Consider the following 41,422-nt stretch of genomic DNA (forward strand, 5'->3'; position numbering starts at 1 on the left):
TCTAGAATCAATGACCGAGATATGGAACGTCTAGAACGCGAAGAGCGCTCAGCCAATTACCAAGCCACTCGTGATATTGGCAAACTGGGGATTGAACGCTTTTATGAGGATGTGCTGCACGGCACGGCTGGCTACCAAGAAGTTGAGGTCAATAGCCGAGGACGCATCATTCGCACCTTAAAATACGTCCCTCCCGTGGCAGGGAAAGACATTGTATTAAGCTTGGACATTGATCTGCAGCTTTATGTGCACAAGTTGTTGGATGGCCGCCGAGGTTCAATTGTAGTGCTCGATCCAAAAGATAACGGTGTCCTTACCATGGCATCAAGTCCAAGCTACGATCCAAACCCATTCGTACATGGTATTTCTAGCGCCGCCTACAACGAACTTCTCAATGACCCAGACCGCCCGTTAGTCAATCGAGCGACACTTGGTATTTACCCTCCCGGCTCAACGATTAAACCTTTTATTGCCGTCGCTGCACTTCAAGAAGGGGTTATAACCCCAACAACAACACGTAATGATCCTGGTTATTGGGTGATACCAAACTCCAAAACGCGGCCCTTCCGAGACTGGTTGCGCTGGGGGCATGGTCGAGTGGACATTAATAAGGCGCTCGAAGAGTCTGTCGATACCTTCTTTTACCAAATCGCCTACGACTTGGGTATTGATCGTCTCTCTAGTTGGATGATGAAATTTGGCTTTGGTGACTATACAGGTTTAGACATTTATGAAGAAGGCAAAGCGAACATGCCAACGCGTGAGTGGAAAATGGCACGTCACCGAACTCCTTGGTATCAAGGTGATACGATTCCGGTCGGCATTGGCCAAGGGTATTGGACATCAACACCGATGCAAATTGCCAAAGCGACTTCCGTGCTGGTTAATCACGGCAAAGTGATTGCGCCGCATTTATTGCGTTCGACGCTCAAAAATGGTGAAGAGTTTAGCAGGCAAGAGCTTTCAGAATTAGAAACTTCGCCACCGATCGAAGGGGTGCCGAAACGCTATTGGGACATCGCAATCAATGGCATGCGTCTTGTAAACCACGGCAAAAAAGGAACCGCACGGCGCTCATTTACCAATATGAAATATGTCAGCGCTGGAAAATCTGGAACTGCGCAAGTGTTTGGCTTGGCAGAAAACCAAGTGTATAAGGCCGATGAATTAGCCGAACACCTTCGTGACCATGCCCTATTCACAGGCTTTGCGCCTGTAGATGACCCGCAGCTTATTGTCACTCTGGTACTCGAAAACGCAGGGGGAGGTTCTGGCAATGGTGGACCCGTTGTTAGGAAAATATTTGATCGCGCCATTCTAGGTAAAGAGGCTGAAAAATAATGGAACTGGATCCTTCAACAGGACAAAATCGAGCGCTTTTTGAGCGTTTGCACATCGACTTGCCATTACTGCTGGGTATTTTGTTATTGATGGGGTTTGGGCTGGTCGTGATGTACAGCGCCAGCGGTCAGAGCTTAACTATGATGGATCGCCAAGCCATGCGCATGGTACTGGCTCTCGGTGTGATGATCTTTCTTGCTCAAATTTCCCCAAGAACTTATGAGTCTCTTGCACCCTTTATGTTTTTCTGCGGCGTACTGCTGTTGCTCGGCGTGCTGTTTTTTGGCGAATCGTCCAAGGGAGCTCAGCGCTGGTTAAATTTAGGCTTTGTTCGTTTTCAGCCCTCAGAATTGCTTAAACTCGCAGTGCCTCTCATGGTCGCTCGCTACATAGGGAAACGTTCTCTTCCACCCACCTTTAAAACCCTAGTCGTTTCGCTGTTAATGGTGTTTATCCCTACCGTGCTAATCGCGAAGCAGCCCGATCTTGGCACTTCAATATTGATTGCAGCCTCCGGCATTTTTGTCATTTTCTTATCTGGAATAAGCTGGCGAATCATTTTTTCTGCCGCCGTGGCTTTGGGTGGCTTCATACCTGTGCTTTGGTTCTTTCTGATGCGTGAATATCAAAAAACCCGAGTCAGAACACTTTTCAATCCGGAATCCGATCCACTCGGTGCAGGTTATCATATCATTCAGAGTAAAATAGCCATTGGGTCTGGAGGGGTGTCAGGAAAAGGATGGCTACACGGCACACAGTCGCAACTTGAATTCTTACCTGAGCGGCACACCGACTTCATTTTTGCCGTCATTGCTGAAGAGTGGGGCATGATTGGCATCTTGTGTTTACTCGCTATTTATCTTTTTATCATCGGACGTGGTCTATACCTCGCGAGCAACGCACAAACGGCTTTCGGCCGAATGATGGCTGGAAGTATTGTACTCAGCTTCTTTGTTTACGTTTTTGTAAATATAGGTATGGTCAGTGGTATTTTACCCGTGGTTGGTGTTCCCTTGGCTCTCATCAGCTATGGTGGCACATCCATGGTCACTCTCATGGCTGGCTTTGGCATACTGATGTCTATCCACACTCACCGAAAAGCATTTTCTAAGGCAACCTAAGCATGAGAAACTCCCTATTTATCTTTATATTAACGAGTCTATTTCTCATCGGTTGTAGCTCTTCAAGCCGCTATTCAATAACAGACGACGTGGCCCCTAACACGCCACTCTCGGTTGAGCATATTGAAGATGCACATCCGCAATACGAACCCTATAGTTTGGGCGGCAACAAGAATTACACTTTGAGAGGCATAAACTACACCATTGTCAAAGAGGCCAAAGGATTTACAGAGAAAGGCCAAGCCTCGTGGTATGGAAAAAAGTTTCATGGACATCTGACATCCAACGGTGAAATCTACGACATGTATTCGATGACGGCCGCCCATAAAACGTTGCCGTTACCCAGCTACGTTAAAGTAACGAATTTAGATAACAAAAAAACCGCGATCGTTCGGGTAAACGATCGCGGTCCCTTTCATGAGGGACGAATTATTGATTTAAGTTACGCTGCCGCTTACAAATTAGGTGTAGTTCAAACCGGGACTGCGAATGTGGCTATCGAAGTCATCACCATCGATAAACCCATCACGACGTCACCACAGAAAAAGAAGGTTCAATATCTCATCCAAGTTGCCTCTGCAAAATCAGAGCAAAGAATACGAACTTTATCCGAACAATTGAGTCAAACATTGACGGTTGAAAGCTTTGTAGACAGTGTGAATGGCAGTCATCGCGTATTTTTAGGGCCATTTAATGACGATGCCCTGACTCAACAAACGCTAGAAAAAGTTAAATTACTCGGTTACGAGACCGCCTTCATCAAAGCGCAACCCGTCACTCAGTGACTTATCAAATCCAGTGATCTTGATTCAAGCTCTGGTTTGATAGGTCGTTTCTGTTAAGATATGGACAGTTAATAAGATAATTTGCATTCCTCATGAAAAAACACACATTCTTAAAACCGATTCTAGCGTCTTCTATTGCGCTTTCTGCAACCTTTACTAGCTCAGTATTTTCTGCGCCTATCGTGATACCTGATGCTCCTCAAATTGCCGCTAAAGGCTATGTGTTGATGGACTACCATTCAGGTAAAGTGCTGGCAGAAAAAGAGATGAACACCAAACTTTCACCTGCAAGTTTGACGAAAATGATGACCAGCTACGTGATTGGCCAAGAACTTAAACGTGGCAATATCTCTCCACAAGATAAAGTGGTGGTCAGTAAAAATGCGTGGGCTAAAAACTTCCCTGACTCGTCTAAAATGTTTATTGAAGTCGGCACTACAGTTACCGTAGAAGAACTGAACAAAGGTATCATCATTCAGTCTGGTAATGACGCTTGCGTGGCGATGGCTGAACACATTGCTGGCTCAGAAGACGCTTTTGTTGACCTAATGAATGCGTGGGCAAGTTCACTAAAAATGAGCAATACGCACTTTGCTAACGTACACGGTCTAGATAACCCAAATCTCTATTCAACTCCATATGACATGGCGCTACTAGGTCAAGCGTTGATTCGTGATGTACCAAACGAGTACCGTATTTATTCAGAGCAGAAATATACCTATAACGGGATTACCCAGTACAACCGAAATGGTTTGCTGTGGGATAAAAGTATGAACGTAGATGGTATTAAAACCGGTCATACGAGTAATGCTGGGTACAGTTTAGTTAGCTCTGCAACGGAAGGGAAAATGCGCCTCGTTGCTGTGGTTATGGGGACCAAAGATGAAAATGCTCGTAAATCAGAAAGCAAAAAACTTCTGAGCTATGGCTTTAGATTCTTCGAAACCGTTGCGCCACACAAAGCAGGTGAAACATTCGTCGAAGAAAAAATCTGGATGGGTGACAAGGATAAAGTGGCGCTTGGTGTCAATGAAGATACTTACGTTACACTCCCTCGCGGTCAAGCGAAGGATCTCAGCGCAAGCTTTGTTCTTGAAAAAGAGCTCAGAGCGCCAATAAGCCAAGGCGATGTGGTCGGTAAGCTTTACTACCAGCTTGATGGCAAAGATGTGGCTGAATACCCTCTTTTGGCATTAGAAAATGTTGATGAAGGCAGCATATTTAGCCGTCTTTGGGACTACATTATATTGCTTTTCAAAGGGTTATTCTGATATCCCTTGTAGAAGATAAAACAAAGCCGCCTTACCGCGGCTTTGTGATTATTGAGTTCCATCAACATTCGCTGTAGTATTCGCCACCGCTAATCGAATTATCAACGGGAGTTTCCATTATGCTGACTATCAACTCTGATGCAAAACTCAAAGACTTACTCGAGTTTCCTTGTTCATTTACCTACAAGGTGATGGGCCACGCAAAGCCCGAACTTCCAGAGAAGGTTCTTGAAGTTATCCAACGTCACGCTCCAGGTGATTACAGCCCACGAGTTAAACCCAGTGCAAAAGGGACTTACCACTCCTTATCGATTAACATTACCGCCACCTCTATCGAACAAGTTGAAATACTGTACAAAGAGCTAGGCGAGATCGATATCGTACGTATGGTTCTGTAGTCCAAAAACCGTGATTGAGATACCTAGCCTCTCATTTTTTGATTTATTCAATTTTTTTTGAAAGCAGCTTAGGCTGCTTTTTTAATATAAATCATATAGCTAGCATATACCCCATCACACTAAGGACAAATTTATCGTCCTCATTAGTAGTCCATTCGCTGGAAGAAGTTTATAATCCAAAAACTTTATTTATACGGTAGATAAGTCACGCTGATGTTAAATTCGCTTGTTGTAAAACGTCTGGGGCGCCAAGAATACCTTCCTGTATGGGAAGCTATGCATGAATTTACCGATACAAGAACCGAAAGCACACCGGATCAGATTTGGCTTGTCGAACATCAACCAGTTTTTACCCAAGGCCAAGCAGGTAAAGCTGAGCATCTTCTCAATACTGGCGATATTCCAGTGGTACAAAGTGACCGAGGCGGCCAAGTTACCTACCATGGTCCAGGCCAACTGGTGGCTTATTTCTTGATCGATTTGCGCCGCAAAAAATTAGGTGTAAGAGAGTTAGTGACCAAAATTGAACAGATCGTGATCAATACCTTGCAAGCATACCGTATTGACTCAGCCGCAAGACCGGATGCCCCTGGTGTCTATGTTAAAGGGAAAAAAATCTGCTCTCTTGGGTTACGGATCCGTAAAGGTTGTTCGTTTCATGGTTTAGCGCTAAACGTCAACATGGATCTCTCCCCTTTCCTACGCATTAACCCTTGTGGTTATCAGGGTTTAGAAATGGCCCAAGTCAGTGAACTGGGCGGCCCGACAGAACTACAAACCGTAGAAAAACAACTTATAATAGAACTCGTTAACATATTGGCTTACGAGCAAGTAGAATTCAGCACAGAAGCACCTCTTCAAAGGTAAAAAGCATGAGCAAACCGATCCAAATGGAAAAAGGCGTTAAATACCGCGACGCTGATAAAATGGCATTAATTCCTGTAAAAAATATGCCAGCCGCCGAACAAAAAGAAGTTTTGCGTAAGCCCGAGTGGATGAAAATTAAGCTGCCGAGTGATAGCCAACGCATCCAAGAGATCAAATCGGCAATGCGTAAAAATAATCTCCATTCGGTGTGTGAAGAAGCGTCTTGCCCTAACCTAGCAGAATGCTTTAACCACGGAACCGCCACCTTTATGATTTTAGGCGCCATCTGCACAAGACGGTGCCCATTTTGTGACGTTGCTCATGGACGGCCAAATGCCCCAGAGACAAACGAACCACAAAAACTGGCGCAAACCATTAAGGATATGAAGTTGAAATACGTGGTTATCACCTCAGTTGACCGTGATGACCTACGTGATGGTGGTGCCCAACATTTTGCCGACTGTAACCGTGAAATTCGAGCATTAAACCCAGAGATCCGTATCGAAACGTTAGTACCGGATTTTCGTGGCCGAATGGATATCGCCCTTGAACTACTCAAAGATAACCCACCGGATGTGTTTAACCACAACTTAGAAACCGCACCACGTCTATATCGTAAGGCGCGTCCTGGGGCAAACTATAAATGGTCACTGGAACTGTTGAAGAAATTCAAGCAACAACATCCAAGTATCCCTACCAAATCAGGCATCATGATGGGGCTTGGTGAAACAAAAGAAGAGATAGTGGAAGTATTGAAAGATCTTCGAGCTCACGACGTCACAATGCTTACTCTTGGTCAATATTTAGCACCGAGTCGCCATCACCTGCCAGTTGAACGCTACGTTCCACCGTCTGAATTTGACGAACTTAAAGAGATCGCACTAGAGCTTGGATTTACTCACGCCGCCTGTGGCCCGTTCGTACGTTCCTCCTATCATGCGGATATGCAAGCCAAAGGGCTAGAAGTGAAATAACCACACAGCACAAGTTCAATCAAGCCGATGTTCACTCATCGGTTTTTGGGACTCTGCTCAGTTAATGATTGAAGCTTGAATATTGATTCTATGTTCTATAGGCTAACGGCATAGAAAATAGATAACAAAGCTAGGGATTTATTAATATGAAAACGATCAGTACATTAGCACTTGTTACAGCCACTTTAATGGCCGGTTGTGCGTCTAATACTCAGCAAGATAACTATCGTGAAGCCTCCTTTGAGCTTTGTAATACTGAAGTCAACATTTACTCTGTGAGTGATGATGGCCGCGTTCGTATTGTCTGCGCTGACGGCTCTAAGTTTGCCTTAAATAGCGAAAAGACACTTGATACTATGCGCAATATTAATATTGAGTATTGTGATGGTGAAGGTTTAGGCAAATTTAACGAGAGCACTAAATATTACTCTTTTCAATGTAAGTCAGGCACATTGCTCAGCATTGCAAAATAATTCTGCAGAGCACATTCAACAGCAAGAGACCACTCTTCTTATTGGTGCTCAATAAAATAAATAATGATCAAATAAAAAAGCTCCTGAATATTAGGAGCTTTATTTTATTGTGCGTAAAACTACGCGTATACAGGCAAACGCTTACAAATTTCTAACACTTTTGCCTTCGTTGCTTGAATAACAGATTCATCACCCATGTTGTCCAAAATATCACACATCCATCCAGCTAGTGCTTTCGCATCAGCTTCAGTAAAACCACGGCGAGTAATTGATGGAGAACCCACGCGGATGCCAGAGGTGACAAATGGGCTACGCGGATCGTTCGGTACAGAGTTTTTGTTCACTGTAATGTTAGCCGCACCCAATGCCGCATCAGCATCTTTACCTGTAATATTTTTATCGATCAAATCGACAAGGAACAGATGATTTTCTGTGGAACCTGAAACAATGTTGTAACCACGAGCCAAAAACTCGGCCACCATCGCTTTCGCATTGGCGACTACGCGTTTTTGATACTCTTTGAACCCTGGTTCTAGAGCTTCTTTAAACGCGACCGCTTTACCTGCGATAACGTGCATTAAAGGACCACCTTGACCACCAGGGAATACGGCTGAGTTAAGCTTCTTATATAAGTCTTCACCTGCATTCGAAAGAATAAGGCCACCACGAGGACCTGCCAATGTTTTGTGGGTAGTGGTCGTCACTACGTGGGCATGAGGAACAGGGTTAGGGTAAACACCCGCCGCAATCAAACCAGCTACATGCGCCATATCAACGAACAAGTAAGCGCCCACTTTATCAGCAATTTCACGCATTCTTTTCCAGTCGCAAACTTGTGAATAAGCAGAGAAGCCACCGATGATCATTTTTGGCTGATGCTCAACCGCTAATGCTTCCATCTCTTCGTAGTTAATTTGACCTTTTGCATCAATGCCATAAGGAATGATGTTGTACAGCTTACCGGAAAAGTTGACAGGAGAACCGTGAGTCAAATGACCACCGTGTGCCAAGCTCATTCCTAATACGGTATCACCTGCGTTAAGCAACGCCATATAAACCGCGTTGTTTGCTTGTGAGCCAGAATGCGGCTGCACGTTCGCATAGTCTGCGCCAAACAGTTCACGCGCACGTTCAATCGCCAGTGTTTCTACTTTATCGACAAACTCACAACCACCGTAATAGCGTTTACCTGGGTAACCTTCAGCGTATTTATTGGTGAGCTGTGAACCTTGCGCTTCCATTACACGTGGGCTTGTGTAGTTTTCCGAAGCGATAAGTTCAATGTGTTCTTCCTGACGAAGAGTCTCTTCTTGAATAGCTGCGAACAGGTCCGCATCGTAATCTGCGATGTTCATATCACGCTTAAGCATCTGTATCTCCTGACTCAGATTTTACTGAAAGTTTCAAAAAAACCACACAACGACTAAAAGCAAACGTTTTCGTCACCGTAATATGGCGCACATTCTACATAATTTGATCTGGGTCATAAAGAACAAATTACAGAAATCATCATGCAGTTTTTTCATAATGGATAGTGAGGTAACTCATGCTAAACAGTAAGTTGGATAATGATGAGTTAGTATGTCAACCATTCTGCTTTACACCTTGTAAAGCTGCAATTACATAGGTTTACCTCAATTTTCACTCTCTATCTACCGAAAATATTACTTTTTCTTTACTATGCTCGCCATTCTTAGCTATTAAAATTATTTATCGATGCGAACACACACACGTAAAGAAGATTGGGTTGCCATTTTAACGGGAACCTTTTTGGTCGCACAAGGCGTCTTCTTTCTCCAGTCCGCTCATTTACTAACAGGTGGAACCGCTGGTTTAGCACTGCTGATCAGCCAGTTAGTCCCAGCCTCATTTGGTAGCATTTATTTTTTGGCTAACACCCCTTTTTACATTTTGGCTTGGAAACGATTCGGTCATCGCTTTGCCATCAACAGCGCGCTATCCGGCGCATTAGTCTCTATTTTTGCAGACCATCTTTATTTGGTAATTTCTTTGGAAATGGTCAATGAAATTTACTGCGCCATTGCCGGGGGATTATTAATGGGTCTTGGCATGTTAATTCTCTTTCGTCACCGTTCCAGTTTGGGTGGCTTTAATGTCTTGTGTTTGTTTATTCAAGATAAATTTGGGATCCCTGTTGGCAAAAGTCAGTTGATTATAGATTGCTCAATTTTAGCTGCTTCTGCCTTTTTTGTTTCGTTTTCCATTGCCACACTGTCTGTGCTCGGGGCTGTCTCACTTAACCTTGTATTAGCAATGAATCATAAACCCACACGATATAGCGTGACTTACCCTTAAGCTGTCGCAATACCCATAAGATTAAGAAGAGATAAAAACACAACCAAATTTAGCCTTAATTCTTACACCGTAAATGCCCCCCATTATTTTTATTTAAACATTAGCTGGCTCTTATATAGAGGTCCTCTAACAAGGTGACCACATTAAGCTAATGCAGTAATAGCAAGTGATTACATCATCTTATCCGACTCTCCGTACTCTATCTCAAATTGAAAAACCCAAAATACAGTCACCCATTCCATATATCACACATCACGTCTTATTTTTGATGCACCTGATCAGTTGAAGTCGTCGGAGCTTAATATGAGAATGCACTGCTAAAAAATAATTATTATTCGTTACCTTAATAATTGAGCGGTTAGGAGCTTCTACAATGGGTGAAAGAGGAAGGATCCGTATTTCTAACTATCAAGGTAAATTTTTCTACCGCCTGATAGATTGCTTAGTAATACTGATCACAATGTATATTACACTAAAGTTTCACTCACATATCGTTACTATGTCTTATATATCTGTGGGACTTTTAGGGGTTATTTTTTATTCATTTATTGCTGAAAGCCTTGATATATACAGCGGTTGGCGAACCACAAAACTTAGAGTTTTAACTCTACACACTGCTTTTTGTTGGGCTTCAACTGTTGGCTGCTTAACTTTAGTTGGTTATTTCACAAAAACTGGAAGCGATTTCTCACGTTTAATTTTAGGTTTTTGGTTTGTCGGATCATTTATTTTATTACTGCTTTGGCGCTTCGTCGCATTTACAGTCATTTACTATCTACACAAAAAAGGTTATCACACCACTAAAGCGGTCATTATCGGCATGACACCGCAGGGTCTGGAACTATCGAAAAATCTCATCAATAACCCTGAGTTAGGTATTAAACTGACGGGCTTTTACGATGATAGGGGTGATGAACGTATCGCAAGCGATATTCCAGTGCTCGGTAAAGTTAATGATGCATTAACACTTGCCAAAAACGGTGAAGTAAAAAGTGTGTACATAGCACTACCAATGCAAGCCCAGCATCGAATCAGCAAGATTCTAGAGGCCTTTTCGGATAGCACAGTGAATACCTATATTGTGCCGGATTTTTTCACCTTCAATTTACTGCATTCGCGTTGGTATACCATCGGCGATGTTAATGCTTTTAGTATTTTTGATACACCGTTCAATGGGTTAGGTACGTGGCTAAAACGTTTTGAAGATTTAGTCTTAAGTAGTCTTATCTTGATTTTAATCAGTCCTGTCCTTATTGCGGTTGCAGTAGGCGTAAAACTCAGCTCGCCCGGCCCTATTATTTTCAAACAGATGCGTTATGGGCTGGATGGAAAGTCTATCAAAGTATGGAAATTCAGAAGCATGCGTGCCATGGACAATGGGAACAAAGTGACACAAGCAACAAAAAATGATCCCCGAGTGACTCCTTTTGGTGCGTTTATTCGGAAGACGTCATTAGATGAACTACCACAGTTTATTAATGTGCTACAAGGTCGAATGTCTATTGTCGGCCCTCGCCCTCATGCCGTAGCGCACAACGAAGAGTATCGAACGATCGTTAACCGCTACATGCTGAGACATAAAGTAAAACCAGGAATTACTGGCTGGGCACAAATTAATGGCTGGCGTGGTGAAACCGATACGCTAGATAAAATGGAAAAACGTGTCCAATTTGATTTGGACTATATACACAGATGGTCGTTGTGGTTCGACATCAAAATCGTATTTCTTACCGTATTTAAAGGATTTGTAGGCAAGAATGCTTACTAGAATGGATAAAGCATACTCATATGAAAACAACTAATTTAAATAGAATCGCGTCCTTTGGTTTGGCTTTTTTTGCGTTATCAGCCGTACAAGCAAAACCGCAACCCAACCCAATTATGACTGAGTCAGGGATTGCTATTGTACCATTTTTAAACTTATCAACGGGTTATAACGACAACTTAGCAAAAGCGTCACAAGATCTCGAACATTCCCAATACTCAGTGTTCGAACCAGGTATCGGTTTAGCAATAGAGCCGACGAGTGGCCAGAAACATCGCGTAGGTTATCGACTACAAAGAGGTGATTTTTTCAGCTCTAGCAAAGATAACTACACTGACCATTTCTTTGATTTAGCCAGTGACTGGGAGCTCAATTCCAAGCATCGAGTTGACTTCAGCTATGCTCTTGCATTAACTCATGAACAGCGTGGCGATAACGATACGACACTCAATTTGTCGTACAACGAATACAACACCAATAACTTCAACCTCGGTTACGGTTTTGGTGGTGAAGACGCCAAAGGTCGAATAGAAACCAACCTTGGTTGGGGCAATTTGGACTATAAAAACAACCAAAATATTACTCAATACCAAAATTGGGATGAATTACGATTCAACAGCTCTCTATACTATAAAGCGCTGCCAAAAACATCGTTGGTTTTCCAAATTATCGTTAATGATAGGCATTATAGTGATATAGCCCCAGGCTCAACTCTCAAAGACAGCACCCATTATATGGGATATGTTGGTACCTCGTGGGACGCAACAGGGAAACTGCAGGGAAATGCCAAGGTCGGTATGCAACATAAAGATTTTGAATCCTCTTCTAGGGAAGATTTCGACTCTTTTTCATGGGATATTGATGTCACTTATCTCATCCGCACATACTCTGCAGTGCAGTTGAAAACAAATCGTAAATCAACCGATACTGACGGTACAGGTGATTCAATCGATACCAAAGTGTATAACGCAAATTGGACACACAATTGGAGTGACATCATCTCTTCTAACGTCGATTATTCTCTATTAAGCGAGAATTACACCAGCACTGCTCGCGACGATGACACCAGTAAGGTAACACTTTCATTAAGCTACGATTTTCGTCGTTGGCTAACATTCAAAGTCGGCTACCAACTTGAATCGAGAGATTCCAGCATCAGTTCGTTAAGCTACGATCAAAATGTTTATTACTTTGCTATTGAAGGTGTGATGTAACTTACGATGAAGTACTTCTTAGTCATTCTATTGAGTTGTCTTTCCTGGTCAACATTGGCCAATGAGAGTTTTTATAAGTTAGGCGTTGGGGATCAAATTCGGATTCAAGTTTATGATGAACCAGAGTTATCTATTGAAACGCGTGTGGGTGACAGTGGTAACATTGATTACCCTTTTTTGGGACGAATTAAACTGAAAGGAAAAACGATTGAGGAAGTAAAAACTGTTATCCACAATGGTTTAATCGATGGGTATCTGGTTAATCCCAATGTTTTTGTCAGCATAGTCGAATATCGTCCCTATTTTATCAACGGACAAGTGAAAATATCCGGGAGTTACCCGTATCATCCGGGGTTAACCGTAAACAAAGCCATTACGATTGCGGGTGGATTCACTGAGCGAGCGTCTAAAACTAAGATCTATATATCATCAAGTGATGCTCCTGAGGCCAAGCCAGTAAAAGTAACATTGCTTCATAAAATTCAGCCTGGTGACATTCTCACCGTAGAAGAAAGCTTTTTTTAGGTAACTTAGTTGTATGGAAAACTCTTTAATTAAAAATCACTTGAACTCAGATGAAGTTATTGATATTCGTCAGTATTTTCATGTTCTTCTCAACTATAAATGGCGTATTCTACTTTTTTCTACAATGGTTACCGCCATCGCCGTATTGATTGCATTATCAATTCCTTCGCAATATACCGCTCGCGCCTCATTGATCATCGAATCAAAGCAAGCAAAAGCTGTTTCGATTGAAGACATCTATGGTTTAGATACCAAAAGCCAAGAATACTATTTGACTCAAATAGAGATCTTGAAATCAGACCGAGTCGCAGAGGAAGTCATTAAACGCCTTAACCTTGCCAGCCACCCAGAATTTGACCCTACTGTAGAAAATAATCAAAAAACTGGGTTTAAATTCGATGTATTGGAATGGTTTCCTGTTCTAAAATCGTTCAAGAAAGAGCCAGCGGAAATATCACAGGAAGACCAAAACTATCGGACTAGCCGATTGGTTCTGGCTAAGTTTAAGCGTGGGCTAGAAGTTAGCCCAATAAGAAAAACTCAACTAGTGAATATTTTCTACACCAGTAAAGACCCTAAATTATCGGCTCAAATTACCAATGAGATTGGTAACGTCTTTATGGATAGTCATATCGAAGACAAACTTCAAGTTGAACTGAAGGCGAATAGCTGGCTCAACAACCGCATGGGTGATTTGCGCGAACAACTAAAAAAGTCAGAAGCTCAACTACAAACATTTTTAAAATCTGAAGGACTAGTTGATATCCAAGGCGTTGAAAGCCTAGCATCTCAAGAACTTGAAGAACTGACCTCTCAATTGAATAAAACGAGAGACAGACGCGTTGCAGCTGAGACTCTTTATTTGGTCGCTCAAACGTACAGCCGTCAAGATGGTGACCTCTCTGCCCTTGCATCTATCCCAGAGATCTCTAACCACCCGACGATACGAGATGTCAAATTGGCTGAAGTGCAAGCTGAAAAGAAAGTCTCCGAACTATCAAAACGTTATGGTGACAAACACCCAAAGCTAAAATCAGCTCAAGCCGAACTAGCCTCTGTTAAACGCAATTTAAATTCCGAACTAAAACAGCTACTAAACGGGATCAACAATGAGTTACAGGCTGCTAAGCAAGCAGAGAGTTCTTTACACCGGGAACTTGAGAAACGCAAATCAGAGTTTCAAAGCCTCTCCGTAAAAAATGCACGATATTCAGAGCTAAAGCGCGAAGTCCAAACAAACCGAGAGCTGTTTGATCTCTTTTTAAGTCGTCAAAAAGAGACCAGTGCATCGAGCGACTTTAATGCTACGATTGCTCGTTTTACCGATTTTGCCAATCCGCCCCTCGCACCAAGCAAACCGAATCGTAAACTGATTGTATTGCTAGCGTTTATCGCTTCGTTTGGTTTGGCGTGTGTTGTTGCTTTCATTGCTGATGCAATAAACGATACATTCCTTGATGTAAAACAGGTCGAAAAACAGTTATCACTAAGCTTGCTCGGTATTGTACCGGCAATAAAAACTCGAGGTCCTCTGACGCTAAAAACCTATTTTGATTCGAAACACCGAGAGCTAACAGAAGCGATTAGAACCGTTCGGACTAGCTATTTACTTGCCAACACCAACAAAGATCATCATGTAGTAATGGTTACGTCTTCACTGCCAGAGGAAGGAAAAACAACCTCGAGTATCAATTTGGCTTTTTCACTGGCACAAATGGAAAAAACAGTGCTGATAGACTGCGATTTGAGAAAACCATCGGTTGCACACCGTTTTGGCATCTCTGGTTCACAGCCAGGAATGAGCAACTTGCTCATAGGTACGCATACCATAGAAGAGTGTCTCTATACCGATGAAGAATCAGGGCTTGATGTTTTGACTGCTGGAGTCGTGACAGACAATCCTCTTGAACTTATCTCCTCGCCTAAGTTTGCCTCACTACTCGAAGAGCTAAAGACACGCTATAGCAGAATTGTGATTGATACACCTCCGTGTTTAGCCGTTAGTGATGCATTTATGCTGTCACAGTACGTGGACTCGACCATACTGGTGATCAATGCTCCACACACACGCACTAAAGTAGCTAGAGATGTGGTTGGACGCTTAACGCAGCAAGGAGCGAGAATTGATGGTGTCATATTGAACAAACTGAACACCAAAAAAGCCTCTAATTATAGCGGTTATCATCAATATCAATCCTATTACGGCCCAGAAAAATAACCATGAAGGTCGTGAATCACCCTTTTTTAGCCCATGCTTTGCGTTTGAGCATTGGGCTAACTGCACTCGTTACTCTCTATTTTGCATTTCATTTTTTGACGGCGTCCATTTACGCGCTAGCAACAGAAAGAAATATCGACTACTGGACAAAGCACAGTGATGGTGTAACTTTAGAGCAAGTGAATGAGACAAAACTCATGATACTAAAGGCCCTACAACACCACAGAGACCATCCTCATTACCACAATTTACTGGGTAAGGTCTATGAGTGGGAAGCCTATTTGGGCGATGATGTAGATAAAGAGAGCCGCTTGCTCAATGCAAAAAAGGCCTACTTGGAAAGTGCATTATTGAGACCCACTTGGTCAGACACATGGGCTGATTTATTGGTGATTGAAACTCAGTTGAAAGGGGAAAATATTGATCTCTATTTTGCACAAGCCGACAGATATGGGCCTTTTACACCCAAAGTGAACAACACACTTTTCCAGATTGGCCTTAACCATTGGTCTATTTTTTCAGTGCCGCAGCGAACTATCATTATTGATCACGCCGCAAGAGCATTAGCTCATCCTCAAAGCCGAGGAGAAGCCTACCAATATCTAAAATCAAACGGTCTCTTAAAATTTACCTGTGCAGCTATTATTTATAACCCTCAACGTTATACTGAGAAAAATAGTCTCTGCAAGAGAGCGCTAGAGTGATCTCGATGATAAAACATTATTCAATAAACCGGCCTATCGCCTTGTTCATGTTAGCCTTGCTTTCTCTTGGTACGGCTTCGCTATCACTGGCAAAAACACTGAATATTCATGCTGAGATACCGATATTTTTGGAAAAGTCACTCGGCGGTGATATTTATCTCCACTTTACACTTGCGCTATTCATTACCTTGGTTTTTATCCGAGTAATTTCCGCCACTCTTTCCCCTATACAGAGCATCTTTCTCGCCATAGTTATCGTCTCGACCTGTTGCGTAATTGATGAAAGTTTACAAATGTTATCGAGTTCACGATCATTCTCTTTGCTCGATTTAGGGGCAAGCTTACTTGGTATAACAATGGCCTCAATAATCTATTACGTTACTAGCAGACTTCAATCTTCAAACTTATGCTCCAAACTAAGACAACCTCGCGCATAAAAACGCCTTAAGAATGAGAATCGAACCCTTATTAACAGAAGTACGATATCACTGGATGTACTACTTCACTTATAATCATCGCAACAGTAAATCGTAGGCTTTTAGGACTTACCAATGAAAAAATCACTATGGATATTTTGGATTGCTATTTCAGCTTTGCTGGCTAGTTCAAGGTTATATGCCGAAACAGAAATTACTTGTTCACTTTATAAAAACCATAAAGTGGCCACAGACACAATAAGAGCCAGCCTAGAACAAGCAGACGACGCCATTATTTCTCTGCAAGCTTTAATGAAACTATGCCCAAGCATGGCACTAGAAATGGCGGACCTAGCGTCTACTCTACACCCACAACTAGCACTCGATATCTTCAATACGGTATTTGACCATATATCGAGTGACCAAGTCGCAGCTTTGACTGCGATACTCGTTAAAAATGCACCTCAAGAGATGCGTTCTGAAGTCATTCAGCTTGCTGTCACTAAATCACCAGAGTCAGCTCAAGCTATCGTTGATACTGTTATTGCAATGGATTTAATGGACTCAACCGATGTGATTGTTGCTGCAATCTCCGGTGGCGCTGACCCAGCGACCATTACTGAACCGACAGCGGCAGGTACTCCATCGGCTTTACCTGGTGGCTTACCTCCAGTCGCAACGGTGCCAGGTAACACCACAACACTTGGAACCGGCAATGGCAGTGGTGGTGGTACCGCTTCACCAAACTGATCGTTTAATTCGATGCTTTCATCCAGTTTAGGGCAGGTATATTCCTGCCCTTCTTAATTGATATTAATAGTATGCGTCTAATAGAAAAATCCATTTTCCCAATATTTCTCATTTTTATATTTTGGCTGCCCATACCTTTAGGTAGTAATCGCCCATTAGCATGGTCATTCAATGAAATCTGGATTGCATTGCTGCTTATTGCCTGTTTATTCAACTACTCTTTTGAGCACTGGAAAAACTGTCTGATAAAGGGAAAATTAGTCATCATTCCCATCGCACTTATCACTTGCTGGTCATTCATCCAAAGTATTCCACAACTTGGTATAACTCAGGATCCTAGTTTAGTCTTTGTCTCTGCAATCAAATCGCTCCACTATTTCCAGTTTTGTCTTATTGCTCTTGTCCTTATCGACACACCTAAAAAATTAAAACTTCTCGCAGTAGTCATGGTTAGCAGTGGAATTTGCCAAGGCTTTTACGCTGGCGTGATTTTGCTACTCAACCTAGATCATTCGATAATTTTCAAGCTGCCACTAGGAAATAGAGCCTCCGGAAGCTTTGTCTATCATAATCATCTGGCAAACTTCTTGATGCTGAATCTCTGCATTGGATTTGGCTTATTAATTGCAAAACTCGATAGCTCACATAAAACCGGATTTAGAAATATCACTAAACAGTTTTTAGCCGTGTTGCTGTCTGATAAAGCCTTTGTACGTTTAGGGCTCGTGATCATGGTGATTGCATTAGTCTTAACACGCTCAAGAATGGGAAATATGGCTTTCTTTATCGCCCTAACCGTAGGTTGTGTGCTGTTGCTATTGTTTTACAAGCCGAAACCCAAAAGTGTTTATGTGCTTATAATCAGTTTATTCATCATTGATACGTTCATCGTGAGCCAATGGTTTGGATTGGAGAAAGTCAAACAACGTCTTATTGAAACTAGCTTGGAAAGTGAATCAAGAGATGATGTTGTCAGATATTCCCTAGTTGCAATACAAGAAAGGCCTCTGACTGGCTTTGGGGCTGGTACTTTCTACTCCACTTTTCCTTCCTACAATCAAGGAAAAGTAAAACTGTTTTACGATCATGCTCATAATGACTACATCCAATTCACATTAGAATCAGGCCTTGTCATGGTTTCGATATTAGGTGTAATGATCTTAGTCGCCGCCCAACGCGCATTTTATGCGTTTAAAAACCGCAGAAATAGATTGATGAAAGGAATCGGATTATCATCCATGATGGCTATTATTGGTATGTTGATACACATGAGTGTTGATTTCCCACTTCAAGCTCCCGCAACAACACTTTATTTCTTGCTGTGTTTATTGATGGGACACTGGTCAAATTCAATGCCGAGTCTAGTCACTCGTTCAAAATATTCCTGATATATAAGTTGCAGGTAAACGAATGTATCCAAGACCGCGCAGCTTCAAGTAGGAATGCTATACGTCCAGAACAATTCCCACTCCATTCTTATTAATAAAAAAATCCCTCGATTATCTCGAGGGATTTTCAATTATTAAATTAAAACGATATCAATTAATCGAATACAAACTGCAAGCCTTCAACTAACCAACCACCAGTCCAAACATTAATCTGCTTGATGCGTTTACCTTGCGGCACAGTGTACGTTTCAACTTTTTTGTTGCTCGCATAGTGGGTTGAACCCAATAACACGCTAGAGCCATCCTTCATCGTGAACTTAATCGCCACTATGTGGTAACCACCCCAGTTATAAAGACCAGAGGTAACTTCCACGGATTGCAATTGATCAAGAGCAATCGGTGCTCTTAGCACACCACCGTTAGTACCTTGTACTGGGCCGCCCACCAAGTTATTGGCCGTCGTGCCGATCGCATCGATCGCAAAACCAGAACGCAGATACATCTGGTTATCCGCCGTCACGACACGTTGCGATTGCTGAGTATTTGAGTAACCAAAAATTGGAGACTCACCACCCACCGTTGCACGTAATGTACTCGAACGGTATGTATTATGGCTCAACCAACTTGGCTCAACAAAAGTAGGTAAAGTGCCATCTTGATTGATGTTGGTCAGGTGGAAAGCGTGCTGGTTCCAAATACGAGTCGCATTCTTCCAAGGTTTTGCACTGTCCGCCGATTCATAAACAAACACACCATGGTTAACGACATAGTTTTTATCAAAATCATTAGCAACAACAATCAGCTCTGCATTATTGTCACCTTCCAGATCGACCACGATAGGATATTCCCAAAGTGTCGCCGTTGAGTGCGCTAACGAAGCACGTTCTTTACCCGTTTTGCCATCTAACACACGTACACGAGCATGGTCTTGCACGAGTACTTCATCGATACCATCATTATCAAAGTCATAGGCAGACACACCAATTTTGCCGCTGCCAGTATCATCGTTCGCAACAGACCAAACGCGCTCACCTTTGCTGTTATACATATCGACAGCGGCATAACCCGCGTAAACAATCCCTTTTACATCCAGATCATTGGTACCATTTAGCGTAGCTAACTCAAACTGAACACCGTCCAACAGCCAACCAGCGCTCCAAGCTTTAATGCCTTTAATACGACTACCTACTGGTACAGTAAAGCGCTCGGTCTGCTTGGAATAAGCATAGTTTTTAGAGCCCATAGAAATCACGCTACCGTTGCTCATTCTAAAATCGAGCGCCAATAAATGATAACCACCCCAATAGTATTTACCCCAAGTCAGATCAATCGCTTTAATATCTTTGACGTTAACTGCGGCATTAAGATTGCCTCCCGTACCACCGACTAAAGTCGAAGCAGAAGCACCAATCGCATCAATCGCGAATCCTGAACGAACAGAGATTTTACCATCGACCGCCAAAACAATAGAAGCAGGATTGCTATTAGGTTGATAACCGTAGATTTTTGAGAACTCAGTCGTTTCAACTGCTTGAGCTTTGCCTAAAAAGTTAGATACCGCCTGCACGCCACCGCCTGGATTGGCAGTATTGTTGATTTCCCACTTAATGGTGCCATCGTGTTCTAGCACAGCAAAACGTGCGTTATGCCCAGTTGATGCAGAAGCAGGAACTGAAGCGATAATCTCTGGCTCAGCATCATTATCTAGGTTAACCAGCGAAGAGAACCAAACTGCATCATTGGCATGATATTGCCAATTGATCGCGCCGTTATTTTGAAATAGAGTACCACCTGAAAAGACTTCTTGTTGCTGATCGCCATCGACATCAACGTTGATCGATGACGGTGCCCAAGGGTGGTTAAAAATCAGCCCTGTGTGGTAGTTATACACACCATCTGCAGCCAGAATTTCGACGCTGCCATCATGGTCTAAATCAGCCAACGTGATATCACCAACAATACGCCAGCCACTTTCTGTGGTTGGGATCTGTTTTTTGATGTTGCCTTGGTTATCCAAAATCGTGATGAATTGATCGCGATTGTTGGTTGTAACAATTTCAACGATTCCGTCACCATCCAGATCGCCTACGGCAGGAGAATAACGCGCATCCGCGATCACACCACCATTCGCATAACTCCACAACTCAGAACCATCCACACCACTTAAAGCACGCACTAAACCGCCATTGGCATATTTGTTTCCTTCAAATGTCACTACGATCAAATCTGCGACATCTTTTTCATCAATCTTGCCATCGCCATTGTCATCATTCAGTTGCGCGGCAACCGGCGTAACCATCACTTGGTTAGAATTAGGTTGGAAAGCACTGCCTTGCCAAGACCACTTAAGCTTCATATTGAGTGCAGAGCTGTCACCTTCATAAGGAACAACACGCATTGAACGAGGCTTTGAGAAATCAAGAGTTTCGCCATTGTAGGCTGTGACTGCTCGCATCTGCTCATTTTGAGTATGACCACCAAATACCGCTAAACGGTTATAAGAGAGGTTATCCCAATCACTCAGCATGACACCTAAACCTTGTGGCGCTTCCACATCCACTTCATGAGCATAGATATAAGCAGGCAATGAGTAGCCTGAGCGCTCACCCTCTTTCAAACAGAAACGCTCACCCGTTTGGCGGCTAACGATACAAGCCTCAGGATAAGTTTCAGAAGCCAGCACTCGCATTGAGCGTGGTTTAGAAAAATCTAAATAAGCGCCGTTGTAGGCCTTAACATTCTTAAGATCTTCGTTGCCAGTATAACGATTGAACACAGCCAAACGGTTATAAGACAGGTTGTCCCAATCACTCAGCATGACAGAGACACCACTCGGAGCCTGTACATCGACTGGATGAGCATAAATCCAGCTAGGTAGGGAGTATCCCGAGCGCTCTCCTACATTCAAACAATATTTTTCGCCATTCAGGCGGCTGATAATACACCCTTCGGCTTCATTCGTTGTGGCTTGAGCCACGGTGCTACTTAGCGACAAAAGACTGACAGCAAGTGCAATATATTGAGACGTCATCTGTAAGACTCCCTTTACTTGGGGTTAATTTTTTCAAAGCCAGAAACGATATGCATCTGGTTGATTTTTTTTTGTAATTATTATTTTTCAAACCTAGGAACTGGTGAACTGGTATCGTGAATTGCCAATAAAAATCCGACGGAATTATCAGTAAATGGAAGGGATATTTCAACACAACACGCCTATTTTTACGCCTCACTAATGAGACATCTCAAAATTGAGAAACGAACCGACTACAGTGAATATCTCTCTGTTTTTTCAAGAAGCGTTTTATAGGTGCTGTTATACTTAAAGCAATTAGATAAAGAGGGTGGCATCTTGCGTTACATATTTATTTCACTTATCTTACTCAGCCTAAGCCCAGCTATTATCGCTGAAGTCGTTTCTCATAATGTAATAGAATATGGTGCCATCGCAAATGATGGAGAGGATGATTCATCCGCATTTCAAAATGCACTGAATCAATTAAATGATAATAATGTACTGATTATTCCCTCTGGCGAATATCAGATTTGTAAAACCCTTTATTTAAAGGAAAAGAATAACATTGAAATTATTGGCTCCATACACAGTAAATTAAAGAAATGTAGTCCATTTAATGGTGAATATTTACTCCATATAACATATACACAAAACTTCAAGCTACAAGGTCTTAGTTTTGAGGGACTTTATAATGGCGATCTACAACCTATGTGGGGAGAACAGGGGGTTTACCTTGGTAGCACCAAAGGATCTTTAGTGGTTCAAAATCAGTTTATCAACTTTGGTGACGCAGCATTGCGTATGACCACAGCAAGCCAGGACTACTCTATACCACCCGGGTCGATGTCAATCAGAGTTAGCCACAATCGCTTTGAACATTGTGCTCAAGTAACCACAACGCAAGCGGCTGTGGGAACAGAAAGGCCAGGCACGCAAGATATTATTATTGACAATAATCAATTTAATGCGTGTAAATTAAAATTATCAGCACGGGCCGATACCAAAAGCGCCAAAGTCATTAATAACCAATTTGAAAATATTAATGGTACTTCAAATGAAGTCAGTTATTATTCTGATGTTTATTATTCAGGAAACACTTTTCATAACATAAATGGATTTGCCATAAATATTTACCCTAACTCTAGAACAGAGCAAAACATTCAATGGGGTAATATTTCAATTATTGGCAATTTTTTTGATACTGCTCAACAAGGAATACGCTTACAAAGCTTTAGTAAAAATAACCCGACCAATCAATCCATTAAAAACATTCAAATTAGCAATAATACATTTGAAAGGATTTACTTTGGTTCTGAAATAGAAAAAAAATATAAATCGATTATCCGAACTAACAGCCAAGATGATTTGGTTTCATTTGAAAATGTCAACATTACTGGAAATCAGTATCAATTAACACCATATAGTAAATTCATCTCAATTGACGATAAAAGCAAGCTTATTAACATTAAAAACAATGAACAACTTTATAATGAAAATTGTCATATACAGGATGTTATTAAAGATTGATAAGTGGCACCACCAGCAAGATGCAACTATTTAATCGAGTTCAAGAGTAAGCGACCACTATGCAATTCAACGTTAAGAATATATTGCTTATACCATTCAAATAATACAATAAAAACCGCCAAAGGCGGTTTTTATACACATAAGGTTAGGTCACTAGATAAAACTATTTTTTTACCACTACCATTGACTGCTCAACTCGCTCACCAGAGACAGTATCTACAACCTGAGCATTAATGGTATATTCACCTTCGGGATAGCTTTTATCGAAATTAATTCCACGCACTTTTGAATAAGTATCACCTGAAGCAATAACCCATTTCTCTCTCGCGTTGACAGGAATAATCAAACCATCAGGACCTACCGCTGTCATCCAGAACTCGACGTTAGCTTCTCCCTCACGGCCATTATTTAAATCAATGGTGAATGGAACAAAACCGCCGGTACTTTCCACACTATTAATACCAAATTGATTTTTGATATCAATAGTCAAACCATTGAGTTCAGGTAGGCTATTTAAATCGACCCCTTTCACAAATTCTTGGTTAGCTTTAAATACTTCTCCATTTTCTGCAACGACTTGAAGAGAAACAGTATATTTACCATCAGCCATATACTCTGGAACCCAGAAACCACGTGTAACATTCAACATGCGACCATCAGTAAGAGCATCAGACTCTTGCTGCGCTGTATCAACTCCAACTACCGCTTTGGCTGGGAAGTAGATACCTTCTGGACCTTTAATAGATAGCCAGTAATTGAACTTCACTGTTTCACAGCTTTCATTATGAATCCCTAGCTGGCTAGAAATGTATCCACCGCTACTTGCCAACTGGTTTTGATTTAATGAAAGGTTTGCTTCAATCACTGGCTGTAACTCACAATCCACTTCCGCATAAGAAGCAGTTGAAAATAACAATGCCAAGCATGAGGCCAGATAATAATGACGTTTGTTCATGATAGATCCTTTAAAGTTAGACAACCATTTGTTTTTACAACTGGCGCTAAGGCTAATTGATAACTATAGAAAATACATCCGCTTTTTATTAAAGGATCAGATTTTATCAAATCTAAGACAATTACATTGACTAAGTATTAATAATAATAAACAAAACTTATTTAACTAATAAGCTCCCTAAAAATAAACTAAGGTTTACTTTAATACAGTCAATTTAATTCTTTCGTTTTATTTTTTCATTAAGTAGTAGCCAAGCATAACGACTATTAGTCACTAAATAACGCTTCCACATTCTTCCAGGTTCTTGTAATACACGATATAACCATTCCAAGCCAGACTTTTGCATCCATAAGGGTGCACGAGAAACATGACCTGCGACAACATCAAATGTTCCCCCTACCCCCATCACAAATAACACGCCCAACTGCTCTTGCCAGCGGTTGATAAAATTTTCCTTTTTCGGCGACGTGATCGCCACAAACAGTAGTTTCGCCCCTGATTGACGGATCTTTTCAACTATCGCGTGCTCATCATCCCAAAAATAGCCATGGTGATAACCCGCAATCACTAATTGTGGATGCTTTGCCTGCATGGCCGCAGCCGTTTTTTCAACAATCTCCGACTTTGCGCCTAGGTAGAACACTGGCATTTGTTCTTGTGCAGCCATCGCATTGAGCTCTAGAAACAAGTCAACACCCGCCACTCGTTCGGGAACTTGGTGACCTAAAAAGCGCGCGCCCCAAACCACACCCATACCATCGATATTGATAATGTCACACTCGGTCACGGACTGAGCCAATTCAGAATCCTTACGCATATTGACTAACTTAGCAACATTGACGACCACATGCTGGGTAAACTCTTGTCGCAAAATGCGATCGCGGATCAGAGCAACAGTTTCACTCATCGAAGCCACATCCATTGGGCTACCAAGAAAATTAATGCGTTTCAATCGGTTATTCCTCATTGGTAATTCTTAAATAAAAACGGAATGAAAAGTACATCCACGCCTGTGTCCAGCGCGCGTAGTGAATTCGATTAACCAAACGTTTGTTACGTTGATAAACAAACTGATCCCGCTCGGGCATGTACAGCGTTTGAATAGCACGCTGAATGACGCGTTTAACCAAAACAACATCACTCTCCTCACCTCCAACACTGAGTAAGGTAATAATTGCCTGTGATACTGAGTGCGGATCCAGTGGATAAGGATTGTTGTGGTAATATTTCGCTGTTCCATCGGCTTCAAATAGATGCTGCTTGTAAAAATAAAAACCGCGTGCAATCACCTCATCAAATTCCTTTGTCGCTAAAGTAGTTCGTATGAGATGTAGCGCTTCTAAGTTGTAGCCCGTATGAAATCCGTCAATAAATCCGTGGTGATGACGAGTACCATAAGCCCAACTGCCATCGTCTGCCTGAGCCTGAGCACTGTTACGCGCAATGCGTAATGCCAACTCAGTGTAGTCTGGGCGAGACGTTTCTCGACCGACCACGGCCAGCCAAGCTGCCGCCCACAAACTGGCGTTGTGCACAAACGCCGTTTCCCCGGGGATATACGCAAAAAACTCCCCGCTCTCATTTTGAGTCAATAAATGGCCAGCAATAAAATCACCACTGCGCAGCGCCAACTCGACCCAGTCAGCTCGCCCCGTCAGTTGCCCCAATTGGTGTAAGGCACGGCTGACATAGACTGTCGTGATCACATTTGGCTTCCCCTTAGGAACAAAGAATGCACGCGCTTTCCAATCAAAATGATACCCCCAACAGGCACCATGCCAGATTTGCTCATCACAACGCTGAGCCACTAGCCACAGCGCAAGTTGCTCCGCTTCTGTGAGCAAAGCGGGATCTTTTGTCACTTGATACTCTTCGATTAATCCGAGAATAAACAGAGCCACGCCTTTAGGGTTTCGCGCTTTGGGCACACCTAGCCATGGCCGAAGATTAAGGGGAGAGCGTTTGAACAACTGGATCCATGCTAAGCCAAAAGTCGAGTCTTTGCTTATCGGCAAGCGCTTGAACCAGCTTGAATTGAGTCCATCAAAAGGGTCATATCCAGCGAATTGTTCTGTACGAGCTTTATTCAATAAACATTGGCTAATGTCAGCTACAGTCGTCGATTTCATGATTTTAATAGCTCATCGTAGAGTGTTTGTAGACGCGGGATCACCGCCTGCAAAGAGAAGTTTTCGGCAAACTTTTGTTTAGCGGCCGTAGCAATACGTCGATTTTCCGCACGTTGCTCAATCAAATCTCCTAGTGCTTGCGCTAAAGCGACCACATCGCCAGCCTCAATTAAACGCCCTTCTTCACCATTACTAATTGCATCAGGAATCCCGCCCGCTCGGCTTGCTACCACAGGAATGCCTGCCGACATGGCTTCTATCACTCCCATTGGAAAGCCTTCGTTATAGCTGGGTAAGCAATAAATATCCGTTTGAGTCAATAAGTTGGTCTTCGCCTCACCAGCAATCCAGCCTAAACAGTACACAGAGTCAGCGAGCCCCATTTTATTAGCCATAGCTTGATAAATTTCAATATCGCCATCGCCAGCGAGATAAAGCTGCGCCTCAGGACAACGCTGTTTGACTAACGCAAAAGCTTGAATCAGGTCACCCACACCTTTGCGCGTGCCTAAACGACCAAGGAAGGCAATACGACCTGGTTGAGCAAGATGGCGATCTAAAGCCAAACTGGGTACAGCGTTATACAGCACAGAAACACCTTGTGTTCGTCCTATCACCTCTTGTAGCCATGTCAGCCATTGAGTGGATAGTACCAGTACATGATCAGCTAGAGCAAAAGTACGTCGAATGTGAGTTTGCTGATCCACATTGCACTCATCTCGATAGAAATCACGAAACTCAGCACCATGCAAATGCAAAATAACCTTACCTTTCAAAATATTAACCAGGCGCACAATCACAGATTTACGTCGATAGCTACCTCGTGATGACATGTGAATGTGCACAAGGCCAACTCGGTAACGTACAAAGCAGTACAACAATTGGCAGAGAGCCAGCATAAAGCGTAATGTCATTCGCCATTTCTGTCCGTGGTCTAAACTTGAGTGTGAAGCAATCAACTTGATTTGGTTTTCCTCTAAAAAACCGCAATCAGCGTACGTTGAAACCACAGTTGCCACGCCACCTTGACCTTTCAGGTCAGTGGCGACCATTAGATTAATCGCTTTTCTCACAACACATCCTTGATAGTACAGATAGCTTGTCGAATCTTACCATTCCCGGTACGCTCAAGCGCTGCCACCATTTCTATGGTGACAATTAACGAGCTTCCTAAGCGAGCTTGAGTATTACCGATTAACTTTTGTTGCTGCTCTTCATTAAATTGCTCAGCATCCGCCACCACTTTCACCACAATCTGTCCACGTTCACTCTGAACAAATTGGCATGCTATAATCCCAGTGACACCTTTAGGTATATGGTTCAGGATATGCACTTTTTGACCATCTTCGCCGACGAGATAATCACCAACACGTCCCTTAATATGTTCAATTATTGGGTAGAATCTCCCACATGGGCACTGCTTCTCGTCAGACAATACGACATGGTCACCAGTTTTGTACCTGACTAGAGGAAAGTAGCTATTATTGAAATTAGTGCCAACAATTTCATGAGTACCATTTCCCGCATCTAAAAATTCAACATGTGAGTAATCGGTGAGAACGTGATAACGACCATGCTCACAATTAGCAATTGCAGCAACCCTTTCAAATAGGCCATACCAATCAAACACTTTACATTTAAATCGTTCCTCAATGACTTTACGGTCATCATCAGACAAAGATTCTGAGGAAGTAATCACTGATTTAATATCAGAAGGATAATATTCGTTCTTAGACTCTAAATATTTAGCCAGAGCAATAATCGACGATGGATAAGCTTGAATCACTTCAACTCCAAAATCGACCATAGCTTGCAGATAACTAGGTATCGTTTGCGATGTAAGATGGAAAGATGAAAGCACTATCATCTGTTCAAACCAGGAGTAGCGCCAAAACGACCCTTGTTTTTGACTCAATGGCACCACCATATCGCCCCTGATCCACGCTCGTTTATCACCTTTACGATACCCCGCCCAAGCCAACTGTCTTTCGACAAAGGCTTGCTCACGAATAACTGAATTCATGTCTTGCAAAATAGTCAGAGGCGTGCCGGTTGTACCACTTGTAGCCCCTTTCACTACCACAGAAGGTTTGTTCTGCGAGATAAACTGCTCGTGGTCATGACGCAATACCGCTTTATCCAGATATGGAAAAGCCTCAAGCTCAAGATTGAGTAAGTCTAAATTCTGATAAAACGGCACATGATTACGAGCATTAGCTAAGGTGTTTTGAAGCTTATCTTGTTGGTAATCGCCTAAATGGGTGCGCGAAAACTCATTAGCCTGAATCTCTTTTAGAACGGCGCGCATCTCGCCGTTTTCTCTGACCATCTTACGTGAAAGCGCCCGCACAGAAAGCATTACATTTTGCAGCCAGATTGGTGCTTTAACATAAAGTGAACTTGTAAACATCAGTAAAAGTCCTTGGGATTAATATTTGTTTTGATCACTTTGGCGGGCATTCCGACCACAACGCTGTAAGGGGGGACATCTTCAAGTACCACAGCATTCGCACCAATCACGGCTCCATCACCGACTCGAACATCACCCAGTACTTTTGCCCCAGTGGCGATATAGACGTAATTACCGATCACTGGAACATTATGTGAACGAGAACGGCCACCAATAGTTACATTGCTGCCAATCACACACTCTTTGCCGATTACACAGCGCTTATGAATTACAACCGCAATTCCTCCATAGCCAAAGACAGTCCCCTTACCAATTTCAGACTGACTATAGACCGCACAGTTATGAACCAAACGAATCAAACTATTACAAACCTGAGGCAATAGCGGTATGCGGCGCTTATGGAAGAAATGGCCAACACAATACAACCACATTTCTTATCTCCTAATAACTCTTGTTCGCCAACGAGCGATCAGATGAACGATAACAACAGACTAAAGCCACAACTAATAACATTAGTGCGGGGGTCTTCACCGTTAGTGCATTGTTAGTCAGTGATATCAACATAAAACTGAGTAAAGCAACTTGAGCAGGAAATTCTTGTCGGTAAATCAAGCGCACTGGAACAGTGTAAGTTGCCAGTAATAAACCGATCCCCCCCAGTAAGCCAAAGTTTAGAACCCATCCAATCAAATAGTTTTCCACGACATTGATCCCGATATAAAAGGCGATATCACTAAGTAATCCATGAGATGCGCCAAATACCCACTCCGAAGGTGAAAGCTGTTCAAGCAAAATAAAAACATCGAATCGAGCTTCGGCACTTTTGTCGATGTACAACTTAGACAGTATTCGCTCGCCTATAGGAGTTAACACTAAGGTCAAAATAACGGCAATCACAGAGAAATAGACCAAGGCCTGCAGATAAGCGAATTTCAACTTGTGGTAACGAACGCCTTGGCCTAAAAAGTCACGTAATTTGGGCAACAGCATCAGAAAATTTCCCAATAGGAAAATCCCCAACGCAGCTCGCCCTCCAAAAGCAAACAGGGCTAGCACGATAACAGAGACATACAAAGCCGCCGGAATTCGTGTATAACGCATCACAATCGGCGTTAATGATGCCGTAATGAGAGCATTGTTCAGTGGATGAGCCAAAAATGCGGTCGAACGGAAAGTTGAAAAACTTCCAATCTCTACAGCCACAATACTCTGCACCAAAATAAGCTCAATAATAGCAATACAAGCATTAAGAAATAGAAGATAGCCGAGTAGAGCCAGTAATCGATTTTTAGCTGTATCGGATAACCCGTATACAACAGGAACCACAACCAAAGGGATAAAAATCGTATCAATAAGATAAGCGAGTCCCGACGTACCGAATCGCATAAAGCCGTATAAAATAACGGCCAGCATCGATACCATGGCCAGCCACCATGCTTTTTTAAGCTCATTCAAAGGCTTAATAAGATTAAAAAGCCCTACCCGTAATATCAACAGAGCAAAAATTCCCATAGTCAAATAGGAATAGACATGAATTTTGAGTATGGGGCTCCCGCCTTCTGAAACGTACTGAATGCCCATATTTTCGAGTAAAAAAGCCCCCAGCAGAAATGCACTGAGGACAATCAGAATCATCCATCGAATGAGATTACGTTCGCTCAATTGGGCCTCCAGATTGAGAATAAACGTTGACGTGCATTAAAAGCATTCGTGCACCACAAACAGATGCCATAAAACAACAATGATGAGGTGACATAAAAGGCTAGAGCGAATAATGAATGGATCGCCAGTGGCCACTGTTTCACTGCGTATAAGTAGCCGCCCATCAGAAGTGCCGAAATGATCACTTTGATGCTATCAATGCCAATAGCGTAACGATACCCCGATCGCCATGAGCTGATAAAAGAGAGTATTGCGACTAAGCCACTCACTATAAGCAAGGTGATAGCCGCGCCAAACATGCCAAATTGATTGAGCATAAAAGGTAGTAGGAAAATGCTCGCTACTAAGCCCGAGAGAGAAACCCATAGCAGCTTGCGAGTCTGTGATAGAAACTGCAAACCATGATCAAGGTAATGACATTTAAAATTAATCAGATAAACAGCGATCGCTAACACCCAGAATAGTTCGGTAGAACTACTGAGATATTGCTCACCCAAAAAGAGCCTAATGATCTCTTCTTGTAATATGCCAAGTCCAAGTAGAGCCGGAAAAGTAAGGGTAACCAATAAATGCAGATAGGTTTTATGCTGACTCACAAGGGTGATTTTATCTTCCGCATGCTTGGCCAAATTAGGATAGAGAGGCATAGCAATTACCATGAAAACTAAGCCCAGCACTCCCATCAATAAGTTGGCTTGCGCAGCATAGATACCCGTTTCGTTCATCCCAACGAAATGGGCGATAAATAAACGATCGACTCTTCCCCCTAATACGCCAATTCCTCCCGCTAACATGATCGGAATACCGTAAGTAAGCAGACGCTTTAACGTAGCAATATGCCATTCAGGCCGTCTAGGAAAACCCAGACCTAAAGCTCCAATGCCAAAGCTCAAGGTTAAAGCAAACAACGCAGACTCAATAGTAGCCGCCCAAGAGAGCGAAAGGATGGAGAGCACTACCGCAGAAATTGACTGCAATACGGTCGCTTGACGATAAGCGCTCAATCGCTCATTTAAGCGACTCAATTCTAACTGGTATTGAAATATCGATTTAACCGACAGTAAAGCACCCAGTATCAATAATCGTTCCCAATTCAATTGCTGATAAATGAATAAAGTTGCGGCGATAACAATAAAGCCAAGCAAAGATCCGATAATAACCAGCAGTGAAATGGTTTGAACGAGTTGGACTTGCTCCCGATCCGAATACCCGGGGTAGAGACGTAACATCGACGTGTTGAGCCACTGAGTACTAAAAGCACGCACGAGTTCGAGAACCACCATAGCCACCGCTAACACACCATAATTTTCTGGTGTAAGGAAACGGGTTTGTACGGCGATTAGCATAAAAACGCTCAAAGCAGCAAAAACCTGCACAGGGGCATATCTGAGTAGGCTAGCAATCAACTCAGCACCTCTCGATAAAGATTCTGGTAATGTTCAATCACATTTTCTGCTGTAAACTGATCGCGTAAATAAGCTTGAATCGCTTGAGTATCGGCCATTTTGATCTCATTCATTCGCTTTGCAATCTCCGCTTCCTCGCCATCTCGCATGAAAACCACCCCCAACTTAGCAAACGTTGCTTGTCGCTCACCTAAAATCCCTACAGGAGTTGTAACCAACGGTAATCCTGCTGCCAACATTTCTAGCGGCGCTAAACCAAATGTTTCTTGAGCGGAAGTAAATATGCCTACATCAGCAAGCTGATATTGTTGGACAATTTCTTTTTGATTAAGCTTGCCAAGAAAATGCACATTTTGTTCAAGTCCATAATCTTGGACTAACTGTTGCAACTCCATGGAATACACGTGATCCACCTTGGGACCAATGATACATAAAGTGGCCAATTGACCGAGTTTTTTCAGCTCTCGTAATAATGAAATTGCTAATTCAATCCTTTTATGACGAGAAATAAGCGCACAAGTTACGAAGTGAATCGAAGATCCGGAAAAGGTATGAGAAGGCTGAATAAAGTATTCCTGATTCACCGGATTACCTATCACCCGAATCGGCTTGGCCGTTTCGGGTTTCAGTGCCTGATGTAAAACTTCACCGACACACGTATAGGCATCCACAGAAAAGTCGCTCGCCCAAGGAATTATTTGCTCATAAACAAAATCATTGAGTTTTGAAACAGGCTTACGCCCAATTTTTCGGTAGGAATGTAACGTCAAAACATTACGGGTTTTATACCCAATTCCAATCATCCAGCTATTTAAATGAGCATGAACAAGGTCCGGCTGAAAATACCTCAACTGCTCTTGGATACGTAACCAGGTAGATAATAGACTGGGCAGAGGTAGTCCAAATCGCTTTTCACGCAGCTGGCAAACCACAACTTCCACATTCTTTGATAGCTGGATAATCTCGCCTGAAGAAGAGTGATTATTGAGCGGATCAAACGCTAAAACCCGATAATGATATGGGCGCTCTTGATCAGCAAGTTGACGTACCAACATTTGACATACTGAATCCACGCCACCTATATTTTCTTCTCCCCAGTTCAGGGTTGAAATAGGCATGATCAGTAACACTTTTTTCATCAGTTCGATTCCATCTTCATCAATGAACAAAACGTTTAACCCCGACCACTTTTCTCTAGTAGTCAGAGTTGTGTAAACATTAGTCTTTATTTTTTGAGCGCAAGATTAGGTGAACTCAAGCAACCACACCACGAGTATCAATCACGACTTTCTTAGCAAACGCCGTTTTATCTGCTTCTTTAAAATCTCGGTGATCAACCAGCACCACGACGATATTGGCTAACTCTAAAGCACGCTCTAGCGAGACTAGTTCAACATCATGTTCTGTTAACTTACCCGGTAATTGGTGGATATTTGGCTCTACCGCTAGAATTTGTCCAATATTGTCTTGTGCTAAATGCAAAGTGATGTCTAAAGCTGGGCTTTCACGTAAATCATCAATATCGGCTTTAAAGGCCAAACCTAAGCAGGCAATGACTGGTTTTTTGAACTGATCTGCGGCTTGTTTTACCTGATCAACGACCCAGTGTGGTTTACCATCATTAACATGACGAGCAGCAGCAATCAGTTTTGCTTCTTCTGGGCAGCTGTTAACAATAAACCAAGGGTCAACTGCAATACAGTGCCCGCCAACACCTGGTCCTGGGTTTAATATGTTGACCCGAGGGTGGCGGTTGGCCAATTTAATTAATTCCCAAACATTGATTTTTAATTTCTCACAAATAAGGGAAAGTTCGTTCGCGAATGCAATATTGACGTCGCGAAAGGAGTTTTCTGTTAATTTCGCCATCTCCGCCGTACGAGAGTTGCTGATGATGCATTCGCCTTTAACAAAGGTTTTATACAGAGCCATCGCTTTCTCGCTACAAGATTTACTCATGCCACCAATCACTCGATCATTACTGACTAATTCTTGTAGTACATAACCCGGTAAAACTCGCTCTGGGCAATGCGCTACCTTAATGTCAGCCGTGTCACCTTTATGCTGTGGGAAAGTTAAATCAGGACGAGCCTCTGCTAGCCATGCGGAAAGCTTTTCTGTCGCACCGACAGGGGAAGTACTTTCCAATACCACCAAGTTGCCTTTTTCCAGAACTGGTGCAATCGCTTTGGCCGCGGCTTCTATATAGCTAAGATCAGGCTCGTGATTATCACCTTTAAATGGTGTGGGTACCGCCACTAAGAAAGCATCAGCTGGTTCAGCTGTCACGGTTGCTTTTAGTTTGCCAGTCATCACTGCACTTCGAACTACGATATCTAAATCCGGTTCGACAATGTGAATTTCACCTTTGTTGATTGTATCGACAGCGTGTTGATTGACATCTACGCCAATCACTTCAATACCACGCGAAGCAATAACGGCAGCCGTTGGCAGGCCGATATACCCTAAACCAATCACAGAAACTTTATTAAACATCTTATTTTCCTTAAATCTTATCTTGCTAGAATGTCGGCGATACGTTGACAGGCTTTGCCATCACCGTATGGATTGTGTGCTTGACTCATGAGTTGGTAAGCGCGCTCATCACTAAGCAACCGGTCTAACTCTTCACAAATCAGTTGTGTGTTAGTCCCAACCAGTTTGACCGTACCCGCGCTTACCGCTTCAGGTCGTTCGGTGGTGTCTCTCATCACTAATACAGGCTTCCCTAGCGACGGTGCCTCTTCTTGAATACCACCGGAATCGGTTAAAATGATGTGTGCTCTGTCCATCAAATAGACAAAGGGCAAATACTGTTGTGGATCCACTAAGAAAATGTTTTCAATGCCTTTTAAAAGACGATTGACGGGCTCTTGAACATTCGGATTAAGATGTACCGGATAAAGAATTTGACAGTCAGGGTGACGCTTTGCTGTGATGGATAAGGCTTCACAAATACGCTCAAATCCATCACCAAAACTTTCACGGCGATGGCCTGTAACAAGAATGAGCTTTTTATTGCTATCAAGCATCGGAAACTGATGAGCTAACTTAGCGTTGAGATCTTTTTCGTTGTGGATCTTGTTACGGATCATAAGCAAAGCATCAATGACAGTATTCCCCGTAATATGGATGTTCTCGAGGCAATAGTTCTCATCCAATAAATTTTGTTGAGATGTTGCCGTTGGTGCGAAATGGTAGTGAGTCAATGCACCCGTAAGCTTGCGGTTCGCTTCTTCAGGCCAAGGAGAATAGATATTGCCGGTGCGTAAACCAGCCTCAACGTGACCGACTGCAATTTGCTGATAATAACAAGCAAGTGAAGTCGCAAACGTTGTAGCGGTATCGCCATGAACTAAGACGATGTTTGGTTGAAAGTCTTTTAGAACCGTTTCCATACCGTTCAAGATTTTAGTCGTTACTGTCGTCAGTGTTTGCCCTGGTTCCATGATATTAAGATCAAAATCAGGCACCACTTCAAACAACTCTAAAACCTGGTCAAGCATTTCCCTGTGCTGGCCAGTGACGCATACTTTTGTGTCGAAGCGGTTATCTTGTTTAAGCTGATGAACTAGAGGTGCCATTTTAATTGCTTCAGGTCGTGTACCAAACGCAATGAGTATTTTTTTCACTTTATTTATTTCCTTGGGCTAAACTAAACGACTATTAAGAACAAACTGTTCAACGCTATTTCTTCAAAAAAAAGTAGATAAAAATGGTGAATAGCAACGGTTAAATACGCTACCGCCACTAGATGTCGCCTCTAGAATGCGCATTTTCTTCACATTTTTTTGCTTTATGTATATAAGAGAAAACTTATTAACCACCCACATTTAATCACCTACCTACAAACTATGAGTAGAAATTAATTGCCAAACTGTTGCTTTGTTTTTTGGGGTGGGTAATCAAAAAGTCATATAAAACTTTCTATGTGTTACACACAAAGTTTCATTGCACTTTCCTTTAATTGATATTGTTTAGATATATGTTCGATGATCCCTTGGGCCCCGCTCTCTATCAGTTCCAAAACCCGTTCAAACATATGAATATTTCCTTTGTAAGGATCAGGGACTTCCGTGACACCGATGTGACTATGCGATAGAAACAGTGAAAGTTTCTCTTTATGTTTAGCAGGACAAATGTCAATCAGATCCGCTAAGTTGGCTTTATCTAAGGCAAAAATAAGATCAAATTTTTCGAAATCCTCAGAACAAACCTGCCTTGCTCTTAAATTTGACATTGAATAGCCACGCTGCTCAGCGACAGATATTGCTTTGGGATCTGGTTTTCGGCCCACTTGATAATTCACAGTACCAGCGCTTTCAACAAATAAATTAATTCCATGTTGTTGCGCTTTTTGGCTCAAAACAGCTTCAGAAAGCGGTGAACGGCATATATTTCCCATGCATACGATGAGGATAGAGAGTTTTTTATTTTCCATGGTCATTACTGATGCATTCACTTCATTTTGTCTCTGTATTAAAGAGGTGGATAGAGTATCGCAAGGCGCATTGCAATGGGTGTCTCAAAATTGAGTCTATCTATAATTAATACCTAAGATTTAAATAGGAAAAATGAACTGGCTATTTTGATGGATTATCGAAAATGGCATTAACCATTTGATATCTCGCTTGTATATTCAAATAACTTGATGTGATAAGCCGGCCGCATGTGATTTCATCTAATGGGCATAGATAACGGTGAATGGAATAGGTGTGAACGGTGAACAAAAAAGAGCCTGCAGGGCGCAGGCTCTTGATACGTTAATCAGTGAACACTTCTGGTTTTAACATCATGCAGCAGTTCTTGGTTAAGTTCAGCTTCAACATGACCTGGAGAGCGTGTTGATGCCGAGACCAAACGATACATAGCAGGGATAACAAACAGAGTGACTAAAGTGGCAAAACCCATACCGAAAAAAATCACTGTACCCACCGCAACTCGGCTTTCATAGCCTGCTCCTGTCGAGATAATTAATGGGATTGAACCTGCTAAAGTAGTAAATGCGGTCATCATGATTGGCCGCAAGCGCCTTGCTGAAGCATCAATAATTGCTTTTTCAAACTCAACCCCTCGGTCACGCAGCTGGTTGGCAAATTCAACGATCAAAATGCCATTTTTGGTCACCATACCGATCAGCATAATCATCCCAATTTGGCTATAGATGTTGATACCTTGTCCCATAATTGATAGACCAAGAAAGCCGCCAAACACACCCATCGGCACCGTCAACATCACCACTAACGGGTTGATAAAACTTTCAAATTGGGCGGCTAGTACCAAATAAGCGACAAGCAGCGCTAACGCAAAGACAATAGCTACGCTCGATTGGTTTTCTTTAAAATCTTTTGACTCACCTGAGTAACTAATGGAAATATCACTAGGTAGCGTTTCAATGGCTTTCTGATCCAGAAAATCAAGCGCTTCGCCCAACGTGTAACCAGCCGATAAATTTGCAGTAACCGTTATCGCCTTTTGCTTATTGTAATGAGACAAGCGGATTGATGATGCCACTTCTTCCACTTTCGCAAGTGCATCCAGTGTAACAAGCTCACCGGATGCGGTTCTCATGTAGATCTGGCTTAAATCGGAGGCGTTATTAAAGCTATTTTCGTCCCCACGGAGATAAACATCATACTCTTCGCCACGCTCAACAAAGCTGGTTTCACTCTTCCCGCCGAGCATCACTTCTAACGTATCTGAAATATCCGCGACACTGATCCCCAATTCCGCGGCACGCTGCCTATCAATCGTCACCACCAGTTCAGGTGTCTTTTCGGAATAATTGGTGTCAGCACCTTCCATAAAGGGGGAATTTTCAGCTTCCGTTTTTAACAATTCAGCCCATTTTTTGAGTTCAGGATAGTCTGACCCACCTAACACAAACTGAACAGGCTCGTTAGAGCCACCACGAAAGCCGGGCATAAAGGGCATAACTCGTACATCGGGAATTCCCGTTAGCGCTTTTTTTACCTGCCCTAATGCTTGTTGAGCGGTGATGCTTCGTTCGTTCCAGTCATCCAAAATCATGATAACAAAACCCGTCTGATCACCCGCTTGCCCACCGAACGCGGGCGATTGAATACTAAAAGACTTGAGAAAACCTTTGCCAACCAAGGGCATTAACCGCTGCTCAACAAGATCCATATTGGCCGACATCCGGTTATAACTGGTCGCATCCGCTCCGCGCACAAAGGCAAAAATAACGCCGCGATCTTCTGAAGGCGTAAGCTGAGAAGGCACTTTCTGCATCAGAAAATAACTGCCACCAACGCATGCAAGGATGACGAGCGGTGCAGCCCATTTCCAACTGATAGCAAAACGTAAAGAGGATTTGTAACCCGCTTCTAAACGGCCAAAAACACGATCAACAAAACGATTAAAACGGTTTGGTTTGACATTGACCTTTAAAATCTTACTACCGAGAACGGGTGTTAAAGTTAACGCTATTAGCGATGAAAAGAGAACCGACATGGCCAAAAGTACAGAGAACTCGGTGAACAACAGGCCGACCATACCGTCCATAAAAGAGATCGGTAAAAAGACCATCACTAATACCAATGTGGTGGCAATCACGGCAAAGCCGACTTCGCGCGTCCCTTTATAAGCCGCCAGCAGTGGCTTCTCTCCCTGTTCTATGTGATGAAATATATTTTCCACCACCACAATCGCGTCATCAACAACCAAACCGATGGAAAGAATCAGCGCCATCAAGGTGATAAGGTTAATGGAGAATCCGAAATAGTAAGCGGCAATAAAAGAAGAGATCAATGATACTGGCACAGTAACGGCTGGGATTAGCGTTGCCCGAACTTGGCCGATAAAAATGTACAGTACCAAAATCACTAAACCACCCGTGATAAACAGTGTGCTATACACTTCCGAAATTGAGCGATCAATAAAGACGGTCGAGTCGTAGTCAATGGCCAAGCGCGTTCCTTTGGGTAGAAACTGCTGAATATTATCGACTTCTTGATGGACACGCTGCGCCACATCCAAGGGGTTAGCATCTGACTGTGGCACAATGCCCATGCTCACATTAACCACACCGTCGCTTTTGAAGGTTGAGTTTTCGTTCTCAGCGCCGATGAAGACATCCGCGACATCTTTTAAGTAAATCGGCGAATTGTCACTTGCGCGCTTAACCACCAGATAGTCAAAATCTTGAGCCGTTTTGTACGCTCGGTCGGTACGCACCGACATTACTGTCGAATCGTTACGCACTTCCCCGCCCGGGCTTTCAATATTTTCACTGCGCAATGCACTTGATATATCAGAAGTCGTGACACCACGCCCAGCCATCAGATTCGGCTTGAGCTTGACATACATCACCTTATAAAGACCACCAGACACATCCACAGAACTGACGCCAGAGATTAAACTAAAACGGTCAATCAAAGCTCGTTCGATATAATCGGTCAGTTGGGTTCGATCCATCTCTGAAGAACTGAGATTAATGTACAAAGAAGCTTCACCAGAACCATTATTTTTGAATACGGTTGGATCATCTGCTTCATCCGGTAATGAGCGCTGCGCTCTCGCAACGGCGTCGCGGATATCGCTCACACCAGTATTGAGATCGTAACCCAATTCAAATGTAACGGTAATCCGTGACATGCCATTGCGCGTGGTGGATTCAATTTCATCAATCCCGCTAATGCCTGCCAGTTGATCTTCCAACACAGAAGTGATTTGGCTTTCAATGATGGTAGCTGAAGCCCCTGCATAGCGAGTACTGATTGAAACCACCGGGCTTTCAATATCGGGCATTTCCCGGACCGAAAGCTTAGAAAATGACACTAGACCAAAAACGCACAACAGTAAGCTTAATACCACCGCCGCCACAGGGCGCTTCACTGAAACATCGGATAACCACATTATTTGTCATCCTTTTGTATCGGTGAGCCATCCACATTGACTTCAGTAACGACAATGCCGTTTCTCATATTCACGATACCTTGCACCACAATCTTATCGCCAATGGCTAAACCTTTATCAATCACCACTTGATTGTCGATCCGCGCGCCAAGCCAAACTTCCGTGCGTATTACTTTATTATTGCTATCAATCACATAGACATAGCGTTTAGTGCCTGAATATTCGAGTGCTTGAACAGGGATAATGGGCGCTTCAATCGCTGGGAAATTCAACTTAGTAGAAAGCAACATTCCGGGTTTTAGCTTGCCATCTTGGTTATAGAAATGAATACGGACACGCAAATTCAAGGTTTCACGGTTAATGCGTGAATCAATACCCACAACTTTGCCGGTAAACTCGTTTTTTGCCCAAGCATTACTCTTCGCCGTCACCGTCATACCTTTACTGATTAACGAAAGGTAACGCTCTGGCACTTGGATATCGAGTTGCATCACCGATAGGTCATCTAAAGTCAGCAATTCCGTCCCTGCACTGACCATTTTGCCCAAACTAAAATCAATAAAACCAACGGTGCCATTAAATGGCGCGCTAATGTGCAGATCGTTTAAATTTGCGTTTGCTGCATCTAAACGTGCTTGAGCAATATCAACACTCGCTTTTTGCGCATCGATTTCCGTTTGGGTAATGGCGTTCCGTTTGACCAAACGTTCAAACTCTTTCAACTTACGCTGTTCATCGTTCAAATAGGCTTGAGCCTCTGAAAGTGCGGCTTTGGCTTTATCATCATTAAGCTGAATTAAGAGCTGACCTTTCTTGACCTCTTGATTGGCTTTAATCGCAATATGGCTGACCTTTCCCGAAACTTCAGATGAGATCTCCACTGCTCGTTCAGCTTCTAATTTACCAATCAGTGAAAGAGACTGAGACACTTGATGAGTTGCCACACGCTCTGCGACCACCGCAACGGCCTGTGGTGCTTGCGCAGCGAACGCACTTAACGGTGTGGTAAGTAAGGTAACCATCATTAACGAAAGAATAGACGTGTTTTTCATAGTTTTTATTCAACAATAAATAGACTGATTGAATTGTAACTGCTTATACGACGCTCGAACGTCAAGGAGTGTAAATCTTATTAAATATCTGTAACGTGCGTCATAACTTAGCCTCCTACGGCTGCTTTTTAGGCGTCACACACAGGCTATACCCAAACAACTTGAAGTTGCAGGTAGGCGGCAAGTAAGTTCATCCCCATGAGCATAGATAAACTATGTGATTGGGGTGAGCGAACGTAGCCAACACCGCTGCAGCTTCAAGTGGGAAGGGTATAAATAGAGCAAAACTATCTATTCCTCCCCCCTTTGCCCAAAAAGGCAGCATTCAATTCAAAATCATAAGAAAAAGGCTTTACAGAGAGAGCGAGTTTGCTATCATGCGCTCCGCACTTGAGCAATGCGTTGGGAAAACGTTGTTTAAGCATACTGTGAGCCAATAGTGTCCTTATAAGCACTATAAATCACATTGTATGAAAACCCTCTGGAGGGGTTCCCGAGTGGCCAAAGGGAGCAGACTGTAAATCTGCCGGCTCCGCCTTCGATGGTTCGAATCCGTCCCCCTCCACCATATTCTCTCGCAAGAGAAACCTTGATTGATACGTTGGGAAAACATCATTCAAGCCTATTTTTAGAATAGGAAAATACCCGGAGGGGTTCCCGAGTGGCCAAAGGGAGCAGACTGTAAATCTGCCGGCTCCGCCTTCGATGGTTCGAATCCGTCCCCCTCCACCATATTCTCTCGTAAGAGAAACCTTGATTGATACGTTGGGAAAACATCATTCAAGCCTATTTTTAGAATAGGAAAACACCCGGAGGGGTTCCCGAGTGGCCAAAGGGAGCAGACTGTAAATCTGCCGGCTCCGC

The 41,422-nt window shown here is 42.8% G+C and carries 33 protein-coding genes and 2 tRNA genes (1 of these 35 running past the window's edge); 19 read left to right on the top strand and 16 right to left on the bottom strand.

Features of this window, described 5'->3' with window-relative positions; all coding sequences use genetic code 11:
* The 8 genes from mrdA to AACV20_RS16730 form a co-directional block, all read left to right on the top strand.
* Nucleotides 1-1,341, top strand: the 3' portion of a protein-coding gene (gene mrdA / locus AACV20_RS16695; protein WP_013857337.1) for a penicillin-binding protein 2. 540 nt of this gene lie to the left of the window's left edge; only the last 1,341 of its 1,881 coding nucleotides appear in the window; the start codon falls outside the window, past its left edge; the stop codon is at nt 1,339-1,341.
* A complete protein-coding gene (rodA, locus tag AACV20_RS16700; RefSeq protein WP_017045826.1) occupies nt 1,341-2,462 on the top strand; it encodes a rod shape-determining protein RodA in 1,122 nt (373 codons plus the stop codon). The genes mrdA and rodA overlap by 1 nt, the downstream gene beginning before the upstream one ends.
* 2 nt (nt 2,463-2,464) lie before the next feature.
* Nucleotides 2,465-3,247, top strand: a complete 783-nt coding sequence (locus AACV20_RS16705) for a septal ring lytic transglycosylase RlpA family protein (protein ID WP_017045827.1) — start codon at nt 2,465-2,467, stop codon at nt 3,245-3,247.
* Nucleotides 3,248-3,339: 92 nt separating this feature from the next.
* On the top strand, nt 3,340-4,518 hold the full coding sequence (locus AACV20_RS16710; protein ID WP_017045828.1) for a serine hydrolase: 1,179 nt from the start codon (nt 3,340-3,342) through the stop codon (nt 4,516-4,518).
* Between the two features lie 119 nt (nt 4,519-4,637).
* A complete protein-coding gene (gene ybeD, locus AACV20_RS16715) occupies nt 4,638-4,916 on the top strand; it encodes a DUF493 family protein YbeD (RefSeq protein ID WP_010317329.1) in 279 nt (92 codons plus the stop codon).
* 213 nt (nt 4,917-5,129) lie between these two features.
* Nucleotides 5,130-5,783, top strand: a complete 654-nt coding sequence (lipB, locus tag AACV20_RS16720) for a lipoyl(octanoyl) transferase LipB (protein ID WP_013857342.1) — start codon at nt 5,130-5,132, stop codon at nt 5,781-5,783.
* Between the two features lie 5 nt (nt 5,784-5,788).
* A complete protein-coding gene (gene lipA, locus AACV20_RS16725) occupies nt 5,789-6,757 on the top strand; it encodes a lipoyl synthase (protein WP_013857343.1) in 969 nt (322 codons plus the stop codon).
* A gap of 146 nt (nt 6,758-6,903) precedes the next feature.
* A complete protein-coding gene (locus tag AACV20_RS16730) occupies nt 6,904-7,230 on the top strand; it encodes a hypothetical protein (RefSeq protein ID WP_013857344.1) in 327 nt (108 codons plus the stop codon).
* 119 nt (nt 7,231-7,349) lie between these two features.
* On the opposite strand, the gene glyA is transcribed toward AACV20_RS16730, so the two are convergent.
* A complete protein-coding gene (glyA, locus tag AACV20_RS16735) occupies nt 7,350-8,600 on the bottom strand; it encodes a serine hydroxymethyltransferase (RefSeq protein ID WP_170907665.1) in 1,251 nt (416 codons plus the stop codon).
* A gap of 346 nt (nt 8,601-8,946) precedes the next feature.
* On the opposite strand from glyA, the gene AACV20_RS16740 reads away from it, so the two are divergent.
* From AACV20_RS16740 to AACV20_RS16775, 8 genes are all read left to right on the top strand, one after another.
* Nucleotides 8,947-9,546, top strand: a complete 600-nt coding sequence (locus AACV20_RS16740; RefSeq protein ID WP_017045830.1) for a YitT family protein — start codon at nt 8,947-8,949, stop codon at nt 9,544-9,546.
* 373 nt (nt 9,547-9,919) lie between these two features.
* The gene (gene vpsL, locus AACV20_RS16745; protein WP_069211921.1) at nt 9,920-11,314 is read left to right on the top strand and encodes an exopolysaccharide biosynthesis glycosyltransferase VpsL; all 1,395 of its coding nucleotides are present in this window, start codon (nt 9,920-9,922) and stop codon (nt 11,312-11,314) included.
* Nucleotides 11,315-11,334: 20 nt separating this feature from the next.
* On the top strand, nt 11,335-12,525 hold the full coding sequence (locus AACV20_RS16750) for an outer membrane beta-barrel protein (protein WP_013857349.1): 1,191 nt from the start codon (nt 11,335-11,337) through the stop codon (nt 12,523-12,525).
* A 6-nt stretch (nt 12,526-12,531) separates the two neighbouring features.
* Nucleotides 12,532-13,050 (top strand): exopolysaccharide export protein VpsN, encoded by a 519-nt coding sequence (gene vpsN / locus AACV20_RS16755; protein WP_088732057.1) that lies wholly within the window; start codon nt 12,532-12,534, stop codon nt 13,048-13,050.
* A gap of 13 nt (nt 13,051-13,063) precedes the next feature.
* Nucleotides 13,064-15,268, top strand: coding sequence for an exopolysaccharide regulatory tyrosine autokinase VpsO (gene vpsO, locus AACV20_RS16760; RefSeq protein WP_170907666.1), 2,205 nt, complete (start codon nt 13,064-13,066; stop codon nt 15,266-15,268).
* A gap of 2 nt (nt 15,269-15,270) precedes the next feature.
* Nucleotides 15,271-15,972 (top strand): VpsP family polysaccharide biosynthesis protein, encoded by a 702-nt coding sequence (locus AACV20_RS16765; protein WP_170907667.1) that lies wholly within the window; start codon nt 15,271-15,273, stop codon nt 15,970-15,972.
* A 551-nt stretch (nt 15,973-16,523) separates the two neighbouring features.
* Entirely contained in the window at nt 16,524-17,138 is a 615-nt protein-coding gene (locus tag AACV20_RS16770; RefSeq protein WP_170907668.1) for a hypothetical protein, read from the top strand.
* A gap of 71 nt (nt 17,139-17,209) precedes the next feature.
* Entirely contained in the window at nt 17,210-18,526 is a 1,317-nt protein-coding gene (locus tag AACV20_RS16775) for an O-antigen ligase family protein (RefSeq protein WP_047689561.1), read from the top strand.
* 154 nt (nt 18,527-18,680) lie between these two features.
* Here the strand turns inward: AACV20_RS16775 and AACV20_RS16780 are convergent, their stop codons facing one another.
* Entirely contained in the window at nt 18,681-21,557 is a 2,877-nt protein-coding gene (locus AACV20_RS16780) for a beta-prism lectin domain-containing protein (protein ID WP_047689558.1), read from the bottom strand.
* 276 nt (nt 21,558-21,833) lie between these two features.
* Here AACV20_RS16780 and AACV20_RS16785 point away from each other — a divergent pair, with 276 nt between their 5' ends.
* Nucleotides 21,834-23,066 (top strand): glycosyl hydrolase family 28-related protein, encoded by a 1,233-nt coding sequence (locus AACV20_RS16785; RefSeq protein ID WP_170907669.1) that lies wholly within the window; start codon nt 21,834-21,836, stop codon nt 23,064-23,066.
* A gap of 163 nt (nt 23,067-23,229) precedes the next feature.
* Here AACV20_RS16785 and AACV20_RS16790 read toward each other — a convergent pair whose 3' ends face one another.
* From AACV20_RS16790 to AACV20_RS16855, 14 genes are all read right to left on the bottom strand, one after another.
* Entirely contained in the window at nt 23,230-24,021 is a 792-nt protein-coding gene (locus AACV20_RS16790) for an RbmA family biofilm matrix protein (protein WP_017049474.1), read from the bottom strand.
* Nucleotides 24,022-24,235: 214 nt separating this feature from the next.
* Nucleotides 24,236-24,988, bottom strand: coding sequence for an exopolysaccharide biosynthesis glycosyltransferase VpsK (gene vpsK, locus AACV20_RS16795; protein WP_017045445.1), 753 nt, complete (start codon nt 24,986-24,988; stop codon nt 24,236-24,238).
* Nucleotides 24,978-26,150 (bottom strand): exopolysaccharide biosynthesis protein VpsJ, encoded by a 1,173-nt coding sequence (vpsj, locus tag AACV20_RS16800; protein ID WP_017045446.1) that lies wholly within the window; start codon nt 26,148-26,150, stop codon nt 24,978-24,980. Before vpsj ends, vpsK begins: the two co-directional genes overlap by 11 nt.
* Entirely contained in the window at nt 26,147-27,223 is a 1,077-nt protein-coding gene (gene vpsI / locus AACV20_RS16805) for an exopolysaccharide biosynthesis glycosyltransferase VpsI (protein WP_219884447.1), read from the bottom strand. Before vpsI ends, vpsj begins: the two co-directional genes overlap by 4 nt.
* On the bottom strand, nt 27,220-28,560 hold the full coding sequence (gene vpsH / locus AACV20_RS16810; protein WP_170907670.1) for an exopolysaccharide biosynthesis protein VpsH: 1,341 nt from the start codon (nt 28,558-28,560) through the stop codon (nt 27,220-27,222). The genes vpsI and vpsH overlap by 4 nt, the downstream gene beginning before the upstream one ends.
* Complete coding sequence (gene vpsG, locus AACV20_RS16815) at nt 28,560-28,991, bottom strand: exopolysaccharide biosynthesis acetyltransferase VpsG (protein WP_170907671.1); 432 nt, start codon at nt 28,989-28,991, stop codon at nt 28,560-28,562. Before vpsG ends, vpsH begins: the two co-directional genes overlap by 1 nt.
* Nucleotides 28,992-29,001: 10 nt before the next feature.
* Nucleotides 29,002-30,222 (bottom strand): VpsF family polysaccharide biosynthesis protein, encoded by a 1,221-nt coding sequence (gene vpsF, locus AACV20_RS16820; protein WP_212752629.1) that lies wholly within the window; start codon nt 30,220-30,222, stop codon nt 29,002-29,004.
* Complete coding sequence (vpsE, locus tag AACV20_RS16825; RefSeq protein ID WP_170907672.1) at nt 30,219-31,628, bottom strand: exopolysaccharide biosynthesis flippase VpsE; 1,410 nt, start codon at nt 31,626-31,628, stop codon at nt 30,219-30,221. The genes vpsF and vpsE overlap by 4 nt, the downstream gene beginning before the upstream one ends.
* Nucleotides 31,625-32,767: a VpsD family glycosyltransferase gene (locus AACV20_RS16830; protein WP_170907673.1), complete on the bottom strand. Its 1,143-nt coding sequence runs from the start codon at nt 32,765-32,767 to the stop codon at nt 31,625-31,627. Before AACV20_RS16830 ends, vpsE begins: the two co-directional genes overlap by 4 nt.
* A 115-nt stretch (nt 32,768-32,882) precedes the next feature.
* Nucleotides 32,883-34,124, bottom strand: coding sequence for a UDP-N-acetyl-D-mannosamine dehydrogenase VpsB (gene vpsB, locus AACV20_RS16835; RefSeq protein WP_017047992.1), 1,242 nt, complete (start codon nt 34,122-34,124; stop codon nt 32,883-32,885).
* Nucleotides 34,125-34,141: 17 nt separating this feature from the next.
* On the bottom strand, nt 34,142-35,260 hold the full coding sequence (gene wecB, locus AACV20_RS16840; RefSeq protein WP_170907674.1) for a non-hydrolyzing UDP-N-acetylglucosamine 2-epimerase: 1,119 nt from the start codon (nt 35,258-35,260) through the stop codon (nt 34,142-34,144).
* 302 nt (nt 35,261-35,562) lie between these two features.
* Nucleotides 35,563-36,090, bottom strand: a complete 528-nt coding sequence (locus tag AACV20_RS16845) for a low molecular weight protein-tyrosine-phosphatase (protein ID WP_017049468.1) — start codon at nt 36,088-36,090, stop codon at nt 35,563-35,565.
* Nucleotides 36,091-36,395: 305 nt separating this feature from the next.
* Nucleotides 36,396-39,506 carry a vibriobactin export RND transporter permease subunit VexH gene (gene vexH / locus AACV20_RS16850; protein ID WP_017049467.1) on the bottom strand — a complete coding sequence of 1,037 codons (3,111 nt, stop codon included), beginning with the start codon at nt 39,504-39,506 and terminating at the stop codon, nt 36,396-36,398.
* A complete protein-coding gene (locus AACV20_RS16855; protein WP_096036181.1) occupies nt 39,506-40,558 on the bottom strand; it encodes an efflux RND transporter periplasmic adaptor subunit in 1,053 nt (350 codons plus the stop codon). Before AACV20_RS16855 ends, vexH begins: the two co-directional genes overlap by 1 nt.
* A 483-nt stretch (nt 40,559-41,041) precedes the next feature.
* Here AACV20_RS16855 and AACV20_RS16860 point away from each other — a divergent pair.
* A tRNA-Tyr gene (locus tag AACV20_RS16860) sits at nt 41,042-41,126 on the top strand.
* A gap of 79 nt (nt 41,127-41,205) precedes the next feature.
* A tRNA-Tyr gene (locus AACV20_RS16865) sits at nt 41,206-41,290 on the top strand.
* The last annotated feature ends 132 nt before the right edge of the window (nt 41,291-41,422 follow it).

Source organism: Vibrio sp. B4-6, from assembly GCF_963888245.1.
Lineage (GTDB): Bacteria > Pseudomonadota > Gammaproteobacteria > Enterobacterales > Vibrionaceae > Vibrio > Vibrio anguillarum.

Coding starts and splice junctions, on each gene's coding strand:
- AACV20_RS16780 (WP_047689558.1), bottom strand. CDS start 21,557: ATGACGTCTCAATATATTGCACTTGCTGTCAGTCTTTTGTCGCTAAGT.
- ybeD (WP_010317329.1), top strand. CDS start 4,638: ATGCTGACTATCAACTCTGATGCAAAACTCAAAGACTTACTCGAGTTT.
- vpsG (WP_170907671.1), bottom strand. CDS start 28,991: ATGTGGTTGTATTGTGTTGGCCATTTCTTCCATAAGCGCCGCATACCG.
- AACV20_RS16830 (WP_170907673.1), bottom strand. CDS start 32,767: ATGAAAAAAGTGTTACTGATCATGCCTATTTCAACCCTGAACTGGGGA.
- AACV20_RS16710 (WP_017045828.1), top strand. CDS start 3,340: ATGAAAAAACACACATTCTTAAAACCGATTCTAGCGTCTTCTATTGCG.
- AACV20_RS16775 (WP_047689561.1), top strand. CDS start 17,210: ATGCGTCTAATAGAAAAATCCATTTTCCCAATATTTCTCATTTTTATA.
- vpsB (WP_017047992.1), bottom strand. CDS start 34,124: ATGTTTAATAAAGTTTCTGTGATTGGTTTAGGGTATATCGGCCTGCCA.
- AACV20_RS16705 (WP_017045827.1), top strand. CDS start 2,465: ATGAGAAACTCCCTATTTATCTTTATATTAACGAGTCTATTTCTCATC.
- lipB (WP_013857342.1), top strand. CDS start 5,130: ATGTTAAATTCGCTTGTTGTAAAACGTCTGGGGCGCCAAGAATACCTT.
- rodA (WP_017045826.1), top strand. CDS start 1,341: ATGGAACTGGATCCTTCAACAGGACAAAATCGAGCGCTTTTTGAGCGT.
- vpsL (WP_069211921.1), top strand. CDS start 9,920: ATGGGTGAAAGAGGAAGGATCCGTATTTCTAACTATCAAGGTAAATTT.
- vpsN (WP_088732057.1), top strand. CDS start 12,532: ATGAAGTACTTCTTAGTCATTCTATTGAGTTGTCTTTCCTGGTCAACA.
- vpsj (WP_017045446.1), bottom strand. CDS start 26,150: ATGAAATCGACGACTGTAGCTGACATTAGCCAATGTTTATTGAATAAA.
- AACV20_RS16790 (WP_017049474.1), bottom strand. CDS start 24,021: ATGAACAAACGTCATTATTATCTGGCCTCATGCTTGGCATTGTTATTT.
- AACV20_RS16855 (WP_096036181.1), bottom strand. CDS start 40,558: ATGAAAAACACGTCTATTCTTTCGTTAATGATGGTTACCTTACTTACC.
- vpsO (WP_170907666.1), top strand. CDS start 13,064: ATGGAAAACTCTTTAATTAAAAATCACTTGAACTCAGATGAAGTTATT.
- glyA (WP_170907665.1), bottom strand. CDS start 8,600: ATGCTTAAGCGTGATATGAACATCGCAGATTACGATGCGGACCTGTTC.
- AACV20_RS16740 (WP_017045830.1), top strand. CDS start 8,947: ATGCGAACACACACACGTAAAGAAGATTGGGTTGCCATTTTAACGGGA.
- AACV20_RS16730 (WP_013857344.1), top strand. CDS start 6,904: ATGAAAACGATCAGTACATTAGCACTTGTTACAGCCACTTTAATGGCC.
- vpsH (WP_170907670.1), bottom strand. CDS start 28,560: ATGTTTACAAGTTCACTTTATGTTAAAGCACCAATCTGGCTGCAAAAT.
- AACV20_RS16750 (WP_013857349.1), top strand. CDS start 11,335: ATGAAAACAACTAATTTAAATAGAATCGCGTCCTTTGGTTTGGCTTTT.
- vpsK (WP_017045445.1), bottom strand. CDS start 24,988: ATGAGGAATAACCGATTGAAACGCATTAATTTTCTTGGTAGCCCAATG.
- AACV20_RS16770 (WP_170907668.1), top strand. CDS start 16,524: ATGAAAAAATCACTATGGATATTTTGGATTGCTATTTCAGCTTTGCTG.
- AACV20_RS16765 (WP_170907667.1), top strand. CDS start 15,271: ATGAAGGTCGTGAATCACCCTTTTTTAGCCCATGCTTTGCGTTTGAGC.
- vexH (WP_017049467.1), bottom strand. CDS start 39,506: ATGTGGTTATCCGATGTTTCAGTGAAGCGCCCTGTGGCGGCGGTGGTA.
- lipA (WP_013857343.1), top strand. CDS start 5,789: ATGAGCAAACCGATCCAAATGGAAAAAGGCGTTAAATACCGCGACGCT.